Origin of the sequence: Paracidovorax wautersii, assembly GCF_900113035.1 — a bacterium.
GTDB lineage: Bacteria > Pseudomonadota > Gammaproteobacteria > Burkholderiales > Burkholderiaceae_C > Paracidovorax > Paracidovorax wautersii.
Genome location: NZ_FONX01000011.1, coordinates 1 through 56,168, shown reverse-complemented (window position 1 = coordinate 56,168; position 56,168 = coordinate 1). Strand labels below are relative to the sequence as shown.

The 56,168-nt window shown below is 62.5% G+C and carries 57 protein-coding genes and 3 tRNA genes (1 of these 60 running past the window's edge); 23 read left to right on the top strand and 37 right to left on the bottom strand.

The window, feature by feature from the left end:
* From BM070_RS15800 to BM070_RS15755, 10 genes are all read left to right on the top strand, one after another.
* On the top strand, positions 1-113 hold the 3' end of the coding sequence (locus BM070_RS15800; RefSeq protein WP_017515583.1) for a TIGR03752 family integrating conjugative element protein. The gene continues 1,318 nt to the left of window position 1, outside the view; the window shows 113 of its 1,431 coding nt (coding positions 1,319-1,431); the start codon falls outside the window, past its left edge; it ends in the stop codon at positions 111-113.
* The gene (locus tag BM070_RS15795) at positions 94-534 is read left to right on the top strand and encodes a TIGR03751 family conjugal transfer lipoprotein (protein ID WP_023103901.1); all 441 of its coding nucleotides are present in this window, start codon (positions 94-96) and stop codon (positions 532-534) included. The genes BM070_RS15800 and BM070_RS15795 overlap by 20 nt, the downstream gene beginning before the upstream one ends.
* Positions 534-3,401, top strand: coding sequence for a conjugative transfer ATPase (locus BM070_RS15790; protein ID WP_023103900.1), 2,868 nt, complete (start codon positions 534-536; stop codon positions 3,399-3,401). The genes BM070_RS15795 and BM070_RS15790 overlap by 1 nt, the downstream gene beginning before the upstream one ends.
* Positions 3,402-3,414: 13 nt before the next feature.
* A complete protein-coding gene (locus BM070_RS15785; RefSeq protein WP_028690954.1) occupies positions 3,415-4,179 on the top strand; it encodes a DsbA family protein in 765 nt (254 codons plus the stop codon).
* Positions 4,180-4,357: 178 nt separating this feature from the next.
* Entirely contained in the window at positions 4,358-4,852 is a 495-nt protein-coding gene (gene radC / locus BM070_RS15780; RefSeq protein WP_023103898.1) for a RadC family protein, read from the top strand.
* A gap of 161 nt (positions 4,853-5,013) precedes the next feature.
* Positions 5,014-5,460, top strand: coding sequence for a TIGR03757 family integrating conjugative element protein (locus tag BM070_RS15775; RefSeq protein WP_017514119.1), 447 nt, complete (start codon positions 5,014-5,016; stop codon positions 5,458-5,460).
* Complete coding sequence (locus BM070_RS15770) at positions 5,457-6,404, top strand: TIGR03756 family integrating conjugative element protein (protein ID WP_023103897.1); 948 nt, start codon at positions 5,457-5,459, stop codon at positions 6,402-6,404. The genes BM070_RS15775 and BM070_RS15770 overlap by 4 nt, the downstream gene beginning before the upstream one ends.
* A gap of 9 nt (positions 6,405-6,413) precedes the next feature.
* On the top strand, positions 6,414-7,808 hold the full coding sequence (locus BM070_RS15765; protein ID WP_023103896.1) for an integrating conjugative element protein: 1,395 nt from the start codon (positions 6,414-6,416) through the stop codon (positions 7,806-7,808).
* Positions 7,805-8,161, top strand: a complete 357-nt coding sequence (locus BM070_RS15760; protein WP_017516006.1) for a hypothetical protein — start codon at positions 7,805-7,807, stop codon at positions 8,159-8,161. The genes BM070_RS15765 and BM070_RS15760 overlap by 4 nt, the downstream gene beginning before the upstream one ends.
* A gap of 15 nt (positions 8,162-8,176) precedes the next feature.
* Entirely contained in the window at positions 8,177-9,697 is a 1,521-nt protein-coding gene (locus tag BM070_RS15755; RefSeq protein WP_028698647.1) for a conjugal transfer protein TraG N-terminal domain-containing protein, read from the top strand.
* Between the two features lie 11 nt (positions 9,698-9,708).
* Here the strand turns inward: BM070_RS15755 and BM070_RS15750 are convergent, their stop codons facing one another.
* From BM070_RS15750 to BM070_RS15740, 3 genes are all read right to left on the bottom strand, one after another.
* The gene (locus BM070_RS15750; protein WP_028690953.1) at positions 9,709-10,074 is read right to left on the bottom strand and encodes a DUF3742 family protein; all 366 of its coding nucleotides are present in this window, start codon (positions 10,072-10,074) and stop codon (positions 9,709-9,711) included.
* Between the two features lie 84 nt (positions 10,075-10,158).
* Positions 10,159-10,791 carry an RES family NAD+ phosphorylase gene (locus BM070_RS15745; protein WP_028690952.1) on the bottom strand — a complete coding sequence of 211 codons (633 nt, stop codon included), beginning with the start codon at positions 10,789-10,791 and terminating at the stop codon, positions 10,159-10,161.
* A gap of 12 nt (positions 10,792-10,803) precedes the next feature.
* Positions 10,804-11,430, bottom strand: coding sequence for a hypothetical protein (locus tag BM070_RS15740; RefSeq protein ID WP_023657212.1), 627 nt, complete (start codon positions 11,428-11,430; stop codon positions 10,804-10,806).
* A gap of 319 nt (positions 11,431-11,749) precedes the next feature.
* Here BM070_RS15740 and mobH point away from each other — a divergent pair, with 319 nt between their 5' ends.
* Positions 11,750-13,594 (top strand): MobH family relaxase, encoded by a 1,845-nt coding sequence (mobH, locus tag BM070_RS15730; protein WP_028690951.1) that lies wholly within the window; start codon positions 11,750-11,752, stop codon positions 13,592-13,594.
* Positions 13,595-13,674: 80 nt separating this feature from the next.
* Here mobH and BM070_RS15725 read toward each other — a convergent pair whose 3' ends face one another.
* From BM070_RS15725 to BM070_RS15670, 12 genes are all read right to left on the bottom strand, one after another.
* The gene (locus BM070_RS15725) at positions 13,675-16,326 is read right to left on the bottom strand and encodes an excinuclease ABC subunit UvrA (protein ID WP_028690950.1); all 2,652 of its coding nucleotides are present in this window, start codon (positions 16,324-16,326) and stop codon (positions 13,675-13,677) included.
* 25 nt (positions 16,327-16,351) lie between these two features.
* Positions 16,352-18,217, bottom strand: a complete 1,866-nt coding sequence (gene nhaA / locus BM070_RS15720; RefSeq protein WP_028690949.1) for a Na+/H+ antiporter NhaA — start codon at positions 18,215-18,217, stop codon at positions 16,352-16,354.
* Positions 18,218-18,277: 60 nt separating this feature from the next.
* Positions 18,278-19,591, bottom strand: a complete 1,314-nt coding sequence (locus tag BM070_RS15715) for a replication-associated recombination protein A (protein WP_028690948.1) — start codon at positions 19,589-19,591, stop codon at positions 18,278-18,280.
* A gap of 51 nt (positions 19,592-19,642) precedes the next feature.
* A complete protein-coding gene (locus BM070_RS15710) occupies positions 19,643-20,950 on the bottom strand; it encodes an NAD(P)/FAD-dependent oxidoreductase (protein ID WP_028690947.1) in 1,308 nt (435 codons plus the stop codon).
* A gap of 18 nt (positions 20,951-20,968) precedes the next feature.
* Positions 20,969-21,799 (bottom strand): S-formylglutathione hydrolase, encoded by an 831-nt coding sequence (fghA, locus tag BM070_RS15705; protein ID WP_023464790.1) that lies wholly within the window; start codon positions 21,797-21,799, stop codon positions 20,969-20,971.
* A 58-nt stretch (positions 21,800-21,857) separates the two neighbouring features.
* On the bottom strand, positions 21,858-23,192 hold the full coding sequence (locus tag BM070_RS15700) for a DUF3422 family protein (RefSeq protein ID WP_023464791.1): 1,335 nt from the start codon (positions 23,190-23,192) through the stop codon (positions 21,858-21,860).
* Between the two features lie 182 nt (positions 23,193-23,374).
* Positions 23,375-23,773 carry a VOC family protein gene (locus tag BM070_RS15695; RefSeq protein WP_023103885.1) on the bottom strand — a complete coding sequence of 133 codons (399 nt, stop codon included), beginning with the start codon at positions 23,771-23,773 and terminating at the stop codon, positions 23,375-23,377.
* Positions 23,774-23,816: 43 nt separating this feature from the next.
* Entirely contained in the window at positions 23,817-24,926 is a 1,110-nt protein-coding gene (locus BM070_RS15690; protein WP_011871467.1) for an S-(hydroxymethyl)glutathione dehydrogenase/class III alcohol dehydrogenase, read from the bottom strand.
* A 59-nt stretch (positions 24,927-24,985) separates the two neighbouring features.
* Positions 24,986-25,261, bottom strand: a complete 276-nt coding sequence (frmR, locus tag BM070_RS15685) for a formaldehyde-responsive transcriptional repressor FrmR (protein WP_007182548.1) — start codon at positions 25,259-25,261, stop codon at positions 24,986-24,988.
* A 282-nt stretch (positions 25,262-25,543) separates the two neighbouring features.
* Complete coding sequence (locus BM070_RS15680) at positions 25,544-26,434, bottom strand: carbon-nitrogen hydrolase family protein (RefSeq protein ID WP_028690945.1); 891 nt, start codon at positions 26,432-26,434, stop codon at positions 25,544-25,546.
* Positions 26,431-27,039 (bottom strand): GNAT family N-acetyltransferase, encoded by a 609-nt coding sequence (locus tag BM070_RS15675; RefSeq protein WP_028690944.1) that lies wholly within the window; start codon positions 27,037-27,039, stop codon positions 26,431-26,433. The genes BM070_RS15680 and BM070_RS15675 overlap by 4 nt, the downstream gene beginning before the upstream one ends.
* A 1-nt stretch (position 27,040) precedes the next feature.
* Positions 27,041-27,448, bottom strand: a complete 408-nt coding sequence (locus BM070_RS15670) for a ketosteroid isomerase-related protein (RefSeq protein WP_023103882.1) — start codon at positions 27,446-27,448, stop codon at positions 27,041-27,043.
* A 154-nt stretch (positions 27,449-27,602) separates the two neighbouring features.
* On the opposite strand from BM070_RS15670, the gene BM070_RS15665 reads away from it, so the two are divergent.
* Positions 27,603-28,508, top strand: coding sequence for a LysR family transcriptional regulator (locus tag BM070_RS15665; RefSeq protein WP_023103881.1), 906 nt, complete (start codon positions 27,603-27,605; stop codon positions 28,506-28,508).
* Between the two features lie 150 nt (positions 28,509-28,658).
* Here BM070_RS15665 and uvrB read toward each other — a convergent pair whose 3' ends face one another.
* The 3 genes from uvrB to BM070_RS15645 all read right to left on the bottom strand — a co-directional run bounded on the left by uvrB (position 28,659) and on the right by BM070_RS15645 (position 32,675).
* On the bottom strand, positions 28,659-30,635 hold the full coding sequence (gene uvrB / locus BM070_RS15660) for an excinuclease ABC subunit UvrB (protein ID WP_028690943.1): 1,977 nt from the start codon (positions 30,633-30,635) through the stop codon (positions 28,659-28,661).
* Positions 30,636-31,010: 375 nt separating this feature from the next.
* The gene (locus BM070_RS15650) at positions 31,011-31,442 is read right to left on the bottom strand and encodes a DUF488 domain-containing protein (RefSeq protein WP_023835768.1); all 432 of its coding nucleotides are present in this window, start codon (positions 31,440-31,442) and stop codon (positions 31,011-31,013) included.
* A 252-nt stretch (positions 31,443-31,694) separates the two neighbouring features.
* On the bottom strand, positions 31,695-32,675 hold the full coding sequence (locus tag BM070_RS15645; RefSeq protein WP_024086516.1) for an IS5-like element ISPa26 family transposase: 981 nt from the start codon (positions 32,673-32,675) through the stop codon (positions 31,695-31,697).
* A gap of 448 nt (positions 32,676-33,123) precedes the next feature.
* Here BM070_RS15645 and BM070_RS15640 point away from each other — a divergent pair, with 448 nt between their 5' ends.
* From BM070_RS15640 to BM070_RS15630, 4 genes are all read left to right on the top strand, one after another.
* Positions 33,124-34,065, top strand: a complete 942-nt coding sequence (locus BM070_RS15640) for a LysR family transcriptional regulator (RefSeq protein WP_028698648.1) — start codon at positions 33,124-33,126, stop codon at positions 34,063-34,065.
* Positions 34,066-34,531: 466 nt separating this feature from the next.
* Positions 34,532-35,746, top strand: a complete 1,215-nt coding sequence (locus tag BM070_RS15635) for a glutathione-independent formaldehyde dehydrogenase (RefSeq protein ID WP_023093406.1) — start codon at positions 34,532-34,534, stop codon at positions 35,744-35,746.
* Positions 35,747-35,789: 43 nt separating this feature from the next.
* Positions 35,790-36,005 carry a hypothetical protein gene (locus BM070_RS24830; RefSeq protein WP_023464794.1) on the top strand — a complete coding sequence of 72 codons (216 nt, stop codon included), beginning with the start codon at positions 35,790-35,792 and terminating at the stop codon, positions 36,003-36,005.
* Between the two features lie 225 nt (positions 36,006-36,230).
* Positions 36,231-37,121 (top strand): LysR family transcriptional regulator, encoded by an 891-nt coding sequence (locus tag BM070_RS15630; RefSeq protein ID WP_023103878.1) that lies wholly within the window; start codon positions 36,231-36,233, stop codon positions 37,119-37,121.
* A 22-nt stretch (positions 37,122-37,143) separates the two neighbouring features.
* Here BM070_RS15630 and BM070_RS15625 read toward each other — a convergent pair whose 3' ends face one another.
* The gene (locus tag BM070_RS15625; protein ID WP_009459591.1) at positions 37,144-37,437 is read right to left on the bottom strand and encodes a helix-turn-helix domain-containing protein; all 294 of its coding nucleotides are present in this window, start codon (positions 37,435-37,437) and stop codon (positions 37,144-37,146) included.
* Between the two features lie 119 nt (positions 37,438-37,556).
* On the opposite strand from BM070_RS15625, the gene BM070_RS15620 reads away from it, so the two are divergent.
* Complete coding sequence (locus BM070_RS15620; protein ID WP_023106332.1) at positions 37,557-38,210, top strand: substrate-binding domain-containing protein; 654 nt, start codon at positions 37,557-37,559, stop codon at positions 38,208-38,210.
* 118 nt (positions 38,211-38,328) lie between these two features.
* Positions 38,329-39,297: a Dyp-type peroxidase gene (locus tag BM070_RS15615; protein ID WP_020924940.1), complete on the top strand. Its 969-nt coding sequence runs from the start codon at positions 38,329-38,331 to the stop codon at positions 39,295-39,297.
* Between the two features lie 37 nt (positions 39,298-39,334).
* Here the strand turns inward: BM070_RS15615 and BM070_RS15610 are convergent, their stop codons facing one another.
* The 8 genes from BM070_RS15610 to tig form a co-directional block, all read right to left on the bottom strand.
* Entirely contained in the window at positions 39,335-41,278 is a 1,944-nt protein-coding gene (locus BM070_RS15610) for a tyrosine-type recombinase/integrase (RefSeq protein WP_023103875.1), read from the bottom strand.
* Between the two features lie 226 nt (positions 41,279-41,504).
* Positions 41,505-41,580, bottom strand: a tRNA-Gly gene (locus tag BM070_RS15605).
* Positions 41,581-41,694: 114 nt separating this feature from the next.
* A tRNA-Cys gene (locus tag BM070_RS15600) sits at positions 41,695-41,768 on the bottom strand.
* 53 nt (positions 41,769-41,821) lie between these two features.
* Positions 41,822-41,897: transfer RNA gene (locus BM070_RS15595), tRNA-Gly, on the bottom strand.
* Between the two features lie 96 nt (positions 41,898-41,993).
* A complete protein-coding gene (gene lon, locus BM070_RS15590; RefSeq protein WP_092940347.1) occupies positions 41,994-44,429 on the bottom strand; it encodes an endopeptidase La in 2,436 nt (811 codons plus the stop codon).
* A 135-nt stretch (positions 44,430-44,564) separates the two neighbouring features.
* Positions 44,565-45,830 (bottom strand): ATP-dependent Clp protease ATP-binding subunit ClpX, encoded by a 1,266-nt coding sequence (clpX, locus tag BM070_RS15585; protein ID WP_092940346.1) that lies wholly within the window; start codon positions 45,828-45,830, stop codon positions 44,565-44,567.
* Positions 45,831-45,931: 101 nt separating this feature from the next.
* Positions 45,932-46,540, bottom strand: a complete 609-nt coding sequence (clpP, locus tag BM070_RS15580) for an ATP-dependent Clp endopeptidase proteolytic subunit ClpP (RefSeq protein WP_092940345.1) — start codon at positions 46,538-46,540, stop codon at positions 45,932-45,934.
* Between the two features lie 132 nt (positions 46,541-46,672).
* Entirely contained in the window at positions 46,673-47,986 is a 1,314-nt protein-coding gene (gene tig / locus BM070_RS15575; protein ID WP_092940344.1) for a trigger factor, read from the bottom strand.
* Positions 47,987-48,343: 357 nt separating this feature from the next.
* Between tig and BM070_RS15570 the strand changes: the two genes are divergently transcribed.
* The 4 genes from BM070_RS15570 to BM070_RS15555 all read left to right on the top strand — a co-directional run bounded on the left by BM070_RS15570 (position 48,344) and on the right by BM070_RS15555 (position 49,728).
* Positions 48,344-48,526, top strand: coding sequence for a type II toxin-antitoxin system HicA family toxin (locus BM070_RS15570; RefSeq protein ID WP_353615607.1), 183 nt, complete (start codon positions 48,344-48,346; stop codon positions 48,524-48,526).
* Between the two features lie 70 nt (positions 48,527-48,596).
* Entirely contained in the window at positions 48,597-49,034 is a 438-nt protein-coding gene (locus tag BM070_RS15565) for a type II toxin-antitoxin system HicB family antitoxin (RefSeq protein WP_092940405.1), read from the top strand.
* 228 nt (positions 49,035-49,262) lie between these two features.
* Positions 49,263-49,481, top strand: coding sequence for a hypothetical protein (locus tag BM070_RS15560; RefSeq protein WP_139222859.1), 219 nt, complete (start codon positions 49,263-49,265; stop codon positions 49,479-49,481).
* Positions 49,462-49,728, top strand: a complete 267-nt coding sequence (locus BM070_RS15555) for a hypothetical protein (protein WP_139222858.1) — start codon at positions 49,462-49,464, stop codon at positions 49,726-49,728. The genes BM070_RS15560 and BM070_RS15555 overlap by 20 nt, the downstream gene beginning before the upstream one ends.
* A gap of 176 nt (positions 49,729-49,904) precedes the next feature.
* Here BM070_RS15555 and BM070_RS24825 read toward each other — a convergent pair whose 3' ends face one another.
* A complete protein-coding gene (locus BM070_RS24825; RefSeq protein ID WP_175518522.1) occupies positions 49,905-50,045 on the bottom strand; it encodes a hypothetical protein in 141 nt (46 codons plus the stop codon).
* A 119-nt stretch (positions 50,046-50,164) separates the two neighbouring features.
* Entirely contained in the window at positions 50,165-50,458 is a 294-nt protein-coding gene (locus BM070_RS24320; protein ID WP_139222857.1) for a hypothetical protein, read from the bottom strand.
* A gap of 134 nt (positions 50,459-50,592) precedes the next feature.
* Between BM070_RS24320 and BM070_RS24315 the strand changes: the two genes are divergently transcribed.
* Positions 50,593-50,835 (top strand): hypothetical protein, encoded by a 243-nt coding sequence (locus BM070_RS24315; protein WP_139222856.1) that lies wholly within the window; start codon positions 50,593-50,595, stop codon positions 50,833-50,835.
* 1 nt (position 50,836) lies between these two features.
* Here the strand turns inward: BM070_RS24315 and BM070_RS24820 are convergent, their stop codons facing one another.
* The 8 genes from BM070_RS24820 to BM070_RS15515 all read right to left on the bottom strand — a co-directional run.
* On the bottom strand, positions 50,837-51,010 hold the full coding sequence (locus BM070_RS24820; protein WP_175518521.1) for a hypothetical protein: 174 nt from the start codon (positions 51,008-51,010) through the stop codon (positions 50,837-50,839).
* Positions 50,988-51,542 carry a hypothetical protein gene (locus tag BM070_RS15545; RefSeq protein WP_092940340.1) on the bottom strand — a complete coding sequence of 185 codons (555 nt, stop codon included), beginning with the start codon at positions 51,540-51,542 and terminating at the stop codon, positions 50,988-50,990. Before BM070_RS15545 ends, BM070_RS24820 begins: the two co-directional genes overlap by 23 nt.
* Complete coding sequence (locus BM070_RS15540) at positions 51,539-52,030, bottom strand: glycoside hydrolase family 24 protein (RefSeq protein ID WP_092940339.1); 492 nt, start codon at positions 52,028-52,030, stop codon at positions 51,539-51,541. The genes BM070_RS15545 and BM070_RS15540 overlap by 4 nt, the downstream gene beginning before the upstream one ends.
* Positions 52,027-52,512, bottom strand: a complete 486-nt coding sequence (locus BM070_RS15535; protein WP_139222855.1) for a hypothetical protein — start codon at positions 52,510-52,512, stop codon at positions 52,027-52,029. Before BM070_RS15535 ends, BM070_RS15540 begins: the two co-directional genes overlap by 4 nt.
* Positions 52,496-52,948 (bottom strand): hypothetical protein, encoded by a 453-nt coding sequence (locus tag BM070_RS15530; protein ID WP_092940337.1) that lies wholly within the window; start codon positions 52,946-52,948, stop codon positions 52,496-52,498. The genes BM070_RS15535 and BM070_RS15530 overlap by 17 nt, the downstream gene beginning before the upstream one ends.
* Positions 52,935-54,698, bottom strand: a complete 1,764-nt coding sequence (locus tag BM070_RS15525; protein ID WP_092940336.1) for a tail fiber domain-containing protein — start codon at positions 54,696-54,698, stop codon at positions 52,935-52,937. Before BM070_RS15525 ends, BM070_RS15530 begins: the two co-directional genes overlap by 14 nt.
* The gene (locus BM070_RS15520; protein ID WP_092940335.1) at positions 54,695-54,991 is read right to left on the bottom strand and encodes a hypothetical protein; all 297 of its coding nucleotides are present in this window, start codon (positions 54,989-54,991) and stop codon (positions 54,695-54,697) included. The genes BM070_RS15525 and BM070_RS15520 overlap by 4 nt, the downstream gene beginning before the upstream one ends.
* 31 nt (positions 54,992-55,022) lie before the next feature.
* On the bottom strand, positions 55,023-56,168 hold a 1,146-nt coding region (locus BM070_RS15515), incomplete at its 5' end, for a phage tail tip fiber protein (RefSeq protein ID WP_139222854.1).

Here is a 56,168-nt window from a genome sequence, read left to right as displayed (position 1 = left end):
CCGGCGCGAAGGTCGCCGTCCACCTCGAAAAGCCGCTCGCCATCGACTTCGATCCCGAAGGCCGCAAGGTCGATCACCGCGCAGGAGAAAGCCATGCTCTCGAACTTGAATAAGGCCCTGGCGCTGGCCCTCGCCGTCGCGGTGCTCGGCGGCTGTGCCACCAGCAAGGAAAAGCTGCTCCCCCACGGCGACAGCACGATGATGGACATCTGGCAGCAGAACGCCGGTGACGGGGGTGGTGGCGCCGGCCAGGTGGCGCGCAGGCAATTGCTCGATGCACGCCAGAGCCTGCGCCGGACGCTGACCGAGGCCGACGTGGAGGCCGCGCCCACCGAGCAGATGCGCTACACGCGCACGGCGCGCAACGAGGTCTATCGCCAGTTCCACCGCCTGCCGAACCCCGATCTTGTCATGTATGTGTACCCGCACCTGGCGGGCACCGATCCCGTGCCGGTTCCGGGCTACACGACGGTCTTTCCCCTGTACCAGCGTGTGCAGTACGCCATGCCGGGCGAGCGCGTGGAGGACTACTGATGCGCTGGAAACTCCCCTGGCCGAAGCTGGCTGCATCCGATGGTGGCAATGACGAGCAGCCGGACGGCTGGCAGCGCCACGTCGAGGCGTTGCGCCAGGCCGGCATTGCCGAACCCGGAGCGACGGTCCAGGGCCGCAGGCCGGCGACCGTGGCGGACGAGCAGGCGATGTACGACGTTGCGCAGTCATTCGCGGAGCTGCTGCCGTGGGTGGAGTTCCTGCCGCCGTCGAAGTCCATGCTGCTGGAGGACGGGCAATCGGTCGCGGCCTTCTACGAACTGGTCCCGCTAGGCACCGAAGGTCGGGAACCGGGCTGGCTCGCTCATGCCCGCGATGCGCTCGAAAACGCGCTCCAGGACTCGTTCGATGAGCTGGATGAGAACCCGTGGGTGCTCCAGCTCTATGCACAGGACGAGCCCAGCTTCGACCAGTACATGCAGACGCTACGCGACTACGTGCAGCCGCGCGCCCGCAGCACGGCCTTCACCGAGTTCTACCTCCGCTTCTTTGGCCACCACCTGCGCGCGGTGGCCAAGCCCGGCGGACTGTTCGAGGATACGGTGGTCACGCGGTTGCGCTGGCGCGGCCAGACGCGGCGCGTGCGCATGGTGGTCTATCGCCGGGCCGCCGGGCAGGCGAACCGCCGCGGCCAGACACCCGAGCAAATGCTGAACATCGTCTGCGATCGCCTCTGCGGCGGCTTGGCGAACGCCGGCATCCAGGCCCGGCGCATGGTCGCGGCCGATGTTCACGACTGGCTGCTGCGTTGGTTCAACCCACGCCCCACGATGCTCGGGCCCGGCGCTGAGGAGCGAGAGCGCTTCTATGCGCTGGCCCGCTATCCCGACGAGGTGGAGGAAGGTGAGATTGAGCTGGCGAGTGGTCGGGACTTCAGTCAACGGCTGTTCTTCGGTCAGCCTCGCTCCGATGCCGAGCACGGCACCTGGTACTTTGACGGTATGCCGCATCGCGTACTGGTCACCGACCGGCTACGCATGCCGCCCGGTACGGGGCACCTGACCGGCGAAACCCGCAAGGGGGACGCTATCAACACGCTTTTCGATCAGATGCCCGAAGACACCACGATGTGTCTGACCATGGTGGCGACGCCCCAGGACATCCTCGAATCGCACCTGAATCACCTGGCGAAGAAGGCTGTCGGCGAAACACTGGCATCGGAACAAACGCTCAAGGATGTGCAGGAGGCACGCTCGCTCATCGGCAGCGCGCACAAGCTCTACCGCGGCACGCTGGCCTTCTATCTGCGCGGACGCGATGAAGCCGAACTTGACAGGCGCGGTCTGGACCTCGCCAACGTGATGCTCAACGCGGGGTTGCAGCCTGTGCGCGAGGACGATGAAGTCGCGCCGCTCAACAGCTACCTGCGCTGGCTACCGTGCTGCTACAACCCTGCGCAAGATCGACGGAACTGGTTCACCCAACTGATGTTCGCCCAGCATGTGGCGAATCTCTCGCCGGCGTGGGGTCGCAGCCAGGGTACGGGTCATCCGGGCAACACGTTCTTCAACCGCGGCGGCGGGCCGATCACGTTTGATCCACTGAACCGCTTGGACAGGCAGATGAACGCCCATCTGTTCCTGTTCGGCCCCACCGGCTCGGGCAAGAGCGCAACGCTCAACAACCTCTTGAACCAGGTCACGGCCATCTACCGGCCGCGGCTGTTCATCGTGGAAGCCGGCAACAGCTTTGGCTTGTTCAGCGACTTCGCAAAGCGCCTGGGTCTGACCGTGAACCGGGTCAAGCTGGCTCCTGGCTCGGGCATCAGCCTGGCGCCGTTCGCCGACGCTCGCCGGCTGATCGAAACGCCCAGCAACGTGCAGACGCTTGATGCCGATGCACTGGATGAAGAATTGCCAGCCGATTCCTCGGTCATGGAGGAGGACGAGCAGCGCGACGTGCTGGGTGAACTGGAGATCACGGCACGGCTGATGATCACAGGCGGCGAGGACAAGGAAGAAGCCCGGATGACGCGGGCCGATCGCTCGCTGATCCGCCAGTGCATCCTCGATGCCGCCGAGCACTGCGTGGCCGAGAAACGCACGGTGCTCACGCGCGACGTGCGCAACGCGCTGCGCACGCGCGGCCAGGACCCGACGCTGCCCGAGATGCGGCGCGTGCGGCTGCTGGAGATGGCGGACGCGATGGACATGTTCTGCCAAGGCACGGACGGCGAGATGTTCGATCGCGATGGCACGCCGTGGCCCGAGGCCGACATCACGCTGGTGGATCTCGCGACCTATGCCCGGGAGGGCTACAACGCGCAGCTCTCCATCGCCTACATCAGCCTGATCAGCACGGTGAACAACATCGCCGAGCGCGACCAGTACCTGGGCCGTCCGATCATCAATGTGACCGACGAAGGCCACATCATCACGAAGAACCCGCTGCTTGCGCCCTACGTTGTAAAAATTACAAAAATGTGGCGCAAGCTAGGGGCCTGGTTCTGGCTGGCTACACAAAATATCGACGATCTGCCGCGTGCCGCGGAGCCCATGCTCAACATGATTGAGTGGTGGATCTGCCTGTCGATGCCGCCCGATGAGGTCGAGAAGATTGCACGCTTCCGCGAACTCTCGCCCGCGCAGAAAGCGCTGATGCTCTCGGCGCGCAAAGAAGCGGGCAAGTTCACCGAGGGCGTCATCCTTTCCAAGAGCATGGAAGTGCTGTTCCGCGCCGTGCCGCCCAGCCTGTACTTGGCGTTGGCGCAGACCGAACCCGAAGAGAAGGCCGAGCGCTACCAGCTCATGCAGCACTACGGCTGCACCGAACTGGAAGCGGCCTTCAAGGTGGCCGAGAAGATCGACCAGGCGCGCGGCATCGAGTCGCCGGCCTTGGAACTGTCGTAAGACGGAGAACGCCATGGAACAGAAACGTCCTTCCATTCCGATGCAGGTCCAGGCGTTCCGCCGCCGCAACGGGCGGCCCCGCTGGCCCTGGGCATTGGCTGCTGTGCTGGTCGCGCTGCTGCTGATCTGGCTTGTGTCAAGGTCGCCCGGCGAATCCCCGCCGCAGCCGCCCACGCCGGTCAGCATGGCACCGGTGGCCGGGCCGCCCTGGCTAATGGGCAACCCCAAAGGCCGTTTCACGCTGACGCTCTATGCCGACCTGGAGTGCCCGTTCTGCCGGGAGTATTTCCCGCAGCTCAAGCGGTGGATCGGCAACAACACCGACGTGGCGCTGCAATGGCACCACCAGCCGCTGGCCGAGCACGAGCCGGCCGCGTCAGCCGAGGCACGCCTAGTGGAATGCGCTGCCGAAGCAGGTGGGCATGTCGCGTTCTGGCAGGCGATCGAATGGGTCTATGCCCACACGCGCAGCGGCGGCCAGGGCTTGCCCGATGGCTTGCGGTACCCCGAATCGACGCCAGCCAGCGAGCAGTGCATGGCAAGCGAAAGGCCCAGTGCGGCTATCCGCGCCCAGGCTGCGGAAGCCACCAAGAGCGGCGTAACCGCCACGCCGTCGCTGCGCCTGCTCGATCGCCAAACGGGCCAGGCCATCCTGCTGCAGGGGCCGATCGAGGGCGATGCCTTGCTGTCAGCCATGGACATGCTGGCGGCTGAGGGTCCGACCAGCACACCCACATCCGAAATGCCTGCCGACGTCGTCGGCGACATGCCCAGGTAGCCCCGGTCTTCAAGGCTACGGCGCAGTCCTCTGCGCTGACCGCGACTCGTTCGCCTTGCATCCTGGCCGCGAACGGTCACCGCAATCGCGGTGATGGATGCATCTTTTCATTCTCATCCCCAGGAGGGCTTGCCCTCGGGGGCGCGCGCCCTCCGATCTCACCGTCTGGAGGTTCGCCATGTCTTTCGCCATCAATGACTCCTGTGTGGAGTCGCTTTCCGCCGTAGCTGCCCAGCACGAAGACTGGATCATCCAGCAGGCCATCGTGCTGCTGGAAAAACGGATCTTCAAAGCTGGACCATGCCTCAGCCAGCCGGCCGCCGTGCGGGACTATCTGCGCGTGAAACTGGTCGCTGAACCCAACGAGATATTCGCCGCTGTGTTCCTGGATAGCATGCACCAGGTGCTGGCCTACGAGCCATTGTTCAGGGGCACGATCAACTCGACTTCTGTTTATCCACGTGTCGTCGTACAGCGTGTGCTGGAGTTGAACGCCGCCGCGGTGATCTTCGCGCACCAGCACCCCTCGGGCATCTCCGAGCCGTCGAGCGCGGATCGTGTGCTGACCCAGCAACTGCAGGCCGCGCTGGCGCTCATCGATGTACGGGTACTGGATCACATCATCGTAGGCCAAGGTTCCCCGTTCTCCTTTGCGGAGTCAGGCCTGCTGTAACGGTCGCATTGCTTCATTGATCCTCGCGGAGGCTTCGGCCTCCGTTTTTTTATGGCCCGGGACAAGCAGGTATGCGGGCAGCCCGCGATGCGCATTGTTTGTTGGGGTGGCATCGGGTTCGCGTTTGACTATGGCCCTGATCAACTTTCGGGGCACGCGACATGCCGGCATCCTTTTCCACGTTCGCGTCGGGCTGGCGAACCCTTGGTCTCGTCGTGGCGCTGCCGGCGTCCCTGGCCGTGTTCAGCCCCGTCACCTTCGCAGCCGACGTACTGGTCGTCACCGACAGCCACCACCCGGTCAAGACCATGGGCGGCGAGCGGCTGATCGAGCTGGACGAAGCCCGCCGGATTGAAGCGGAGCTTTCTGCGGAACTGCCCGCCGCCCCCGAACAGGCGGCGGCCACCGTCAAGCGTCGGCTGAACCAAGGCGGCGCCGACCTACAGCGCCGCATCGCTTCCGCATACCAGGGCGTCACCGACGCATGGAGCCTGGGCATCACCAGCATCCCGGCTGTCGTGGTGGATCAGCGCTACGTGGTCTATGGCGAGCCGGATGTGGCCCGCGCTGTCGCGCGCATCGAGCAGCGTCGGAGGACCCAGCCATGACGAGGCCATTCGACCTTATGCGCCGCATGCGGGCTGGCGTGGCTTCCTTGCTGCTGCTCAGCGCCACGGGTAGCTACGCCTTGAACACCACCGCCATCGTTGCCTCGGTGGCCTCGCCCGATTGCTTGGAGTACCGGGTGGTGGGTATCTGCTACTGGCTCTACTGCACCTGGGGAGGCTGCACGGTGCGCACCTCTGTCAAGGTGCGCCACTACATCCCCGATGCGGTCGTCTCCAGCTACAGCAACACGGGCGAGAACCCGTGGGTCGAAGTCCGGGCGATGAGTACGGCCAACCCGTCCGCCCAAGCGGGCGGCGATGGAACGACGAACGAGGATCACGAAAACAATCTCGCGAAATTCAAGAACGCCGACGTGATCGGCCATCCCGGCGTCGAGGTGTTCAACCAGTTTGTTTCGTCCTCGGGCTACTTCTGCGAGGGCGCGGGAACGGCATTCATGCCGTATCTGCTCAGCACCTTGGACACGCTTGCCTGGCGCTACAACGTGCCCGAGATGGCCTACCCGGAGGCATTGATTCCCGGCATGCGCGAGGTCGGCGCACGCACCACGATGAACCTTTGGGGCAACGTGTATCCCCGCGGCGGCTTCCTGCACCAGACCGACGACCACAAATCGGGAGCCGTGGTGGCCCAGCGTGCGGGCGATGTCGTCACGCGCCGCGGGCAGTTGCACGTGTACCAGCCGCTGCTTGCCAATGCCCGCGATGGCTACTGGCCCGCCAGCGCGCTGATGGAGGGTGATGCCTCGACTGGCAAGTGGCAGGAACTCACGCCCGTCCTGTCCTCGTCCTGCACGGTTTTCCCACGCACCGGCTTCCTGACTCAGGCCCAGCAAGGCGACTACGCCTGGGCGCTGTGGCGGCCGTATGCCTGCTGCGAACGCCGTGGACAGGTGTTCCTTGGCAGCGTTGATTTCCTTTGAGGTGCCGCGATGAAGCGTTCCGACTCTATGCAGTTCTCCCCACCGGCTCGTGGCAAGAGGATCTGTTTGGCGCTTACCGGCGCGTTGGTTCTGGCAAGCGGCGTGGCCTGGGGCCAACTGGGCTACCAGACCAGCGGCAACGTCATCGGCGATGACGTCATGTACTCCATCGGCGGCGGCAGCGCCGTTTCGATGGGCCGCGCAGCCGGCATGCGCTCGCTCGGCGTGGGTGTCGGCTGGAACAGCAATCTGATCTGCGGCGACATGAGCATCCAGACCACGTTGAAGAATCAACTCAACGGTGTCACCAATGGCTTTCAGCAGATCATGTCCTCGGTGATCCAGAGTGCTACGAGTGCTGTGGCGTCCCTGCCGGCGTTGATCATCCAGCGTGCAGATCCAGGCCTCTACAACCTGCTCACCAACGGCGTTCTGCAAGCGCGGCTGGATTTCGACCGCTCGAAGCTGACGTGCCGCGCCATGGCCGAAAAGATGGCCGAAACGGCTGGCGGCCAACTCGGCTGGAGCCAGATGGCAGAGGGGTTGGCGCTGCGTGACGCTGTTTCGAGCACGGATGCCGTCTCGGCCATCGAGCAGGCCGAGACGCGCCGTGGCAACGATGGCGTGCCCTGGGTCGGGGGAAGCAATGCCGGCGGCTCCGGTCAGCCCGCGATCAAGGTGGTCGGTGACGTCACCCGCGCGGGCTACAACCTGGTCAATGGCCGCGGGGTGACCGACACGTCGGCAATCGCTCCGGCCAGTTGCACGAGCCTGTCGTGCCAAACCTGGACCACGCCGCAGGCGGCCATCGAGTGGGCAACACGGGTGCTCGGCGAGAAGGAGCAGCGCACCTGCGACGCCTGCACCAAGACGGAGACGGTGCCCGGCGTCGGGCTGACGCCCCTGATCCAGGAGGAGTACGACGCCAAGCTGCAGGCGCTCCAGGACCTGGTCTCCAAGGCGAAGAACACGACGCCCGAAAACCTGCGGGAGGCCGGCAGCGCGTCGCTGCCCATCACGCGCGGCGTGGTCGAGGCACTGCGCGACGAACCGGACCAGCACCTGCTGTCGCAGCGCCTGGCGTCCGAGGTTGCGCTGGCGTCGGTGCTGGAGAAGGCGCTACTGCTGCAACGCACGCTGCTGACCGGCAAGAAGGAGCCCAACGTGGCGGCCAACCAGCTCGCCGTGGAGGCGGTGAACCACGAGAGCGACACGCTCGATCGCGAGATTCGCAACCTCAAGACCGAGCTGGAGCTGCGCCGGGAGCTGGCGAACAACTCGCCCATGGCGATCATCCAGCGCCACGGCACGCGCGCGGCGGGCTCGCGTGGCATCTACGAAGGCGATCCGGTGCCTGACCGCCTCGATCAGTTGCAGAAGGGCAATCCGGGAGGCCGGCCATGAGCCTGATGCGTGCGGCCTGGCTGCGCCCGCGCTGGCTGTTCAACCGGCGCGCAGCGAAGGCGCTGCTGTGGACGATGGTACTCGCGGCCGTCGCCGTGGGTGCCAACATCGTTGGCATCTACCTCGTCGGAAGTGTCGCGGGCTGGGAGCGTTGGCTGGCGGCAGCAGCGGGCTACTTCCTGGTCTGGCGGCTGTGCCTGTATGGCGCGACGGCCTACGGCTGGGTCTGGATGCGTCGCCGGCTGCTTGCGCGTGAGGACGACGCGCAAGCGCGGCGCCGCCTGGTACGCAGCGAGATCGCCGGCGTCGTTGCCATCGTGGCGCTTGAAGCCAGCCTGTTGATGCAGGGCTGAGGGGAGGTCCGAGCCATGACGCTTTTCACAACCGACTACCTGGAGTACTACCTGACCTTGGTGTCCTGGATCGTCAACAACGGCATCTGGGCGGTACTGGTATCCAGCGGGGTATTCGCACTGCCCTTCGTGGCGATCATCGTGCAGGAATGGCTTAAGGCCCGTGCGGAAGGTGCCGACGAAGGCAACAAGGGCGTGCTCTCGGCCGCACGCATCGAGAACCGGGTGTTCGTCGCCATCGTGGTGGTGATGTTCGCCGGCATCCCCTTCATCGACGTGGACCTCAACACAATTCAGTACGACAGCTCGCGCTCGGCCCAGTGCCAGGTCAACGTGCCGCAGCCCACGGATACCGGCTGGTCCCAGTCCTTCAGCACCATCAACAACCAGAGTGCCAAGGTGCCGGTCTGGTGGGCCTTCATGCACGCGCTCTCGCGCGCCGTCACCAGCGCCTCGGTGGCGGCAATCCCGTGCGGGACAGACCTGCGACAGATGCGCATGGAGATCGACGCTACCCGCATCAATGACCCGGTTCTGGCTCAGGAAGTGGCCGATTTCACACACGACTGCTACGGACCTGCACGCGCTAAATTGTTCATGGCGCGGCCGGAGCTGGACGACGCTCAAATGAACGACGTGACCTGGATCGGTTCGAGGTTTTTCACGGATACCGGCGGCTACTACGACAGCTACCGTTCCAGCACGGCGCGCGAGTCATGGCCCTATGACGACACCCGCGACGCAGGGCTTGCGCAGGTGGCCAGTGGCGGCGGCTACCCGACCTGCAGGCAGTGGTGGGCCGATGGCAGCAACGGCCTGCGGGCACGGCTGCTGGGCCAGGTGGACCCCAGCCTGTTGAATCGCTTGGCGGGCTGGGCCGGGTTCCTGAGCCGTACCGAGGTGGACGATTCGGTGGTCCGTACCATCGCGTCACCGCGACAGCAGAAGCTCAACCAGGGTTCGGTCTATACCGACTACGGCGGCCAGATCGACAAGACCCTGCCGAACATCGTGACGCGGGCCACGGGGGATGTAGGAATGGCGGTCGGGGCACTTGCCGCATTTCCCGCCATGGACGTGGTGCGCCAGGCGCTGCCCATGGTGCTTGCCTTGCTCAAGATGGCACTGGTCATCTGCATCCCGCTCGTACTGGTCGTCGGAACCTATGACCTGAAGACGGTCGTCACCGTCAGCGTCGTGCAATTCGCGCTGTTCTTCACCGATTTCTGGTTCCAACTCGCACGCTGGATCGACAGCACCATCCTCGATGCGCTCTATGGGTGGGGCTTCGGCTGGAACCGGCCACACACTAACTTCGATCCGCTGGTGGGGTTGAACAATGCCTTTGGCGACCTGCTCCTGATGTTCGTCATGGGCACGATGTTCCTGGTCTTGCCGGGCTTTTGGCTTGCGAGCCTTACCTGGGTTGGGATTCGGGCCGGGCACGTCATCCAGGGGCTTTCAGATGGCAGCAAGAGCGCCGGCCAAGCAGGCGGTAAGGGCGCTGGGGCCCTTACCGGAGGTAAGCTGAAGTAGCGCGGTGCCGATCAGTCGTCGGTGTACAACTCGTGCGACGTATCGTTGTACAGATTGGGATCGTAGCCGGGTGTCTTGCGCAGTTCGGTGAGGTCGGTGAACGGCCACTCGTCTTCTTCCGATGTATTGGCAGCCGCCGCCCATCCCGCCACCACGACTCCCAGCAACACGAGTGCGAACCAGAAGGCGGCGTAGAGCAGCGCGCCCAGCACAGCCAGCTTGACCACCCACAGCAGCACTGTGGCACCAACCGAAGGCACCCCTTTGGCCACCAACCAATTCGATACCCGCCGTTCGCCACGCGCATAGACGCGCCATCCGCGGCCAAAGGTACGGCCGAGGCGTTCTGCGGTACTGGTGCGGGTCGTCGTGTTCATGGTCGTCTCCTGCTACTGAGGAATGCCTATTCCTGTTTGCTCCACTTCATTCCGTTTCGGGCTTCAATGTGTTTTCTTGCTGCTTCAGGACGCTTCGTCATCCGGTTCCACCGGGCCGGGGTCGGGCTCCACGCCGATGCGGTAGGTGGCAACGAAACGCGGCCAGTCCACATGGTCAACCAGGTCGATGTCCTCGACAACGCTGACCTTCGTTCCCGCACGCTCGAACAGGGCGATGCTCGCGGCGGGATAGTTGTTGCGCGACGGATAGAGCACCCCGTCGAACAGCGGCTGGCCGTCGTCGCCGACCATCGCATGCACCTGAGCGGACACCTGCTGCGTGTGCGTGTAGTCGCGGCTCGCCAACTGCTCCAGATTCAGGCCGAAGTAGCCCGCCATGACGCCCGGCGCCGTGAGGTCGGCCAGGAGCACGTCGTCCAGCACGCCCACGGCGCGGACCATCCGGGCGTGGACCTCCTTCAGGGCGATGGAGCGCTTCGTGTCTTCAAGCCACTGGTGCTTGTGAAACACCGACTCCATCAGCGCCGTGGGCAGGTCGCGCCCCAGGTAGAGCACGCCGTAGGCCCCCGCCGGGTCATCGTAGCGATTCGTGCTGCTGCGACCATAGTACAGCGGGCTGCCCCGATAGACGACGCGGCTCACATGCTGGAGCAGTTCACCGGCATCGATCAGGAACGAAGGCAGCTCGTGGCTCATGGCGATCTCGCTTCAATGCACCTGGACGCCCAGCACGTTGAACACGGCCTCGGCCACGTCATCGATCGTGCCATGCGTCACCGCATCCACCGGCGAGCGCCCACCCAAGCCTTCGAGCGGTTCGGACAGTGCGCGGTAGATCGTCCAGTGATCGATACCCTCGACCTCCTGAAGCACGGTTTGGGTCAACTGCTGTTTCACCGGGTCGAGCTGCCAGTCGGGCAGCTTCTGACCGCGCGGCCCCACGTTCAGCGCCAGCAGCCGACGCGCGAGGATGTCCTTGTAGATCTGCTGGCGCGACTTGTCCGCCAGCTTGGCGAACTCCGCGGGCGGCAGGTTGTGCGGCTGGTTGAAGGTTTCCAGCAGCACGGCGCGGCCTCGCTGGACGTCGGTTTCATTCGGTGCCCAGCGCGTGTCGGCGCGCAGCGCGGCCGCCTTGCGTGCAAGGGCCTGCCCAACGGTCTCCCCCTCCAAGTTGGCGGGCAGTGTCACCGCTTCCACACGCTCGTGGACGAACGCCTGCAACTCGGCCGCGAAAGCCGTGGCATCCCGGATTTCGACGGTATCCGCGAAGCGGCGTACATCTTCCACCGTGACGCGCGGCAGACGGTCGGCAATGAATTCAATGGCAGTGGGCATGGTCATCTCCCGAGTAGGTTTGGGACAGGATTCACTCTAGTCGCCTTTGTCGCGTCTGTCAACTTAGTCGCCTGAGTGAGAACAACCTACCTGGCGGAAGCAGCGTTCCCACAGCATAGGCAGAGGCCAGCGCCGGGTCGCCGTCCAATGCATTCGAGCGGGTTCCACATTGACGCTGGAGCCGCAACCCAGGCCTCGCTATACCGAAACGGTTAAAGGCCAAAGGGCCGAAATGGCAAGGGAATGGGGTGCAAGGGGAAAGGCCCTACCTCGAAAAGGCCAAAAGGCCTCCCGGTCGGCCCGTCATCAGGACACCCACATGCTTTCCCTGTTCCAGCGAAAACGGCCCCCGGTCGCTGCCGCACCGACGCCACCACCCGTCACCGCCCTCCCGAAAGGGCTGCTGCGTCCTGAGTCGGCCGCATCGCTGCTGGCCACCCCACGCCGGCAGAAGCTGCTGGAGCACATCTGGCAGCGTACCTCGCTCTCGCGTAGGCAATTCGCCACCCTGTATCGCACGCCCCTGGAACGCTATGCCGAACTGGTCCAGGCCTTCCCGGCCTCCGAGGCGCATCACCATGCCTACCCGGGCGGCATGCTCGACCACGGCCTGGAGATCGTCGCCTACAGCCTGAAACTGCGGCAGTCCCATCTGCTGCCCATCGGTGCCAGTCCCGAAGACCAGGCGGCCCAGTCCGAAGCCTGGACCGCCGCCGTTGCCTATGCTGCGCTGCTCCACGATATTGGCAAGATCGCCGTCGATCTACACGTCGAACTGGCCGACGGCAGTACTTGGCATCCGTGGCATGGCCCGCTGCACCAGGCGTACCGATTTCGCTACCGTGACGACCGCGAATACCGCCTGCACAGCGCCGCAACAGGCTTGCTCTATCGCCAACTGCTCGACCGCCACGTCCTGGACTGGCTCAGCGACTATCCGGCTCTCTGGGCACCGCTGCTCTATGTGCTGGCCGGTCAGTACGAACATGCCGGTGTACTGGGGGAACTCGTCGTGCAAGCAGACCGGGCGTCGGTGGCCCAGGAGCTGGGCGGCGATCCGGCGCGCGCCATGGCCGCGCCCAAGCACGCACTGCAACGCAAGCTGCTGGACGGGTTGCGCTACCTGCTCAAGGAACAGTTGAAGCTGAACCAGCCGGAAGCCTCCGATGGCTGGCTCACCGAGGATGGTTTGTGGCTGGTGAGCAAGACGGTTTCGGACAAACTGCGCGCACACCTCCTGTCACAGGGGATCGATGGCATTCCTGCGAACAACACCGCCGTGTTCAATGTGCTGCAGGACCACGGCATGCTGCAGCCCACACCGGACGGCAAGGCGGTCTGGCGCGCGACCGTGACCAGCACGACCGGCTGGTCCCATTCGTTCACCCTGTTGCGTCTCGCTCCCGCGCTGATCTGGGAGTCTGGCGAGCGACCAGCACCTTTCGCGGGCACGGTAGAGATCGACGCGACGCCCGCGGAAAACGACGCCAGCATGTCGGCTCCCGCGCCTACCGTCTCGGTGAACCCAGCGCAGGGAGGTCAAGAGCCTCCGATTTGGGAGGGCGACAGCACCACCATCGTTTCACCGCCCGCAGCCCAGCCCGTGCCCGACGTCATGGAGGATTTGCTCGCGATGGTGGGCTTGGGTGAGTCGGCCGGCGTTGGCCAGGATGCCGAGGAGTTCCTCCACACCCCCGCGCCAGCAACAGCCGCGACGTCCATTCCATCGCCTGCACCTGCACCCGCGCCTACGCCTGGGTCATCGGCAACGAAGCCATCCGGGGAACAGTTCATGGTTTGGCTGAAGCAGGGAATCGCCTCACGACGGCTCATCATCAACGACGCGAAGGCACTCGTGCATACGGTGAATGACACGGCCTACCTGGTCAGCCCGGGTGTGTTCCAACGCTATGCGCAGGAGCATCCCGAAGTGGCCGCACTCGCCAAGCAGGAGAGTCAACAGGATTGGCAGTGGGTGCAGAAGCGCTTCGAGAAGCTGCAGCTACATCGAAAGCAGCCCAATGGCCTGAACATTTGGACCTGTGAAGTCACGGGCCCGAGGAAGTCCCGCCGACTGCATGGCTACCTCCTCGAAGATGGGTCCTTGGCACTCGCCGAAATACCGCCCAACAATCCCTATCTTGCTCTGACTCAGGAAGGATGACGCGATTCGGGCATTGATCGCCACCGTCGTGTGGCGACGATCAATGCCCCGCGAAAACTGGCAACATTTGGCGAACTGAGCTACTCGGCCCGCGCCAACTCCTGTGCAAGGAACGGAGCGGTTCTGCTGCCAGACGTTCGGGCCACCTGCTGAGGGGAGCCCGCCACCACGATGCTGCCGCCGGCAGCGCCTGCACCAGGCCCCACGTCGATCACCCAATCGGCCTGGGCCACCGCGCGCATATCGTGTTCGATCATCACTACGGTATTGCCGGCATCGACCAGGCGCTGCAACTGCACCAGCAGCCGGTCGGCGTCCGACGCATGCAGCCCGGTAGTCGGCTCGTCGAGCACGTACAGGCTTCGGCCGCGCTGGCTGCGCTGAAGCTCGGTCGCCAGCTTGATACGCTGCGCCTCGCCACCGGAAAGCTCGGTGGCCGGTTGCCCCAGGCGCAGGTAGCCCAGTCCGATATCGCGCAGCAGTTGCAGTGGCCTTGCCACAGCGTCTTCACCCGCGAAGAATTCGCTGGCTTCGTCCACGGTCATCTGCAGCACCTCGGCGATGTTGCGCCCGTTCCATTGCACCTTCAGCGTGGCCTCGTTGTAGCGTGCGCCATGGCACGTCGGGCACGGCGCGTACACGCTGGGCATGAACAGCAGTTCCACGCTGACGAAGCCCTCGCCCTCGCAGGTCTCGCAGCGCCCCTTGGCGACGTTGAACGAGAACCGTCCGGCATCGTAGCGGCGGCGTCGCGCATCGGGCGTGGCAGCGAACAGCTTGCGCACATGGTCGAACAGGCCCGTGTAGGTGGCTAGGTTCGACCGCGGCGTGCGCCCGATCGGTTTCTGGTCCACCTGCACCAGACGCTGTACGGCGTCCACGTCGCCCGCCAGATGGCCGCCGGTCGCTTCGATCACTGCCGGCCCTTCGCTGGTGGCGCTTTCGGCTACATCGTCTTCCGGCTCGTGGCCCAGGTGCAGCAGCACCAGCTCCGGCAGGGCCTGCGCGACGAGGCTGGACTTGCCCGAGCCGGAGATGCCGGTGACGGCCGTCAGCACGCCCAGCGGAATGCGTGCGTCCACGCCATGCAGGTTGTGGCGGTGGACGCCCTGCAGCTCCAGCCAGCCGATCGCTTCGCGTGCCCGGCTCCCCGGCGCGGGGATCTCGTCGAACAGGTAACGGGCGGTGCGCGATTCGGCAATCTTGCGCAGGCCATCCGGCTCGCCACTGTAGAGCACGCGGCCGCCACGCTCCCCGGCATCCGGCCCGACATCCACTAGCCATTGCGCGCGGCGCATCAGTTCCAGGTCGTGCTCCACCACGAACACCGAGTTGCCTGCGTCGCGCAGCCGATCGAGTGCGTCGTACAGGGCCTGGCTGTCGGAGGGGTGCAGCCCCGCCGAGGGCTCGTCGAGCACGTACACGACGCCGAACAGCAGGGAACTCAATTGCGTAGCCAGCCGCAGGCGTTGCAACTCGCCAGCCGAAAGCGTCGGCGTGGCCCGGTCCAGCGTCAGGTAGCCCAAGCCCAGCCCGCGCAGTTGGCGCAGGCGTGCCATCACGCCACCGGCCAGGCGCTGCGCGGCGAGGCGCTTTTCTTCCGACAGCGCGGAGGTGCGGCGCACGTCGGGCGATACCGCGTGTACGGCACGACCGGAGGCCGCGCGTTGGGCACGGTCGCGCCGGGTCGCTTCCTTGTCCGTAGCCGCCCCCGCTGCATGGGCGCGGAAATCACCCTGGGCAATGGGTTCGAGCAAGGCCGCCAACTGGTCCAGCGGCATCTGCATGAACGCGCCGATGTCCACGCCGGCGAAGGTGACCGACAACGCCTCGGGCTTGAGCCGCTTGCCGTGGCAGGTGGGGCACGGCTTGCCCTCCATGAACCGGGACACGCGCTTTCTCATCAGCGCGCTCTGGGTGTTGGCAAAGGTGTGCAGCACATACCGGCGAGCACCGGTGAAGGTGCCCATGTAGCTCGGCTCCATCTTGCGCTTGAGCGCGGCGCGGGTCTCGGCGGGCGTGAAGCCGGCGTACACCGGCACCGTCGGTGTTTCCTCGGTGAACAGAATCCAGTCGCGATCCTTCTTCGGCAGGTCCTTCCACGGTCGGTCAACGTCGTAGCCCATGCTGACCAGGATGTCGCGCAGGTTCTGGCCTTGCCAGGCGGGGGGCCAGGAGGCGATCGCCCGCTCGCGGATGCTCAGGGAGGGATCGGGCACCATGATGGCCTCGGTCACCTCGTACACATGGCCCAGGCCGTGGCAGGTCGGGCACGCTCCCTGCGGCGTGTTGGGCGAAAAATCCTCGGCGTACAGCATCGGCTGGTTGGCTGGGTAGGCGCCGGCGCGCGAATACATCATCCGCACCAGGCTGGACAGGGTGGTCACACTGCCCACGGAGGAACGCGCGTTGCTGGAGCCACGCTGCTGCTGCAGCGCCACCGCCGGCGGGAGGCCGTCGATCGCATCGACGTCGGGCACGCCGGCCTGGTCGATCAATCGCCGCGCATAGGGGGCCACCGACTCGAAGTAACGTCGCTGAGCCTCGGCATAGATGGTGCCGAAGGCCAGCGAGGACTTCCCGGAGCCGGAGACTCCCGAGAACACCACGAGCGCGTTACGCGGGATGGAAACGTCCACCTCTTTGAGGTTGTTCTCGCGCGCCCCGCGCACCTGCACGAGGCCGCTGGCCGCAGCGGTACAAGAGGATTCACCGAAAGAATTGTTTGGCATGTTCTTATCCTGTAGTTCGTCCCGCTCAGGACGGGACTTCCTGAGTTCGTGGGCCGCGGCGACTGGCTTCGAGCGCCGCGGTGACAGTGCGGGCGTCGTAGCTGCCGCGCAGACGACGACCCTCGACGAAGAACGTCGGCGTGGCGTGCGCACCGCTGGCGACCGCACTGGCGAGGTCGCGCTCGACACGCTCGATCACCGCGGTGCTGTCGAGATCCGCGATGAACCGTTCGACGTCGAGCCCAAGCTCGGCGGCGTAGCCGATCAGATGCTCGCGCTCCAGCGCATGCTGACGGGTGAACACGAAGTCCAGCCACGGCCAGAACATCCCCTGGTTCGCCGCTGCCTCGGACGCCCGCGCGGCGATCGGCCCGTGCGGGTGGTGCGGCAGATGGCGCACCACATACCGCAGGTCGTCCCCGAAGTGGGCACGCAGATCGTCCCAAGAACCGGTCGCGTGCGCACAGTACGCGCACTCGAAGTCCACGTACTCGACGAGTGTGAGCTGGGCGTCCTCCGGCCCGCGGATGTGATCGATCTCCGGATCGACCGGTGGCTCAAGCACCATCGGCAGGTCAGCGGTCTTCTCACCCCACCGCTTGGCGGCGACCTTGAAGATCAGCCACCCGAGCAACGTGGCGAACACCATCGACACGAGCACGCCGACCGTCGCCTGGCGGCCCAGGTCGGAGGTCGTGCCGAACGCGAGCCCGATGATCAGCAGCGACACGGTGAAGCCGATCCCGGACAGTGCCGCACCACCGAACACGCTCCCCACCCCGACGCCCTCGGGCAGCCGGCCCAGGCCGAGACGGACGGCGACGAGCGTGATGAGCCCGATGCCCACGAGCTTGCCGAGCACGAGCCCTGCGATGACGCCCCACGTGACTGGCGAGCCGAAGGCCTCGGCGAGCAGCCCGCCACGCACGTCCACTCCGGCGTTCGCCAAGGCGAACACCGGCACGATCAGCAGCGCCGTCGGCAGCCGCAGGAACTCGTGCAATCGCTCGTTCACCGAGATACCCCGGGACAGCCCGCAGTCCACCGCGCGGGCCGATGCGGCACTCGGAGACTGCCAGAAGTCGCGGAACAGTTGTTTTGCCGCGACGACCTTGTGACGTTGCGTCGCGTAGGCGGGGATCAGCAGCCCCGCGGCCATCCCGGCGAGAGAGGCATGGATGCCGGAGTACACGGTTGCGAGCCACAGCACGATCACGATCAGCACATACGGCATTGCCCGCCACTGGCGGGTGCGCCCTAGCCACCACAACGCAACGAGACTGGCGAGGGCGATCAACAACGGGACGATCCGAATCTCCTCGCTATAGACGATGCCGATGATGGACACGGCGAGGAAGTCATCGACCACGGTCAGGGTGAGCAGGAACACGCGCAACTGACCGGATAGCCGCGGGCCGACGATCGCCAGGGTGCCCAGCATGAATGCCGTATCGGTGCCGACCACCGCCCCCCACCCGTGCAGGCCTTCACTTCCGGCCAGCCCCACGATCAGGACATACACCAGCGCGGGAAGCACGACACCTGCGACACCCGCGATCAGAGCGAGACGGGCACGGCTGCGGTCCCTGAGCGATCCGTGGGCGAACTCCTGACGCACCTCCAGGCCGATCAGGAAGAAGAAGACCACCATCAGGCCGTCGTTGACCCAGTGATGCAGATCCATGTGCATGCCCAGCGGCCCGAAGTCAAACCCGACGTCCAGGTGCCACAACGCGAAATAGGCATCGGATAGCGGCGAGTTCGCCCACGCCAGCGCCACGACCGTGACGATCACCAGCAGCACCGCAGCACCAGACTCCGTGCGCAGATAGCGGGCAACGCGTCCCCGGCTGATATTCGCCGAGGATGCACCGAAAGAAGTGGCTGACATGTTCTTATCCTGTTCCTGTAGTTCGTGAAGTCGCGATGAGCCGGTTTCGGAGGCGACCGGTCAGGCGTCCGCCTCTGGCAGCGTCCCATCATCCAGCGAGCGCAGCCAAGTAAGCCTTTCTCCCAGCCTGCGCTCAACACCTCTGTCCGTTGGCTGATACCAGCCCGGCCGCGCCACGCCCTCGGGAAAGTAGCTTTGCCCAGCGGCATAGCCGTTGGGCTCGTCATGGGCATAGCGGTAGCCTTCGTGATACCCCATCTGCTGCATCAGCTTCGTCGGCGCATTGCGAAGATGGAGAGGCACAGGCAGGGAGCCGCTGTTCTTGACGAAGGCCTTCGCCTTGTTCCAGGCGGCATAGGCAGCGTTCGACTTGGGGGCGGCAGCAAGGTAGGTCGCCGCGTGGGCAATCGGTATTTCGCCTTCGGGGGAACCCAGCCTCTCATAAGCCAGCGCGGCATTGAGCGCCAGTTGCAGCGCCTGCGGGTCGGCATTGCCGATGTCTTCGCTGGCCACCACGATCATGCGGCGCGTCACCTGGCTGACGTCGCCGCTGCCGTCGAGGATGCGGGCCAGCCAGTACAGGGCCGCGTCGGGGTCGGAGCCCCGCAGCGACTTGTGGAAGGCGGAGAGCTGCCAGTAGAACTCGTCGCCGCCCTTGTCGAACCTGCGCAGTGATGGGCTGGTGGACAGTTTGGCAAACTCGCCATCGACCACGGCCTTGCCCGCGCCCGACGCAGCATTCGTCACCTGCTCAAGCAGATTGAGGAAGCGCCTGCCATCGCCATCGGCAAAGCCCTTGAGCAGATCCAGCGCGTCCGCGTCCAACGTGACGCCCTGGAGATGCGGCAGTGCGCGTTCGTAGAGCTGGTTCAGTTCGTCGCCGGACAGCGGTTCGAGGGTATAGACCTGCGCGCGTGAGAGCAGAGCGGAATTGACCGCCAGCCCCGGATGCTCGGTCGTTCCCCCCACCAGGGTCAGGAGCCCCGACTCGACATGGGGCAGTAGGGCATCCTGCTGCGCCTTGTTGAAGCGATGGATCTCATCGACGAAAAGCACCGTCGATCGACCATGGTTGCCCAGTTCTGCCTGGGCCTCGTCGATGGCTTGCCGGATGTCCTTCACCCCGGCAAGCACGGCCGAGATGGCGATGAATCGGCTGTCGGTCGCACTGGCGGCCAGGCGCCCCAGGGTGGTCTTGCCCACGCCTGGCGGCCCCCAGAGGATGAACGAGTGCAACTTGCCCGCCTCGAACGCGAGACGAAGCGGCTTGCCGGGGCCGAGCAAGTGCCGTTGCCCGACGAATTCATCCAGCGTCTTGGGCCGCAGGAGTTCGGCCAAGGGAGGCTTGGGCTTTGTCGTGAATAGATCGGTCAAGTTCCTCTCCCTGGTATTTCTGATAGTTGACGTTCCGATAAGGTGTGCACCTCAATCCAGAGAGCCGGATTTATCCAACGCCGTGGGCTCTTTGTCGCTAATCGCATGCATGATGATGCGAGAGCCGCGGTAGCCGATGCTATGGTTCCATACCCAGCTCAACGCGACGCTGAGACGATTTCGCGTACCGATCAGAAAGTAGATATGCGCGAGCTTCCAGATCCACCACGCAAAGGCTCCACGCAGCTTAACCCGCCCCATGTCAATTACGGCCAGGCTGCGGCCGATGGTGGCCAGGTTCCCCTGATGCCGGTATTTGAAAGGCCCGTCAGCGGGCTTGCCTTTCAAACGCCGTCCAATGAGGTTGGCGACGTACTTGCCTTGCTGTTTGGCGGCGGGGGCGATGCCCGGTACGGGCTTCCCATCAGCCATGGTGCACGAGGCGGTATCGCCGATGGCGAAGACCTCCGGGCGACCGGCCACCGTCAGGTCGGGACCAACGACCACTCGACCCGCACGATCAGACGCAGCACCCAACCAGCGAGCCGCGGGAGACGCCTGGACGCCGGCGGCCCAAACGATGGTCTTGGCCGAAAGAGGCTTGCCGCCATACACCACGCCGTCGGCCGAGCATTCGGTGACCGGCGTACCCAGCACGACCTCGACCCCGAGCTTTTCGAGTGCCTGGCGCGTATAGGCCGAAAGATCCTCTGGAAAGACGGACAACAGACGCGGGCCCGCCTCGATCAGTACAACCCGGGACGTGCTCGGGTCGATCGAGCGGAAGTCACGCGCCAGCGTGTCTCGTGCAAGCTCGGCGATGGTCCCGGCCAATTCAACCCCGGTGGGACCACCACCGATGATGACGAACGTCTGCAGCGCGGCACGCTGCTGAGGATCGCTCGTGCGCTCGGCCTCCTCGAAAGCCGCGAGGATTCGGCCTCGAATGGTCGTGGCATCTTCCAGCGTCTTCAACCCCGGCGCGAAAGCCCCCCATTCGTCGTGTCCGAAATAGGCATGGGTAGCACCTGTCGCGAGTACGAGCGTGTCGTAGGTTTGGCGCGAGCCATTGTTGAGAATGACCTGACGCGCGTCCTGGTCGATACCTTCCACTTCCGCCATCAAGGTGTTCACTTCCGGGCGATTTCGGAATAGATAGCGAATAGGCCAGGCGATCTCGGATGTCGAGAGAGATGCCCCTGCGACCTGGTAAAGCAGCGGCTGGAACAGGTGATGATTGCGCCGGTCGATGATCGTCACATCGACCTCGGCACCAGCAAGCTGGTTGGCAACCTCGATCCCGCCGAAGCCCGCTCCGATAATGACGACGTGATGTCGGTTTTTGGAGGTCTTTGTCATGACCTGATCTCCTCTCTCTCAGCGTTTCAGCGCCGATGCGTGGTGTGCCATATGCTCGCCAATGAAACTGGCAATGAAGTAGTAGCTGTGGTCGTAGCCTGGGCGCAGATTCAACGTGAGCGGGTGCCCCGTCTCGTCGCAGGCCTTGCGCAGCAGATCGGGCTGAAGCTGACTCTCCAGGAACTCGTCGCCCAAACCCTGATCCACCAGCAGCGGCAGACGCTCCTGCACGGTGCGAATCAGCTCCACGGTGTCGTACTGCTTCCACGCCTCCCGGTCGCTGCCCAGGTACGCCTCGAAGGCCTTGTGTCCCCAGGGAACCTGGGTGGGCGCGACGATGGGCGAGAAGGCCGAGACGCTTCGATAACGGCCCGGGTTGCGCAGGGCGATGACCAGAGCACCGTGTCCCCCCATGGAATGGCCGCTGATGCTCCGCTCCGCTGTCACGGGAAAGTGGGCCTCGATCAGCGCCGGTAGTTCCTGCACCACGTAGTCATACATCCGATGATTCGCAGCCCAGGGTTCCTGCGTGGCGTTGACGTAGAAACCTGCCCCCTGTCCGAGGTCATAGGCGGGATCGTCGGCAACGCCTTCGCCGCGAGCGCTGCTATCGGGCGCGACGACGGCAATGCCATGTTCGGCTGCGTAGCGCTGGACGGCGGACTTGGTGATGAAGTTCTGCTCGGTGCAGGTGAGGCCTGAAAGCCAGTACAGCACCGGCACCTTGCCGTGCTGTGCCTGCGGAGGCAGATAGACGCCGACTTTCATCGTGCAACCGAGCGTCGTGGATTCATGCTGATAAACGTCCTGCCAACCATCAAAGCTGGCGTGATGTTCGATGCGTTCCATGGTGTTCTCCTATGTTCAAAGGAACGGCGCAGCTCTCGCGCGCCAGGACGGCAGCTCGTCAGGAAGATTTCTCTTCCGCTGCCGTGTCGCCGTGGGCGTGTCTGATCCTGCGCACGATCCACCAGATCGTCAGCATCACCGCAGGCACCAGAACCGCCATCACCGGCGCCACGCTGTCGTGAACCATCGGAATGCCCTTGAGCAAATAGCCGAGAAGACTCACGACGTAATAAGAAATTGCCGCGACCGACAGGCCTTCGACGGTTTGCTGAAGGCGCAATTGCATCTTGGCCCGGTTGTTCATCGACGCAAGCAGATCGCGGTTCTGGCGTTCAAGCTCGACGTCGATCCAGGAACGCAGCAACGCGATGGCCCGGGTCAGCTTGTCGGAGAGCTTGGTCTGGCGCTCCTTTACGGATTGGCATGTCCGCATGGCGGGAGCGATGCGACGCTGCAGGAAATCCGCCCAGGTGCAGTACCCGGATACGGCCTCTTCCGAAAGCGCTGCCAGCCTTTCCTCGACGATCTCGTAGTAGGCACGGCTGGCGCCGAAGCGATAGAGATTCGCCGCAACGCCAGCTTCCAGCTCGGCAGCCAGGCCGGTCAATTCGGACAGCAGCACGTCGCTGTCGCGCCGTTCCACCAAGCTCGTACACATCTCGTCGGTGATCGCCGCAAGGCGCGACTCCATGCGTCGCAGTTCCGACGTCATCGATCGTGTCAACGGCAGGGACAGCAACGCCAAGGTGCGGTAAGTCTCGATCTCCAGCAGACGTTGAGCCAGCGCACCCGCCCGCGCCGGGGTCAAATCGCGGGCCAGGACGAGGATCTGCGTCAGGCCATCCTCATCCTGTCGAAAGTCGGTCAGGATGGCGGCAGAGCCGTTCTCCACCAGCGAGTAGCACAGGCTGGCAGGATCGAAGCGATCGACCTCCTTCTCCGTTTCCGGCGTCCACGGAAGAAGTCTCAAACGGATGCCGGATACGACCGGGCCGGGAGGAACAAATCCATGCTTGAACGGATTTTCGCCGCACGGCTCTCCCGTCTCGGAATCCAGCGAAGCGCACCAGAGATACGTCGAGAACTCGGTGTGCTTTTCGCAGTGCAGGTCTCCTTCATCCCATGTCACGCCGTGGAGCGGCGTAGTATGGTCGGGTTCGGCAACGCCGAAGCGATGAGACAACTCGCTCATCGCCATCTGATCCCTGGCCTGGTCGCCTTCGGTCATGAAAGCGAGCTGCAATATGCCGCGGGGGGCCTGAATCAAGAGATGCGGGCGCGCGTGCACTTCACCCACGGCGGCAGCACGATCGGTATAGGCCGGCATGCCGTACACGGTGGCGGTCGGGGTGGGTTGTACGGTCGTCGTATTGATGTTGGCCGGCTCTTTCATAACGACCTCATTTCTTCTTGGTTGAAAAACACGCTTCAAAGCAAATGCCCGCAGCCATGCGTTTCGCACATGGCTGCGGGCCGATCTTCATGAGCGGGCACCGCTCTACACGGTCCGTCTAATAGGCTCGCCGTGTAGAGGCTTGTGCTGGCCCTTTCAGAACGCCCTCAGCTTCCTAGCTTTCAGACGAAGGTGTACGAGCAAACCTTGTTGCCCGCCGGATCACGCAGGTAGGCCGCATAGGCACCCGGCAGGTGGCCACGCGGGCCAGGCTGGCCCTCGTCGGTGCCGCCTGCGGCAAGGCCGGCGGCGTGGAAGGCATCCACTTCGGCGGGAGTGGCGGCCGCAAAGCCGACCGTCACGCCGTTGCTGGAAGGCGCTTCACCATTGCCCGGACGGGCGATGATGAAAGCCGGCTTTTCGCGACCGAAAAGCACCCATCCGTTGCCGAAAGGACCGAGGTTCTTGATGCCGAGAGCACCCAGAGCGGCGTCATAGAACGCGGCCGACTTCTGGACGTCGGCGGCGCCGATGAAGACGTGCGAGAAGATGCCGTCGCCGGAAATGACAGGATTGGACATGGTTAATTTCCTTGGTGGTTGGTGTTGAATGGATAGTGAGTGATCAGTAGTGGATCACCGTGCGAATCGACTTGCCTTCATGCATCAGGTCGAAGGCGTGGTTGATCTCGTCGAGACCCATGGTGTGAGTGACGAACGGGGCGAGATCGATCTCGCCTTTCATTGCGTCTTCCACCATGCCCGGGAGTTGGGTGCGCCCCTTGACCCCGCCGAAAGCCGACCCCTTCCAGGTCCGGCCGGTGACCAACTGGAACGGACGGGTCGAGATTTCCTTGCCGGCCCCGGCGACGCCGATGACGATCGACTGGCCCCAGCCGCGGTGGGCAGCTTCCAGAGCCGAACGCATCACGTTGACGTTGCCGATGCACTCGAAGGTGTGATCGACACCCCAGCCAGTCATCTCGATCAGAACCTCGTGAATCGGCTTGTCGAAGTCCTTCGGGTTGAGACATTCGGTCGCGCCGAAGGTACGAGCCAGTTCGAACTTCGCCGGATTGGTATCGATGGCGATGATGCGGCCCGCTTTGGCCTGGCGTGCACCTTGAATCGCAGCGAGACCGATGCCGCCGAGGCCGAAGATGGCCACCGAGTCGCCGGGCTGTACCTTGGCCGTGTTGTGCACGGCGCCGATGCCGGTGGTCACGCCGCAGCCCAGCAGGCAGACGTGCTCGGGGTTGGCGTCCGGGTTGATCTTGGCCAGCGAGACTTCGGCGACGACCGTGTATTCGCTGAAGGTCGAGCAGCCCATGTAGTGGTAAAGCGGCTGACCGTTGTACGAGAAGCGAGTCGTACCATCGGGCATCAGCCCCTTGCCCTGGGTTGCGCGAACCGCGACACACAGGTTGGTCTTGCCGGACTTGCAGAACAGGCACTCGCCGCATTCGGCGGTGTAGAGCGGAATGACGTGATCGCCAGGCTTCACGCTGGTCACACCTTCACCCACCTCCACGACGATACCCGCACCTTCATGACCCAGCACGACCGGGAAGAGACCTTCGGGGTCGTCGCCCGACAGGGTGAAGGCGTCGGTATGGCAAACGCCGGTATTCGTGATCTTGATGAGCACCTCGCCCTTGCGCGGCGGCTCGACGTCGATCTCGACGATTTCCAGCGGCTTTCCTGGCCCGAAGGCAACTGCTGCACGTGATTTCATGATGTCGCTTCCTTTACTAGCTAACTAAATTTGCCCTCACCGAGGGCACCCTGGTGCCTCTATCGCAGATAGGAGCGGACGATAGAGATGGTCTCGTCAATGGACTTGTTCTGCGAATCGCTCCTGATTTCGCTACTGGGAAATTCTTCCCGCAGATAGCTCTCCAGAACGGTTGCCATCAATCCGTTGACTGCCCCACGAACGGCCGCAAGCTGCTGAAGAATTGCAGGGCATTCCGCACCTGCATCAAGCGCTTGCTCAAGAGTCGCTACCTGACCTTTGATGCGCCGGATGCGCGTCAGTGCTTGCTTCTTTTCTTCCGGACTGTGTGGCATCGAACACCTCTCTACTTGGGTACACCGCCGCATTATACAATACTCCCCCATAGTATATGCGGCCGAACTTTGCCACAAATTCTGTGCTCTTCGAGCACTCTTACAGGCTAGTACAGGTTTGTTCCCAAGAAGCGCAAAACATTCAAATCAATGAATATTTCTTGCATGTATCGACAGCATCGGGGCAAGTTCAAAACTGGTCAAACTGGAAAAATCTATGCGCAGATAGATATGACCTATCTAAGCCGACTCATCGAGTTGAAGCTATCAAGATGAGACCGGCTAGGCGACCTGATGACCCGAGTGTCGAGCTTTCCGCAGTGCAGGCAACATCTGTCCGTCCCAGTCACGATCGACCGCAACCTGGGCCTGTTCTTGGTTTCGTTCGAGTGCTTCAACGTCAAGATCACCGATCGCCCATGTCTGCGTGCCGCAAGTAGTCGCGAGAATGCCATCCTCGGGGAATCCACGATCCATGGGTGCATAGATCGTGGCCTCGCCAGTGTTCGTGTCCAGCGCCGGACTCCAGTCAGCAGCTCCGGTCGTCACGGCCTGTGCGACGAACATCCGGTTCTCCAGTGCCCGCGCCATGCAGCCCACACGAACCCGGGTTGCACCTGCCCTCGTGTCCGTACAGCTCGGGACCAACAGCAGGCGTGCACCCGCCTCTCGCTGGGCTCGCACGGGCAATGGAAACTCACTGTCGTAGCAGACAGCGATGCCGGCACGCACGCCATTCAGGTCGAACACTTTGAGTTCGTCGCCCCCCTCGATGACGCCAGTGTCTTTCTCGAACCCCGTCAACTGCAATTTGTCCTGGTAGTCACGCGTGCCGTCCGGCGCAAACCACCACGCCCGGTTGCGATAGCGATCCGGTCCAACCCGGGTCAAGAACGTACCGGCCTGAATGGTCATGCGCAGCTCGCGCGCCAGGTCGGTGTACAGGGCCAGCCACGCAGGCTGCAAGGCCTGCAGCGCGGCCAGCGAGGCGTTGAAATCCTGGCGGATGCCAGGCTCGAACATCGCAGCCAGTTCGAGGGACAGATATTCTGGCAACACGGCCAGTTCCGCTCCGGCACGGCTCGCCTCCTCCAGAACCCGCCGCTGCCGCGCTGCGAATGCCTCGAAGCCCGTGGGCTGACCCACTGCGTATTTCGCAACTGCTACTTTCATTTCGCGTTCTCCAGGGAGCGCAGCCACATCGTGAGCGTCTGCTCGGTTTCGCTCGGCTCACCCACCTGTTTCCAGGGCAGCGTAACCTTCATGTCCGACTGCCGCACGTAGCCACGACGGATCCAGAAGGGATCATTACTGCGGTAGTTGGAAGGACGCCGGGGATCGTCGTCTGCTCGATCCACCGACGCGAACGATGTCCACTGCATGCCGCCCAACGAACGGGCATGCGCTTCGCGTTCGTCAAAGAAGCGATGGCCCAGGCCAAGGCCCCGGAAGGCCGGGAGCAGGACTGATTCGCCGCAGTAAAACACTGCCTCCATCGGGATTCCTCGATCGGCGAACGGCACCTGGAAGGCCGGCTCCGCATCGCCGAGCGGCAATCCCGTGGACGCACCCACGACCACGTCATCAGCGAGCGCGAGTACCAGCAGGCTGTCTGCCGAACGGGCGTACATAGCGAGGTAGTGCTTCTCGTATTCGGTGTCGCCCTCGTACAGGTAAGGAAAGCTGCGGAAGACGCTCGCCCGCAGGCCTGCCACGGCATCGAACCATTCGGCAATGTCCGGACCACGATGAACCAGCACCTGCACGTCGCTGGTCATTTCAGGCGTCCCCTCCAACCTGTGCGATCCAGTCGCCGAGGTTGTAGTAGTTGGTGACACGAGCGATCTTGCCATCGCGGATCTCGAAGAACGCGCCGCCCGGCAGCACGTAGCGCTGGCCCTGGGCTTCCGGCAGCCCGTCGTCCGTGACCTTGTATTCGCCATGCACCACGTACTCCGCGCCTGCACACAGGCCGTCGGCGCTGACCATCACCACGATCCCGCGCAGTTGCTCGCCATAGCAGCGGTCCATGCGCTGCAGGAAGGCGCGGAAGGCTTCGCGACCGACCTCACGAGCGCCCTGGTTCAAGTCGTGCGCGACGTCATCGGTCAACATTGACAGCATGGCCTCGCGGTCACCGCGGTTGAAGGCGTCGTAGTAGGCAGTGATGAGAGTCGCAGCGTTCATTCGCGTTCCTTATTGGGTTGTTCGGAGCGGAGCATTCCGGGGTGTTGTCAGTCTGGGCAACCGCGCCTCCCTTGTATATGGAATTGTTGCGATTTTATAATTCCACAATCTGGAACAATCAACGAGCAGCGAAATCGGCCATAAGGCGTGCGTCATGAACAAGGAAATGGAACTACTGCGCATCTTTCGGGTGGCGGCCGAAAGCAGCAGTTTTCGCGATGCGGCCGTCCGGCTGGGGACTTCTCCGCAAGGTGTAACCCGTGCCATCCAGCAACTGGAGCAACACTACGGCGAGGTGTTGTTTCATCGAAGCACGCGCCAGGTGCGCATCACCGCCTTCGGCGAAGGGCTGCTAGACCAAGTGCGCCCCGCATTGGAGCGGTTCGAGGATCTGTGGCGAACGCCTGGCTCCGACCAGCAGGCCTCTCTGTCCGGTACGGTTCGCATCACCGCACCGCACAGCTTGGGCACCAGAGCGGTGCTACCGGCACTGGAGCGCGTGGCCGCGCGCCATCCCGGCATCACGCTGGATGTGCGCCTGTCCGATCGCATCAGCAATACGGTTGACGAAGGGATTGACGTCGGGATCAGGGTCGGATTCATGCGCGATAGCCGCTTCGTCGCACGCAAGGCCGCCGACATGAGACTCCCCATCGTTGCCGCTCCGCGCCTGATCAAGAAAGTGGGCGTACCTGCAAACATCGATGCGCTAAGCAGCCTGCCAGTTACCGTGGCCTTGGATATCAATACCGGCCGTCCCTGGCCTTGGCACTTCAAGGCGGGACGCCAGTGGACACCTACCGCACCCACTCTCGTCGCAGACAATGCCGACATGGAAATGGGAGCGGCGCTGGCCGGGATCGCGTTCGCGCAACTGGCGGACTACATGGCCGCCCCCTACATTGCCAGCGGGAAGCTCGTGCGAGTGCTGGAGAACGAAGAACCTCCGGCATGGGGGTTGTACGTCTATCGGCCTCAGCGTGGCCCCATTCCGGGAAGGGTTCGAGCGGTATTTGATGAAATGCTGGTCGCCGTTGGATCGTTGCCAGCTTTGCGCTGACACGTCGCAAGACGCTGTAGGGCACACACCTTGGAAAGCGGGGCACTGAGCCTCGGCGGCTCACCCCTCCGGTTGAATGATGAGCCGACCGTCTGCCCGCTTGCCCCAGGTGCAGATCGGTCGGCCATGCAACTCAATGCCGGCGAACGATTAGATGTAAATGAATTGCCGGTACAACCCATCCAACTGATGACGAATGTCTTCGACGCGCTGCTCGTCACCGGTATCGGTAAATTCGAGTAGCTGCTGTTCCTTGGCAGTGATCTGATCGCAAAGGTCGGACAAGTTCTCGCAGAAAGCCTCGGAATGAACGGTGGGCTCCTCCGTATTCGTCTCTTCCCCTGCTAGTTTTCGCACAGACGAGGCTGGAGAAATCCCATTTTCCTCGTTAAAGGCAATTTGAAGCTGCCTGCGCCTATTGGTCTCATCGATCGCCTGCTTCATCGCCGGCGTCACCGCGTCGGCGTACAAGATCGCCTTGCCGTTTTCATTCCGAGCGACTCGACCGATCATCTGAATGAGCGCATGGGCCGAACGCAAGAACCCTGCACGGTCTGCATCGAGAATGGCAACCAATGATGCCTCTGGAATATCCAGCCCTTCGCGCAAAAGACTAATCCCAATCAAAACATCGAACTCTCCTGCGCGCAGGCCATTGATGATCTCAACACGATCCTCCGCTTTTATGTCCGAATGCATGTAGCGCGCTCGAATCCCGTTGTCCGTCAAGAAATCCGTTAGCTCTTCTGCACTGACCTTCGTCAGCGTAGTCACAAGCACTCGATTCTTTCTCTTCACGCACTTCGATATTTCGGCAAGCAGGTCATCTATGTATCCATCCGCTTTCCGCACTTCAACCTTGGGGTCAAGCAGTCCCGTTGGCCTGATAACCTGTTCGACAACCCTGCCTTTCGACACCCTCAGCTCGTAGTCGCCCGGAGTAGCGGAAACAAAGATGGTCTGAGGCTTGACCTTCTCGAACTCGTCAAAGTTCAATGGCCGGTTGTTCTTCGATGAAGGCAAACGGAACCCGTAATCGATCAGCGTGTCCTTGCGCGCCTGATCCCCCCGGTACATTGCGGATATCTGTGGCACCATGACATGAGATTCATCGACGAACAGCAGCCCGTCTTTCGGCAAATAATCCAGCAACGTGATCGGAGGAGAAGCTGCGTCTCGGTCGCTGAAGTAGCAGGAATAATTCTCCATCCCCGAGCAATAGCCGACCTCGCGCATCATTTCCACGTCATGCGTGATCCGCTCGTACAGTCTGTTTGCCTCGACCAAGCGATTATTCCTGTTCAGCTCGGCAACCCGCTCTTCCATATCAGCGAGTATCTTTTTGGATGCAGAATCTATTTTGTTCGTGGGCGGTGCGAAAAGCGTTTTTGGCGAAACCAAATAATGGTCTATCTCTCCCAACGTCTTGCCAGTAACAGGGTCCATCCATTGGACAGACGCAACAGTGTCATCCAACAGTTCCACCCGAACCGCCCTGTACTCGGAATCAGCGGGGAAAATGTCAATCACATCACCTTGGACGCGGAACGTTGCACGCTTGAGCGTACGCTCCGTGCGATCATATTGCAGCAAAGCCAAGCGACGAATTAGCTCTCTCTGGTTTAGTTTGACCCCAGGGGACAGAGCGATCTGTAGCGCTCGATATGCATCTGGATCACCCAGGCCGTAGATTGAAGACACCGAAGCGACGACGATCACGTCACGACGCTCAATCAAGGATTTGGTCGTGGACAGGCGCAGGCGCTCAAGGTGGTCATTGATGGCCGAGTCCTTCGGTATGAAACGATCGGTGCCCGGCATATAGATCTCGGGCTGAAAATAGTCGTAATACGAAACGAAGTACTCGACCGCATTCTCAGGAAAGAAGTGCTTCATTTCACTATAGAGCTGCGCGGTCAACGTCTTGTTGGGAGCCAAGATCAACGTGGGCCGCTTCAGACGATGAATCACATTGGCCATGGTGAAGGTCTTACCTGAGCCGGTGATACCTTTCAGCGTCTGGTGCGTCGCACCTTCTTCTATGTCCGACAGCAGCCGCGCGATCGCCTCTGGCTGGTCCCCCGCCGGCGTATAGTTGGAGTGCAGAATAAACATACCGGTTGACATTAGATATCTCCTAATTGAGCTACTTCAATTTGTCCTGATGTATCGGCTATTCCAGAAGACCTATAGCAGTACCAAACTGGGGTGTAAATGACGGCGATCCTGCCGCGCCCCACCTGGGCGTAGGCGTCGCCAACATGATAGCCCAACACATGGGCGGGCTTCCCAGTGCATATCCGCCGATCGCCACGACGTCAGCCAGCGGCCCGTCTGCCAATGCACCTGGAGCCACTCGCCTCGTTGAGCGCTGACATCGAGCCGTGGCGGGCGAGGTTGCTCTGTACGCCCAATGTGTGGCGCCGGCTCCCGCCGATACGCGCCTTTGTCTCTCTCAGCCCTCCAGACGAGGCGTTGGAAACGTGGAGCTACGTCGCCCCTCTAAAGATGCACGATCTCAACATTCGGCCATTTGCCTGCAAGGTACTCGGCCACTAGCCTCCGATGGCAGTGATGGGGCTTGTCTTCGCTGCAAAGCAGGCAACTGTTATCAATCTTTTCTTTATCGATTGACTCAATCTTTCGGGACGACATTAAATCCAGAAATTTACTGGCGTAGATATCCCAATCTCCCCCTTTTATTTTATATTCCTCGAACATGTCTTTGGTTGGAGCAAGTGCTGGTAGATGTTCATATTCCATCCCACACAACGCCTCGGAAAAATATCGAAGATCCTCGCGTTTAGCGAACCCGGCCAATTGCGAAACATTATTCAGGCGAACATCGACAAGGCGCTTGGCACCAGAAGCACTTAACTTGGTGAAGAAGGACCGCGCGGAGGTCTTAGTGAATCCAATCGTGAATATCTTCATCTGCCTTATTCCCCTCGTTCCTTCATCCATAAATGGCTGTTATTGAGCTACCGCCAGGCATGCCCGTCAATCGCAGCTAAGGAAACGCTGGGGGCATGGTGTACTAGGGATGGTCTGAAGTAGCCCCTGTTTTCCGGCTACTTCGCCATCGACACTTTCAAAAAACGGTAGCCGCTCAAATCCCGGTCAAACCTGCCGTCTATTTCAGCCTTTTTTGCCGCTGCAAGCACCTCGCAGCAGTCACTTCACTCTTCACGGACGCACCTCTCCTGCATTGGAGAGCAAATGTCGACGCGCCATCCAAATGTTCGACAGGGCGAACAGCGTCACCATCTGAGCAGTGTTTTTCACCAAGCCTCGGAAGCGCACTTTCGTATAACCAAACTGGCGCTTGATCACCCGAAATGGATGCTCAACCTTGGAGCGAACCTGGGCCTTGGCTCTTTCGATCTTACGTATCGCTTTGTATAACGCGCTGCGGTTACCGTGCTTTTTGTAAGTGCTGCGCCGGGCTGCAATCTGCCAGATGACTTGGCGCCCCTCATGCTCTTCACGCTTCTCTACACCGGTATAGCCCGCATCAGCGCAGACCACGTTCTCACCACCGTGCAGCAGTTTGTCGACTTGGGTTACGTCCGCGACGTTGGCCGCAGTGACCACCACGCTGTGCACAAGCCCGGACTCATCGTCGACACCAATGTGAGCTTTGGCACCGAAGTAATACTGGTTGCCCTTCTTGGTCTGATGCATTTCCGGGTCGCGTTTGCCGTCCTTGTTCTTGGTCGAACTGGGCGCATGAATCAGAGTGGCATCGACGATGGTGCCTTGTCGCAGTGACAAGCCACGGTCGCCCAAATAGCCATTGATCACGCCGAGAATACCGGTGGCCAACTCATGCTTTTCCAGCAGGCGACGGAAGTTGAGGATGGTGGTTTCATCCGGGATTCGCTCCAGGCTCAGACCGGAAAACTGGCGCAGGATCGTCGTCTCGTACAGCGCCTCTTCCATCGCCGGATCGCTGTAACCGAACCAGTTCTGCATTAGATGAATCCGCAGCATCGCCATCAGCGGATAGGCTGGACGGCCCCCTTCGCCCTTTGGGTAATGAGGTTTGATCAGAGCAATCAAACCCTCCCAGGGTACGACCCGATCCATCTCTATCAGGAACAGCTCCTTGCGGGTCTGCTTGCGCTTACCGGCGTACTCGGCATCGGCGAAGGTCATTTGTTTCATCATCGAAAAGCTCGGCGATTGGTGTCCGGGGATTTTGCCAAATCAGGAAGTCTTTTTCAGGATTTCCCCAGCTGCGCCACAACGGCCATGGCAGGCTCCATTCTCTCCCCGCTTCAACGGCCACGACCCGAACAGCTCAAGAGCTTAGCACCGCCTTTTGCGGTTGCGTGCCTCACCACTCACGCTTACTCCCTTCCAGAACGCGCCAACTGCTAAGCTACATGAGGACGACTCGCCCACAGCGCAAAGCACCTGTGTTCGCGCTATTGGCTGTCCCGTGCGTTGTGGTGCTGACCGTCGATGACGAGTCGAACCTACTGTATGGGCACTGCGCGCGGCAGCCTTTCATGCGTGCCAGCTACGTGCCCAAGGTTGGACGCGGATCGACGCGTGCGCAGGGTTTTTCGTGAAAGTATAAAATCTAATCAACTTTATCAGAAGAAAATATATGATCGTAAGAAACTTTGAATACTTGCTTGCTTTGCACCGTGAAGGCCATTTTGGCAACGCGGCCAAAAGCTGCAATGTTTCTCAGCCGACACTCTCCGCGGGCATTAAGCAATTGGAGGAAGACATGGGTGTCGAGATCGTGCGTCATGGCCGACGCTATGACGGCCTCACTTCTGAAGGGATGCGCGTACTGTCTTGGGCTCAGCAGATGTATGACGACTGCAAAGGGCTGGAGCGAGAACTCTCCGCACTACGGCGAGGTATAGAGGGGCAATTCCGGCTAGGGATACTCCCAGGAACTGCCGGTGTAGCGCCCACATTAAGCATCGCCCTTGCTGAAAAAACACCCTTACTTCAACAATCAGTTCTGGTTTCCGGCGCTTCTTCCCTGCTACAGGCGATTCGAGAAAACAATTTGGATATCGCACTCATGCATTTGGAGGATATCCCAGGGGAAGACTTCGATACTCACCTTCTGTACCGTGAACGCATTTTCCTTTTTCACGCCGCGAGAACACAGCAACCCCGAAGCACAACGTGGGACCATGTTCTCAATAGACAACTCTGCGTGCTGAACTCGGCAGTACCTGAACCCATTCAAGATAGGCTGATGCAATGTACCGCGCAGACTATTCGCACTGATTCAATTGACGTGCTATCGGCACACGTGGCGACAGGAAAATATTCGGCAGTTCTTCCGCAATCTCTCGCCGGCCAACTCGCGCACATTCCAAATCTCCACGCAATCGCAATCAATGGACCAATGTCGCACTCAAATGTCGGATTCGTTGCTGGGAAAAATGCGTTCGAGGCACCGTCATCGCGTGCATTGCTCGAAATGGTGCACACCCCCGAACTCGCCGCCACTCTTCAATCCGTTATATCGATCCATCGTCGGTTCCAGCCCAAAGCAGACTCATCTCAAAGCCCCCTGAAATAGCGAGTCTTGAAGAGCAACTCTGTATTGCTTCAACCAGGCGAAGATTGCAGGCATGCCGTGTGCGCCGCTAACAGGCGCCACGTGCTGAGCAACCCATCGAAGGCCACTAGGTCCAGGGGCAACTCGGGGGACAGGAGTACCTGCTGCATGCGGCCTCCTCATGTCTCGCTGGGTCGAGCTGACTGTTCCTAGATCAAGCTAGGAGGCGCGATGTAGCGATGATCGTTGCCCTCTCCCGGCTAGGAGACGAGCACGGCTCGACGATCCCGCGTAGATAGATCGTGCCTATCTGTACATAGATTATTCCAGTTTGACCACTTCTGAGCTTGATCCGATGCTGTCAAGACCGCAGAAGGAGACGCGGCCAACGGCTAGGCAGTACCACGATCGTTCTTCTTGACAGCGGTAAATTTCGTTTCCCACTTCGATTTAGAAGATGGAAACATTAACGCACAGAGGTGACGAAATGACTCCGACCGGTAACCGAATCGTGACTTTCGAGAAGCCCTTGGAAATGAAGGTCAACACCTTCAAATTTCCAGAGCTGATAACCCCTCAAGGGAAAAGCGCACCCCATGGCGCTATCCTCAAAATAGTTACCACAAATATCTGTGGCAGCGACCTTCACATTTATCGCGGTTCGTTTGCTGTTCCCAAGGGAATGACCATGGGCCATGAAATGACCGGCGAAGTGATCGAAGTGGGATCAGACGTCGAAGTCGTGAAGAAGGGCGACATCGTTTCCGTTCCCTTCAATGTGGGGTGTGGGCGTTGCTACAACTGCAAGCATATGCGCTCCGATGTATGCGAGAACACCAACCCCGAAATCGACTGCGGAGCCTACGGGTTCAACCTCGGTGGCTGGACGGGGGGGCAAGGTGATTATCTCTTCGTACCGTATGCGGATTTCAATCTCCTTCGCTTCCCTGACAAGGATGCCGCCATGGAAAAAATCCGCGACCTGACCCTTCTCTCTGACGTATTACCCACAGCTTTCCATGGGTTCGCTGGCCCAGACTGGCCAGCCGCGCCGGCCTACGTCGTCGGCGAAAACATCCTGATCTTCGGTGCCGGGCCGGTCGGCAGAGCGGGTGCCGCCTGCGCCAGACTTCTGGGTGCAGGCGCCATCATCGTTGCCGATTACATTCAAGAGCGGCTGGACCTTCTCAAGCCACACGGCGTGGAAACCATCAACCTTTCCGACGGCGTGCCGATCGAGGAGCATCTCGAACGCATTACCGGGCACAGGGAGGTGGATCGCGTCATCGACTATGTTGGTGTGGACTGCCGCGGGTTTGGCGCGGAGGCTGACAAGATCGTGGAGAGCGCTGTTACCAACGCAATGCTCAAATATGTCCGCTTCGGCGGAATGACCAGTACGGTCGGTGTGTACTGCGCAAACCCGATCTCGAAAGACCCGAAAGCCAAGAAAGGCCATATGGATCTGGAATGGTCCAACGCCTGGATCAAGTCGCCGCGAATGTCGGCTGGTCAATCTCCGACGGCCAACTACAACCACGCGTTAATGCGGGCGATACTGAACGATCGCATGCCTTACCTTTCGCCGATGATGAACACTAAGTTCATCAAGCTCGAAGACGCGCCCGCCGCGTACAAAGAGTTCGACGCGGGTTCTGCATACAAGTACGTCATCGACCCGCATGGTTCAGTGCGGCATTAAGCATCCGGCGCGGGCTAAGCATCAGGATGTCTCACACTTTCTGGTGAGAGGCATTCTGGTCCCGCCAGTCTCCGGGCAGCAACTGGAGCCGGCGAATATTTTCGCCGGCATTTGCCGTCTGCCCCAGGGTACTTGCCTTGGCTCGGACCAGGAGCAGAGCCTCAGCAATCCGCAGGTGATGATCAACCGCAAGCGTGTTCAAGCGCTTGGTTCGCAATCGGCCAAGGGTCAGACGGGGACGATGCACGGCATCCATTGACGTGCGTGGCTGGAGATAGCCTTCGTCTGATCCTTATCACCCCACGGACTTGATCAGGCTCGCCTAGTGTTGTGCCTGCCTCGGGCCATCGCACGGTCAACCCAGCCCTGGCTCATTCAGCCAGAAGTTTCCAATGATGTGGCCGAACTCGCCGCCGCCAGAATGGCAGTCACTTCTATAGGGAGATAGCACAGTGTTGGATAAGTCGGAACGGGAGGGTGGCCTATGGAGCTGCGCCATCTTCGCTGCTTCGTAGTTCTTGCTGAGGAGCTACATTTCACGCGGGCGGCTGAGCGCCTGCATATCGAACAACCACCGCTATCACGAGCCATCAAGGAACTTGAGGACGAGTTGGGCGTAGTGCTCTTCGACCGAAACCGACGAGGAACAGTTCTAACGGCGGCGGGCGCGGTCTTCTTGCAAGATGTTCGCCGTCTATTCACAGTGCTGGAACAGGCTCGTGAAAATGCCAAGGCTGTGGCATCGGGCTTGCGCGGTAGCCTGCGCATCGCTGTATCAGATGGGGCTATCGATCCACGGCTGTCGGCATTTCTGGCTCGTTGCCGCGCCGAGGAGCCGGAGATCGAAATACGCTTGTCAGAAGTGCCTCTGGCAGAGCAAGTGCGTGGCTTGCGTTCGGGCGACTTCATGATCGGGTTCGCGCACACGGGCGATGTCGGCGACGGTATCGCTGCCGAACCAATCTGGCACGACCCGCTGGTGATTGCGGTGCCAGCTCGTCACTCATTGCTCACCTACAAGGAGGTGCCACTTCAAGAACTTCAAGGCCATCCACTTGTCCTGTGCGACCCGCAGGTATGCGAGGGCTATTGCCGCGAACTCAAGCGGCTGCTCAACACGTTGGAGCACAAGCTGAATGTTGTCGAGGAAGTGTCCTCGCTGGACATGATGCTCACGTTGGTCGGCGCCGGCTACGGCATCGGCTTCATGACGGCGACCAAGATTCCCATCTCCCAACGGCCGGATGTGGTGATCCGCCCCTTGGCGATGGATTCTGCCGTGATCACCACCTACCTGCTTCGGCCGGACGGCGGCAATTTATCGGCTTCGGTGGAGCGATTTATCGTTCGCCTTCGCGACTCTTCGGACGGTTGACGGAGCCTGGCAGGCTAGACACTCAGGGATCAGTGTCGGCACGCAGATTGCGTTCGGTCGCCGTCATCAGGTCAGCCGCGCTTATTCCAAGTGCCGTAGAAATTTTCAGTATGAGCGGAAGCGTGGGCACGTGCTCACCACGCTCGATCTTACCCATGTGAGAACGCGAAATGCTTGCCCGAGATGCGAACTCGTCTTGCGCGACTCCTTGAGCGACGCGCGCAGCGCGCACGGCCTGTCCGAAGGCTAACGCCGACTCGGATTCATACGTCGATGTGCCAGAAGGACGGCCTGGCTGAATTGTTGATTTCTGCATTAGCAGAAGCGTCAAACAATCTGCCACAATTAACCACGTTAAAGATAACGACGTTAAACTTCACTCTTTCCTGAAACGCTGGTTTGCCTTTCTGGACAGATCGCTTATTGGGGGCCCTCATGCATGACGCCACCAGCCAGTTTTCCCATTTCAGGCTTGCTATCGCGCCCGGAGTGCCATCCTCTTGCCTCACAACGCTTCTTGCCCTACAGCGCGCGGAGGAACCAGAAGTCACCATCACGTTCTTTGAGACCTCAGCCGATGATCTGTTGACGGGCCTTGAGGAAGGCCGCTACGACGCTGGAATGACGCTTCGGAACGCTGGTGCTCCGGCTGTGAAAAGCCAACCGCTCTGGGTGGAGAACGTGGCTGTTGCAGTGCCGCTGGGGTCCCCCTTAGTTGCCCAGGCGAAGATCACGCTTGCCGAGCTTCTGGACTATCCGGTGTTTCGCTGGCCGGCGGAGGCTTGCCTACTGCTGGATCAGCGACTGTCCTTTCTTCCGTTGAGCCAGCAGAGCATTCAGCACGTGACTTCGTTCGAGATGATGGCGCTTTGGGTGACCGCTGGCTACGGAGTGGGGCTCTCCGCGCAATCGCGCATTGAGCGTGCCCATGCGTGGGGGATCACTATGCGACCGCTTTCAGACGGCCCCTACGAGATCGTGACATACCTGCAGCGACCCCACGGACGAGCCAATGTTGTTTCTGAGCGGTTCGAGCACAGGGCAATGCTGGTTGCCAGGGACAGGGCGGCTTGCTCGAATACCCCATAGCCCGCTCTCGCCGAGGCTGCGTGCGGGTAATTGCAGCGGCACGCGCCTGTTAGCGCGCCAGTGATAGCGCTTCCATCTCTGGCAATATGATGAATTAACATGGTCTTTGGAGGCACGAATGGTTGGAAGTGGTTGGGATCGAGTACCAATTGACTCGCAAAGCATCGATGCGCCGCTGTCGCGCGCGGCGGTGTTTCTCACGTTGACGGTCGCCGAGGGCCACGAGGCCCTTCAGGCGGTCGCCGGCGTCTTGGACGGGCTGGACGACCTGATCAAAACGGTGGGCTTCCGCGATCTCAACGGCCGGCTGTCGTGCATCACTGCACTGGGATCGGCGCTATGGGACCGTTTCCAGACCGGGAAGCGCCCGAAGGAACTACGGCCCTTCGTGCCCATCGAGGGTGCCAAGCACACCGCGCCTGCCACGCCCGGCGACCTGTTCTTTCACATCCGTGCCGAACGCGAGGACCTCTGTTTTGAATTCGAGCGCCTGCTGCTGGACCAACTGGGCAGCAGCGTGACGGTGGCCGACGAGGTGGTCGGTTTTCGCTACTTCGACTCCCGCGACCTGCTTGGCTTTGTCGATGGCACGGCCAACCCGACCGGGCACGACATCGGCGCCTCGACGCTGGTCGGCAGTGAAGATCAGGCGTTCGCCGGCGGCAGCTACTTGGTGGTGCAGAAGTATCTGCACCAAATGCAGCCGTGGGCTCGGCTCGCCAAGGACGAGCAAGAGCGGATCATCGGCCGGGAGATCGTCAGCAATGTCGAATTGCCCGACGCGACGAGCGGCCAGAAATCGCACAAGACCCTCGCCACGATCGTGGACGACGACGGCACCGAGCACGACATCCTGCGCGACAACATGCCCTTCGGCCGCCCCGGCCAGGGCGAATATGGCACCTACTTCATCGGCTACTCCAGGCATCTGTGGGTGACGCAGAAGATGCTGGAGCGCATGTTCCTCGGCGATCCGCCAGGCATGCACGACCGCCTGCTCGATTTCTCGACGGCGCACACCGGCGCCGTGTTCTTCGCTCCCGCACCGCGCACGCTGAGCGAACTCGTGGAGGCGGTGCAAGCGTAATGCAGGGGCCGCAAGGCCCCTGCAAGGTTTGAGAGCCCTATGCTCCGTCTAGAACTACTGCGCTATCCACCAGCCGACGAACGCTTTGCCGCACATCCTCGGGGATGGGGTACGGGGCAATGGCCTCGGGCATATCCGCATAGTGCTGGTAGTCGCCCATGATGACCTGGATGATCGCCGGTACGTTGGTCGGCGTGACCGCATCAATGGCCGCGCGGTCCCCCAGGTCAGGGTGCGGCTGGGTCAGCATGCGGTACAGATCCCACGAATCCGCGTGCGGGCACTGGTTCATGAGCACCTGGGCCAGCTTGTGCTTGAGCGGCACCAGTTGCCAATCGGGAACACGCTGCCCCCGATTGCCCAAACTGATGGACAGCAACTTGCCCGCTTTCAGTTCGCGGTTGATCTGGTCCTTGGACTTTCCGGCCAGCTTGCCGAACAGCGGGACCGGCAAGCTGCTTGGAGACTCGTAGATGGTCAGCATTTCCTCGCGCTCGCGCTGGATCGCGGACACTTCCGGCTCTGGGGCATGCGTCGGAGGCGGCGGTACCTGAGACAGCCGCTGGAACGTGATGCCGCCGCTGCTCGGGGTTACGACAATAGGCGTGGCCACGACGGGCGGGACGCCGGGAGGAGTGGGCTCGGCCATCGCGAGGGTCGCATCCACCGCTTCCTCCACTTCTGCCATCGCCGGCGCCCCGTCGATACGGATGGTCAGATGCGCGCTCGCGGCTTCCACTTCGCCCTGTTCGAGCAGGTCGAGCCGATCGGCCCAGTCCTGCATCATCCGACGGCGCGGCTCAACGTACTTGGCGTGGTTGTAGGACGAACTCACCTTGTTGGGGTCGGAATGGGAAAGCTGCGCGTCCACCCAAATCTTCGGGTAGCCAATCTCGTTGAGCGCCGTCGAGATAGTGCCGCGGATGCCGTGGCCGGTCAGGCGCCCCTCATAGCCCATGAGCTGCACGGCCTTGTTGAGGGTGTTCTCGCTGATGCGCTTCTTGAGTTCGCTGCGGTGTGACAGCAAGTACTTCTGCGCCGGCCGCATCACCCCCAGGAGATAGCGCACGATCTCGATGGCCTGCAGGGATAGCGGCACGATATAGGGGGGCACATCCTGCGGCCGCTTCCCTGCCTTGCGCATTTCATCCTGGAGCTGCTTGACGATCTGCGGTGGGATGATCCACAAGCCCCTGTCGAGGTCGAACTGTTCGGGTTCGGCCAATCGCAGTTCGCCGGTGCGCACCCCGGTCAGGAACAGCAGCCGGACGCCAAGCTGGGTCTGCCAGCCACGGGGGTTGTAGAGCCGGAGCTTCTGGAGGAACTCGGGCATCTCGGGCAGGTGCAGGTAGGGATTGTGGGCTACGGGGGGCTTGGGCTCTGCCACCACGTCCAGGTCGGCGGCCGGGTTGACTTCCAACCCCTCGGCAATGACCAGGGCATAGCGGAACAACTGGTTGAACCAGGTGCGGACCTTCTCGGCGGTGGTGAACGCCTTGCGTTTCTCGATCGCCGCCAAGACGCCCAGGAGTTGGGGGCGGCGAATGTCGTAGATCGACATTCTTCCCAGGGTGGGCAACACGTCCTTGTTGAAGATGCGCAGGATCTGCGACAGCGTGCTTTGACGGCCTTCCTTGAGTTCCTTGCGGCGATGCTCGACCCAGGCATCGAAGACGGTCTTGAAGGTGTATTCGCCCGCCAGCTTGGCCGCGTGCCGTTTCTGGTCGCGCTCGACCTGAGGATCGATCCCCCTGGCGAGCAGGGCCTGGGCCTTGTCTCGCTCGATCCGGGCCTCGCGCAGGCTGAGAGCAGGATAGCCGCCCAGGCACAGGCGCTTTTGCTTGCCCAGCCAGTAGTAGCGGAATTGCCATGACTTGCCGCCTGCGGCTGAGACCATCAGGCCCAGGCAGTCGTTGTCGGAGAGGGTGTAGCGTTTTCCGGTGGTCTTCGCCTGCCGGACGGTCAGATCAGAGAGCGCCATTTCGAGACTCCTAAGTAATGACTTAGGCCCTATGCTCGTCATGGTCCCCGCTCAGCCCCAGCAACTATCCGGTAGCCGACCCACCCGTATTCTTGTGCCTTATTTGGTCACTCAAAAACGGTAGCTGTGGGTGGATTTCCGTGGCACTCGCTGGAATGAAAAAAGGAGCCGAAGCTCCTTTTTTCAATGACCTACAGACCCCAGTAGAAGTCTGTGGATCAAAATTTGGAGCGGGAAAAGAGTCTCGAACTCTCGACCTCAACCTTGGCAAGGTTGCGCTCTACCAACTGAGCTATTCCCGCATTTCTCGCTTCAGTGAATTAGCACCACTGCAGCAAGACTGTAATCATAACACCTTTTCCAAGCTCCTGACACTCAAGATCAAAAATCTTTTGCTGCCATGCACTCGAAGGTGGTGGAGGCGCGGTCCGGAGTCGAACCGGACTAACCGGATTTGCAATCCGGGGCATAACCGCTTTGCTACCGCGCCAAACCGTCTTCTTTGGCAAAAAGGGGAAGCAGAAGCTTCCCCTTTTTGGAAATTGGAGCGGGAAAAGAGTCTCGAACTCTCGACCTCAACCTTGGCAAGGTTGCGCTCTACCAACTGAGCTATTCCCGCATTTACCGAAGCCTCACATTGTACAACGTTTGCATCGATGGGATGAATTGTAGCGCAATTTTTGGCTCGCTCAACAAATTTTCGAACAGATGAAGATCAGTGCTTCACGGAGTCCGGAGCGCCCGCCTGCGGCTTGTCCACGGCTGCCGTCGCCACGGCGGCCGCAGCGGCCACCTCTTCGTCGGTCAGCGCGATGGGCTTGCGCTCGAGCGCCACTTCCAGCACCTTGTCGATCCAGCGCACCGGAACGATGTTCAGCCCCTGCTTCACGTTGTCGGGAATCTCCTGGAGATCCTTCACGTTCTCTTCGGGGATCAGCACCGTCTTGATGCCGCCGCGCAGAGCAGCCAGCAGCTTTTCCTTGAGGCCACCGATCGCCGTCACCTCGCCGCGCAAGGTGATCTCGCCGGTCATGGCCACGTCGCCGCGCACCGGAATGCCGGTCAGCGCCGACACGAAGGCCGTCGCCATCGCGGCGCCGGCGCTCGGGCCGTCCTTGGGCGTGGCGCCGTCCGGCACGTGGATGTGGACGTCGCGCTTTTCGAAGGCTTCGTCGCGGATGCCCAGTTGGCGTGCGCGGCTGCGGACCACGGTGCGCGCGGCCTCCACCGATTCCTTCATCACGTCGCCCAGCGATCCGGTGCGGGTGATCACGCCCTTGCCGGGCATGGTCGCCGCCTCGATGGTCAGCAGATCGCCGCCCACTTCGGTCCAGGCGAGGCCGACCACCTGGCCGACCTGGTTCTGCTCCTCGGCGCGGCCATAGGTGTACTTGCGCACGCCCAGGTAGTCGGGCAGGTTGTCGGCCGTGACCACGACCTGCGGCTCCAGCTTCTTGAGCTGCAGGCCCTTGACCACCTTGCGGCAGATCTTGGAGAGCTCGCGCTCCAGCGAACGCACGCCGGCTTCGCGGGTGTAGTAGCGCACCACGTCGCGCACGGCCTCTTCGGTCACGCGCAGCTCTTCGTCCTTGACGCCGTTGTTGGTCAGCTGCTTGGGCAGCAGGTAGCGCATGGCGATGTTGGTCTTCTCGTCCTCGGTGTAGCCCGAGAGGCGGATGACTTCCATGCGGTCCAGCAGCGCCGGCGGAATGTTCATCGAGTTCGACGTGGCGACGAACATCACGTCCGACAGGTCGAAGTCCACCTCGACGTAGTGATCGCCGAACTTGTGGTTCTGCTCCGGGTCCAGCACTTCCAGCAGCGCGCTGGAGGGGTCTCCGCGGAAGTCCGTGCCCAGCTTGTCGATCTCGTCGAGCAGGAAGAGCGGATTGCGCGTGCCGACCTTGTTCAGGCTCTGCAACACCTTGCCCGGCATGGCGCCGATGTAGGTGCGGCGGTGGCCGCGGATCTCGGCCTCGTCACGCATGCCGCCCAGCGCCATGCGGACGTACTTGCGCCCCGTGGCCTTGGCGATCGACTGGCCGAGCGAGGTCTTGCCCACGCCCGGTGGGCCGACCAGGCACAGGATGGGCGCCTTGACCTTGTCCACGCGCTGCTGCACCGCGAGGTATTCGAGGATGCGGTCCTTGACCTTGTCGAGGCCGTAGTGGTCTTCGTTGAGCACTTCCTCGGCATTGGGCAGGTCGTGCTTGATCTTGGTCTTCTTGCTCCAGGGCAGGCCCGTGAGCACGTCGATGTAGTTGCGCACCACGGTGGCCTCGGCCGACATGGGCGACATCAGCTTGAGCTTCTTGAGCTCGCCTTCGGCCTTCTTGCGCGCCTCGGCCGGCATCTTGGCGGCCTTGATCTTCTTCTCGACCTCTTCGATGTCGGCGCCCTCTTCGCCTTCGCCGAGTTCCTTCTGGATGGCCTTGACCTGCTCGTTCAGGTAGAAGTCGCGCTGGTTCTTCTCCATCTGCCGCTTCACGCGGCCGCGGATCTTCTTGTCCACGTTGAGGATGTCCACCTCGCGGTCGAGCTGCTCGAAGAGGTTTTCCAGGCGCAGCTTGACGTCGGCCAGATCGAGCACGGCCTGCTTGTTCTCGAGCTTGAGCGGCAGGTGGGCGGCGATGGTGTCGGCCAGGCGGCCCGGGTCGTCGATGCTGGAGATGGAGGTCAGGATTTCCGGCGGGATCTTCTTGTTCAGCTTGACGTACTGGTCGAACTGCTGCATCACGGCGCGGCGCAGCGCCTCGATCTCGCTGGGCTTGTGGCCGTCGTCATTCGCCTCGACCGGGCTGACGGTGGCGTTGAAATGGGTCTCGGCGTCCTCGATGGACTTCACCACGGCGCGCTGCTGGCCTTCCACGAGCACCTTCACGGTGCCGTCGGGCAGCTTCAGCATCTGCAGGATGGTGGAGACGCAGCCCACGTCGAACATGTCCGACACCAGGGGCTCGTCCTTGGCGGCGGCCTTCTGCGCCACCAGCATGATGCGGCGGTCGCCGTCCATGGCCAGCTCCAGCGCCTTGATGCTCTTGGCACGCCCGACGAAGAGCGGGATCACCATGTGGGGAAAGACCACCACGTCGCGCAGGGGCAGCAGCGGCAGATCGAGGGGGGATGAAGGCAGGGGGGTGTGTCCGGACATGGAAATCCTCATGAAGCTCTGTGGAAGGTGGTCCGCAGACGTAAATTTTCAACCCTCGGCATGACGGCGATCTCCACCGCCGCCGCCGAAGGCTCGTGCTGGAGGCACACCCGGGGGCCCCGCAGCACGATGGTGTCAGGCCTTCTTGGCCGCCTCGCGATAGACCAGCAGCGGCGGCTTGTTCTCGTCGATGGTCGATTCGTCCACCACGACCTTCTCTACGTTCGTGGCGTTGGGCAGGTCGAACATGGTGCCGATCAGCGACTGCTCCAGGATGGAACGCAGGCCGCGGGCGCCCGTCTTGCGTGCCAGCGCCTTGCGGGCGATGGCCTTGAGCGCGGCGGGGCGGATCTCCAGATCCACGCCTTCCATCGACAGCAGGCGGCTGTACTGCTTGACCAGCGCGTTCTTGGGCTCGGTCAGGATTTCGACCAGCGCGTCCTCGCTGAGCTCGGCCAGGGCCGTGACCACCGGCATGCGGCCGACCAGTTCGGGAATCAGGCCGAACTTGATCAGGTCTTCCGGTTCGATCTCGGTGAAGACTTCGGTCAGCGAACGCTGCTTCTTGCTCTTGACCGTTGCGCCGAAGCCGATGCCGGAGGCTTCGGTACGGTTCTCGATCACCTTTTCGAGGCCCGCGAACGCGCCGCCGCAGATGAACAGGATGTTGGTCGTGTCGATCTGCAGGAAGTCCTGGTTCGGGTGCTTGCGCCCGCCCTGGGGCGGCACGCTGGCCATGGTGCCTTCGATCAGCTTGAGCAGGGCCTGCTGCACGCCTTCGCCCGACACGTCGCGCGTGATGCTGGGGTTGTCGGACTTGCGCGAGATCTTGTCGATTTCGTCGATATAGACGATGCCGCGCTGGGCACGCTCGACCTCGTAGTTGCAGCTCTGCAGCAGCTTCTGGACGATGTTCTCGACGTCTTCGCCCACGTAGCCGGCCTCGGTCAGCGTCGTGGCGTCGGCCATGACGAAGGGCACGTCCAGCATGCGCGCCAGGGTCTGGGCCAGCAGCGTCTTGCCGGAGCCGGTCGGACCGATCAGCAGGATGTTGCTCTTGGACAGCTCGACGTCGTCCTTGCCGGCCTTGTCCTTGTGGCGCAAGCGCTTGTAGTGGTTGTAGACCGCCACGGCCAGCGTGCGCTTGGCGACATCCTGGCCGATGACGTAGTTGTCCAGGTTGGCCTTGATCTCTGCGGGCGTGGGCAGATCGCCGCGCGTGTCGCGCACGCCGTCGCCTGCGGGCAGCTCATCGCGGATGATCTCGTTGCACAGGTCAATGCACTCGTCGCAGATAAAGACAGACGGACCGGCGATCAGCTTCTTCACTTCATGCTGGCTTTTGCCGCAGAAAGAGCAGTAGAGGGTTTTTTCGCTGGAGGAGCCTTTTTTCTCGGCCATGGGGGCAGTGCCTTATGACAGGGGAAGTGTCAAGATGATAACGAAATAAAAAGCGGCGCCTCCCCTCGTGGGGAAACGCCGCTCTCGACGGTGAGGGGCGATCAGGGACGCTTGGCGATCACCTGGTCCACCAGCCCGTAATCCTTGGCTTCGTCGGCGGTCAGGAAGTAATCGCGCTCGGTGTCAGCCTTGACCTTCTCGAGCGGCTGGCCGGTACGTTCGGCCAGGATGCGGTTCATCTGGTCCTTCGTACGCAGGATGTCCCGTGCGTGGATCTCGATGTCCGTGGCCTGGCCGCGTGCGCCGCCCAGCACCTGGTGGATCATGATCTTGGAGTTGGGCAGCGAGAAGCGCTTGCCCTTGGCGCCGGCCGCCAGCAGGAAGGCGCCCATGCTGGCCGCGAAGCCCACGCACATGGTGGACACGTCGGGCTTGATGAACTGCATGGTGTCGTAGATCGCCATGCCGGCCGTCACGCTGCCGCCGGGGGAGTTGATGTAGAAGGAGATGTCCTTGTCGGGGTTCTCGCTCTCCAGGAACAGCAGCTGCGCCACCACCAGGTTGGCGGTCTGGTCATTGACCTCGCCCACCAGGAAGATGATCCGCTCCTTGAGCAGGCGCGAGTAGATGTCGTAGGACCGCTCGCCGCGGCCCGACTGCTCGATGACCATGGGCACCATGCCCAGAGCCTGTGTTTCCAGTGCGCTCATGTTTACTCAACCCTTGTTTGTGCGGTCGGACAATACTGTATCCAGAAATGATTTGGGGCTTGCGCCGCAAAGCACAAGCCCCTTCCAAGCGGCGTCAGCCCGGAGCAGAACCCTGGGCGATGCGCCGGTTCATCAGCCCTGCTGGCCCATCAGCTCGTCGAACGAGACGGCCTTCTCGGACACCTTGGCCTTGCTCAGCACGAAGTCGGTCACGTTGTTCTCGACCACGACGGCTTCCACTTCGGCCAGACGCTGGCGGTCGCCGAAGTACCAGCGCACCACGTCTTCGGGCTTCTCGTAGCTGGCGGCCAGCTCATCGACGTGGGCCTTCAGTTGCTCGGGCTTGGCATGCAGGTCGTTGGCACGGACCAGTTCGGCCACCACCAGGCCCAGGCGCACGCGGCGCTCGGCTTGCGGGCGGAACACGTCGTCCGGGATCTCGGCCTTGTCGGCGTCCTTGATGCCGCGCTGCTTCAGGTCGGCACGGGCGCCTTCCAGCAGGCGGGCGATTTCGGCCTGCACGCTGGCGTTGGGCAGGTCCAGTTCGGACTTGGACACCAGGGCGTCCATCACGGCTTGCTTGTTGCGGGCCAGGATGCGGAACTTGACTTCGCGCTCCAGGTTCTTCTTGATGTCGGCGCGCAGGCCGTCCACGGTGCCGTCGGCGATGCCGAGCGACTTGGCCAGCTGTTCGTTGACTTCGGGCAGGTGGGCGGCTTCGATGTTCTTCAGCGTGACCAGGAAGTCAGCCGTCTTGCCGGCCACGTCCTTGCCGTGGTAGTCAGCGGGGAAGGCCAGCGGGAAGGTCTTGCTTTCGCCGGTCTTCATGCCGCGCACGGCGTCTTCGAATTCCTTGAGCATCTGGCCTTCGCCGACCAGGAACTGGAAGTCTTCGGCCTTGCCGCCCTGGAAGACTTCACCGTCGATCTTGCCTTCGAAGTCCACGGTCACGCGGTCGCCGTCTTCGGCGGCCGAACCCATGGCGCGCTGGGCGAAGGTGCGGCGCTGCTTGCGCAGGATGTCCACGGTCTTGTCGATGGCGCTGTCGGTCACTTCGGCCGTGAGCTTCTCGACTTCGGCTTCGGACAGGTCGCCGATCTTGACGTCGGGGAACACTTCGAAGATGGCGTCGAAGGTCACCTGGCCTTCGGGAGCGCCTTCCTTCTCGGTGATGCGGGGCTGGCCGGCCACGCGCAGGTTGGCTTCGTTGGCAGCCTGGGCGAAGGCTTCGCCGACCTTGTCGTTCAGCACTTCGTACTGCACCGAGTAGCCATAGCGCTGGGCGACCACGTTCATCGGCACCTTGCCGGGACGGAAGCCGTCCATCTTGACGGTGCGGGCCAGGCGCTTGAGGCGCGCGTCCACTTCGGACTGGATGCTGGTGACGGGCAGGCTCAGCGTGATCTTGCGCTCGAGCTTCTCAAGGGTTTCAACAGTAACTGCCATGGCTCTTCCTAGATTTGAATGGATGAACGCGTGCGGCCGCCTCGTTGCGGCGGCCGCTTGCGTGGTGCGCGGGGGGCGGCTCGGCCACCCAACAAAATCAACAACTTATGCAGTGTGCGCGGGATTGGCGCGGGATGAGCACGCGGCTCGCAAACAGCAAAGCCCACAATTATAAGCAGCGCCCCGATGGACACCCTCAGCGCCCAACAGGCCACGCCCGGCCGCAGCACATCAGCAGCACAGCTACAGCGCGGGCCACATGATGACAGGTCATCCTGGTTCGCCCGAAAACAAACAAAAATGCCTGCATAGATAAGCATTAATGTTTATACTTCATTCCATCGCAACAACAGGAAGGTGGAAGTGAAGCAAAGCGAATTCAGACGGTATCTGAAGTCTCTGGGAGCCACGTTCAAGCAAGGCACACGACACGAGAAGGTCTATCTGAACGGCAAACGCTCGATGCTAGGCAGACACCCTAACGAAGAGCTGAAAGAGGGAACCAGACACAAGATCCTCAAGGACTTAGGACTCAAATAAGGAGGCAGGCCCGAAAGGGCCTAGCCTGAATTCCTGAGCTTCGCACCACCGGAAAGCACTATCCATGCATATGCACAAGTACCCCGCCCACTTCGATCCCGCCCCCGAAGGGGGCTACACCGTCACGTTCCGCGACATCCCCGAAGCCGTCACCCAGGGCGACACCATGGAGGAGGCGCGGGACCGCGCGCGTGACGCGCTGGTCACGGCGATGGATTTCTATTTCGAGGATGGTCAGGCGGTGCCCAAGCCCAGCGCGCCGCAAGAGGGCGAGCAGCTGGTCACCCTGCCCCCTTCGGTAGCCGCCAAGGTCGCGCTACTCAATGCCCGGCTGGAGACTGGCGCAAAGCCCGCCGATGTGGCCAGGACGATGGGAGTCAAGCCGCAGGAGATGACGCGGATTTTCGACCTGCAGCATGCCACCAAGATCGACACCGTGGCCGCCGCACTGGCGGCTATGGGGTATGAGCTGCGGGTGGAGGTGACAAAGGCCGCCCCCCATCGCTGATACGGCCTTCGCGCGCAGCAGTTCCCTTGCCCTCGATGTCCGACAAGTTCGGTGGAGTATCACGGTTGCACATGGGCACTCCTGTTTTCCGAGCAGCCAGCGTAGAGCCGGCGCGGTCAGAGATTGCGCAAGAAGGCAAATGCGTCACGTCGGTCGGCTGCACCTCTTGCATGGCCCGCAATACTGTACGAACATACAGTAAAAGAGCCGCACCACCGAAAGCACACCATGAACCCATCCGAACATCCAGCAGCAGACGCTTGGCTGATGTATCCGACCTGGCTTGGCTACTCCGAGACGTTGCCACTGGAGCGGCCTGCCGACGCCTACGTCATCGAAGAGATCGCGGCCAGTGGTCGCTGGATCTGCCGCGCGAAAGACAACGGCAGCGTGGCATATGAGGGTGCAGGCCCGATCAGGATCATCGATGAGCCCATCCCTTTCTGAACCCACGAACGGCGTGCTGGCCCAGGTCTGCGGCGACGAGATAAGCGAAGCCATGGCTACCCTGCCCTCCATCCATAGCTGCACCTTCGAGCAGATGACGGCAGATATCCAGGGACGCATCTCGGGCTGGGTGCGCATCACGTTCAAACGCGCGAGCTTGCGCCACGGCAAGACCACCCGGGCGTTCTGGCAGGCAATCCACGCAGAACCTATTTGGGACCCGGATGATCCCCGCAATGTGTGGTGAGCAAGACATGGCTGCAGGCGAGCGCGACTTGCGCGCCCTCGCCTGCCAAGCGCAGCTTCTGCAGCCCGACGAGCCGATGCCCGAAGGCCTGCTAGAGTTTGCGCTACTGATCGTGCATGCGTGTGCACAGATCGGGGACGGCTACTGGCGTGACGATGCCAGCGCGGGGCAGCATATCAGGGCCGTTTATTACCCTTAGACGCCGCCTCTGTAGCAGCATGGCCGGCCAGTTCACGAAGACGCGGCGCCAGACCGTCCAGCACGGCCGCGCGCTCAAGGGTGAGGCGCAGCAGGTCCACGTAAAGGCCTGAGGGCATGTCGGTGGCACCGGCTACCCACCGGCGCACCGTACGATCCGACACGCCCAGGTCACGCGCAAGTGCTGACTGCCACTGAGGCCCGTACATGGCCTCACCCGCCTCGATGAGCAATCGACTCACGCGGCCAACTCGGGATTAGGTACGGCGTTGAAGCGCTGCAGCAGATCCAAGGCGGTCACGTTATCCGGATTGTCATCCTTGATGTAGCCAGCAATCGCCCGAGCAGTGACCTGATTACGGTAGCGCTCCCCACCGGACATGCGGGCATCTTTGTTGTCGATCACGTTATCCCATGGTGCAAACGTGCGTCCATCAGGATGCACCAACACAGGCACCCCGCCACTACTTGCTGGATGCTCGTCGCTTAGCACATAGTCGATCCCCGCCACATTCACAGAAACTGTCGTCATCTTTGGCCTCCTCGCCAATTTGCGCGGGCCTGATTGCCCTGTGCATGTCCTAATATTAGGACAATTTTTACCGCGATGCAAGTTCTCACGCAGTCGTGATGAAACACTAAGAGACCACAACCAGGAAGCCAACGATGGGATACAAGACGACCTACAAGGGCATCGAAATCGAAATCACCACCTACCCCCATCCCGACATGCCGGGATACTGGTTTCCACATGCGCAGATGCGTAACCCTCGAACCGGAATCGAAGAGCCTGTCGCACTGCGCCCCCAGCGGGGCAGCAAACAAGAAGCCGATGCATTAGTCCTCGAAGAAGCGGCTGAACGCATTCGATTCGGGAACAACGGCCTCGGTCTCTTGCCCGGCGAGTAAATCAGTCGATGCGCGGCAGCGGCTCCGCGTCGTTGACCGGCACCGCCCGCCGCGCCAAGCGCTGGCGCAAGGCCTCGGCCTGCAGGCGCTCTGCACGCGCCAGGCGCTGCTGCACCTGGCGCGCCTGGCGGCGCTGCCCGGGGCGGCTGGCGCTACCGGCTGGCGCGCTGCGCATCACGCTGCTCCTCGGCGTCCAGGATCTGGTTGACCTGGCTGGCCACCTCCGCGTACTGCGCCCTGCAGGCCGCTATCTGCGCGGCCGTGGCGCGCTCGCTGGCGTAGCCGGCGGGGGCGGCGTCAGCTCCAGATCCGGCAGCGGCCGGGGCCGGACCCGCAGGGTCGCCGGCAGCGGCTCGCAGGCCCAGCCCGCCGGCGGGCTTGCCGATGTTGTTGAGCAGGCCGACAGTGCGGCCGTCGAGACAAGCACGGCCATCAGAAAGCAAAGCGATTTGCGCATTTGCGGCTCCCAGTTGAGTGTTGACGTGTGCAAGCGCGGCGGCATGCAGGCCGGCCGCCTTGTCGTTCATTTCGCGCGCCTGGCGGACGTCCGCCTGGCGCAGCTCATCGGCCTCGCGCTCGCGCTGCAGGCGCTGGGCCTCTTTGGCGCCGTAGCGCCATTCCTGCGCCTGCCAGGCGCCGGCGCTGGCCAGCGCGGCGGCAACCAGGGCCACGGCCGCATAGGGCGTCAGGCTGGGCAGCGGCGTCATGCGACCACCCCGCCGGCCCGCTGGTACGCGGCGATGAGGTTGGGCAGCTTGTGCTCGTTCTGCCCGTAGCCGGCGCCAGGCAGGCTCGCCCAGATGTTGCGGATGCGGCTGACCGCATCCACGATGCGCCCGGCCTGGATCAGCTCCAGCGCGCGGCGCTCCCGGATCTGCTGGATGGCCACCAGATCCTGCGACAGGGGCCCGAAGTCCGGCAGGCCCAGCTGGCGGCGGTAGGCATCCCAGTACCGCGACAGCAGTTGGTAGCGGCCTGCGGCCGTGGACTTGATGCCCAGCCGGGGCAGATCGACCAGGCGCCGCGGGTGGTCCGCGTAGCCGGTGAACAGGCCGCCGCCCACCACCACGTCATACCCCCGGTCGTTGGTGGCCTGGCGGCCGTTGTCGGTGCCCTCGCTCCACGCCAACATGTCCAGCACGGCGCACACGTTCAGGCCACCCGCCTGCTGGGGCGAGATCTCGCATCGCTTCATGGTTGACCTCCCGCCGGCGGCGCCGGCACGTCGTTGGAACCCTGGCGCAGCTTGCTGCGCGCCGTATCGATCACCTCGGAGGCCAAGCGGTCCACCACGCCCAGCCAACGGCCGCGCGAGTAGCCAGCGGCCAGGATGACCAGCACACGCAGGTCGCGGGTGATGTGGGGCAGCGACATCATCGTGATGCCGCCGGCGAACGAGTTGTAGCCCTGGATGCACAGGTACGCCACCCCGCCCCCGATCAGCGCCACCACCAGGTCCTTGAGCAGCAGCACGCGCGTGTTGCCCACCACCGTGGTCTGCGACACCAGCGTGATGACCGTGCGCCCCGCCCCGCCCAGCAGCCCAGCCGCCAGCGCGAACACCAGCGAGAGCCAGTCGTAGGTCGCCACATCCTCGGCAAACGTCGTGCTGGCCCACACCAGGCTGTGAAAGCTAGCGATCCATACCAGGACCATGCGGCTATAGATGGGTCGCATCGGCGGTCTCCCTGATCTGTTGCGCGTTGAGCGAAATGCCGTAGGTGAGACCCATCACCAGCGAGCCGATGGCGCGCATGCCGTAGGCCCACTCAACGCCGCCCAGGTCGAGCGGCAGCGAGAGGTTGGCCAGATAGATCCACGTGGCTGCTGCACCCAGCGCGCCGCCGGCGGCCCAGGCACGGGGCCATCGGTCGCCCAGCCGCGCCGGGCGCAGCACCAGCCACACCAAGTGCGGCAGCGTGGCGAGCAGGCACAGGCCGAACGCCGCGATCACGCACCAGACCGATGGCGCGACGCCGGCCACCTCGGCGATGACGCTCTGCGGCACGGCGAGCAGGTAGAACACCGGCTCGGCCAGCGAGATCACGAAGGCCAGGGTGAGCAGCGCGGCGAGCATGCGCACCTCGATGCGGTCTTGTTCATGCTGCTGCATCTCGCCCCCCCTCCAGCGCCTTGATGCGCGCATGCAAGGCCTGCACGGACGCGATGAGCGCCGGGATGAATTGCTCGTATCGAAGTCCCCAGGTGTCGCTCGCTTCGTCGCGGATCAGGCCAGCGAAGTCCGCGCCAGTGAGGCCCATCGACTCCAGCGCCGCCAACACTTGCTGCGCAAACAGCCCTTCGTGGCGGCGCACACCCTCGCTGACCTTGCGCTCCTGACGAGTCTTCGGCCGGCGCACGATGTGCATGCGCGGCACCGGGTGCATGACGGGGTCACCATGCGCGTCGAGCAGCGGTGCGCCGGCTTCGTTGGTGACGGGCAGCAGATCGACCACTGGCACCCGCTCTTCGCGCTCGATGGCTTTCTGCACCGGGCGGCCGTCCACGATCACGATTTCCACGCCGGCTACCTTGCGCGTCTCGTAGAGCGGCTCTTGCACCTCGTCGTAGCCGTCATCCACCGTTTCTACCGACACCTTCGCGTCGGCGATCCGATACGACACCGGCTGCAGCGCAAGCACGAAGTCCAAGCCCAGAGATGGCTTCGGGTCGAGCTTTGCCCGGGCGTCCGACGTCACGACAGGGTTGGTCGCCAGATAAGCTGTGAGCCAGCGGAAATTCGAGTTGCCCAGCGCAGTAGTGTTGTCGGTAGCTGGACGGACAACACCAGCATCTGGCGCCAAGCAAAGATTCTGGGTGGACCGGACCACAAAGGTCGATCCGTCACCGCCGCCGATGGCTCCACCGCCATCCGATCCTATGTAGCCCAAAGGCGCGTCAGTCCCGCCCCGGTAGAAAGCTCCATAAGTCGATGCGGCAGCGCCAGATTTGAAGCCGAACCACTGCCCCGGACCACTGCTCACGGAGATCGAAGACTGAGAAAAAATACCGCCGGGGAAGGTTCCTGCACCGGAATTATCAAAAACGATCGGGGCGGCATTCCCAAGATACAGCCGGGCTTTAATCAGCCCGCTGGTGCTGCCCTCTTCGCTGACCGTGAGCGCTGCGAGGTAGCGCACGCCCTGATGAATGGCGACAAAAAGCGAATACTCCAGAGCCTCGTTATTTGCGTCGAGACTAAGCAGGGAAGGACGGGCGCCCCAATGCAGCGAGCTGGGCGCACCGATGTCACCTTTCTGCGCGATCGATGTGGAGTCCCCATCGAATGTGATAGATCCTGCGAGATGCCCCCCGATCAGCGGCAACTTGCCATCCAGCGCCGTTTGCTGCGAGTCGCTGATCGGGGCCTTTTTCCACGTTGTACCGCTGGGCGTGCCATCGGGCGCAACGCTGGCTGTCTTGACCCCGCCCTGCCATTGCTCGATCACGTTGTCGCCTGGCAGGTTGACGCCCGTGTCGTCATCGATGAGCCCGCGCAGCGACGGCCGCAGCACGTTATCGACCAGCGCGCCGGCGGCGAACCTGCCCACGCCCGCGCGCTGCGCCACATCGGCGAACGTCTGCAGCAGCTGCCCCGCCTGGCTGGATAGCTCGATGAGGCGCGCGGCCGTGGCGATGGGTTTGATCTGATAGGCAGCGCCCACCACGGAAGCGCCCAGATAGGCGCTGGTGAGCGTGATGGACGTGTCGCTGCCCACGGCCTGGATCTCGTAGTCGCGGCCGTCCTGCAGCGTGATCGCGTCGCCAGCCTCCGCCTTGGCGGCGAGCCACGCGGTGCCGGCGCCGACCACGTTGGGCGTGCCGTTGGTGAGGGTCACCGTGCCCGTGCGATACCAGCTCATGCCGAGGCCTCCGGTGCGTAGATGGGGGTGGCGCCGCTCAGCAGCTGGCCGGGCTGGGCCAGCAGCGCGCGGTAGATGTCCTGCTCGCCCTGGGGCAGCAGCTGCAGCTGCACGTTGATGGAATCCACGGGCTGCTTTGCCGCCGCCGACATGAAGCAGCCCAGGGTCGCCACGGTGGACTTGTTGGGCACGTCCACGCCGTAGCGCAGCAGGACGTGGCGGGTCGGCTCGGTGCCGGTGGCCTCGCTCTGGATGGTTTTTTCGAGGGCGATGATGTGGGTTTCTTGGGTCATGGTTGGTTGCTTTCTTTCAGTCAAAAATCGATCAGCGGCGGAAGGCCTTGAGCGAAAAAACGGCGCGCATGATGTAGGCGCCCCGCACGAAGAGCGTGTATGTCTTGGCTCCGCTGTCGGCAGGCAGAACGACTTCGGTGAAGCCGATGTCAGGCCCCCCGGCCGCCAGCAGCGCGCCGTCGCGCCAGATCTCCCAGTTGAAAAACTCCGGCCGCAGCGAGTTGGAGCTATCACCACCCTGATCGGGTGTACGCACGGAACACGTGATGCCCGCCAGCACCCACGCGCCGCCGGGGTCGTAGCCGCCAATATCGATCTGCTCCTGACTGGACTGCTGGCGGTACGGCGCGGCCTGCGCACGGATGCGCGTGATCTCTTCGCCGCGGATCTGCAGCGCGCCGATCACGTTGACCTGGTTGATCTCCATGCCGTTGTTGTCGAGGCGGCCCCACGGGCCTTCCAGGCGCATGTACCCGCCGTCACGGTGCATCGACAGCCGCATGGCGCCGGCCTGGATCTCTGCGATGACATCGCCCCAGTCGCTGCGCGCGAAGATGAAGCCGGAGCCCCCATCGCCCAGCCACTTGTTGGCGCTGCGCACGTAGCCCCAGCCGCCGGCACCGTCGGATGCGATGTCCATGCGGCCGGCGTTGACGTAGCCCAGCCGCGCCGTGAACGCCGACAGCTCTTGCACCAAGATGTGCCGGGCCCGCATGGCGCCATCAAGGACTACATCACCACCGATCCCCACGGTGTCCACGCCGTTGACCTGGCCGCCCGTGAGCAGGTAGCGCGGCTCGTCGTTGACCCGGCGCGCGAAGGCAAAGCGGTCGGCCAAAAACACCATCTCGACCGACTGGCCGTTGTTGTTGATGGCCATGCCGCCCACGTATTTGCCCGCGATCACCGACAGGCCCCACGTGGCCGAAAAACGCCCGTCCAGCCCCGCAAGGGCCTGGCCGTACTGACTGATGCTGGCCGAGTGCCCGCCCACCGTGGCCGACAGGCCCGAGAGCTGCGAGGCCTGGGCGGATTGCTCCGACGCCAGGGCCTGCAGCGATGTGGTTGCGCTGGCCTTGTTGTCCCCCACGGTGGCCGTGAGCGATTGCAGCTGCTGGGTGAGCGCATCGTCCTTCGAGGCCCGCGCCGATGCCTCGCTCGCCAGCGCGGCCGAGGT

Coding starts and splice junctions, on each gene's coding strand:
- BM070_RS15795 (WP_023103901.1), top strand. CDS start 94: ATGCTCTCGAACTTGAATAAGGCCCTGGCGCTGGCCCTCGCCGTCGCG.
- BM070_RS15790 (WP_023103900.1), top strand. CDS start 534: ATGCGCTGGAAACTCCCCTGGCCGAAGCTGGCTGCATCCGATGGTGGC.
- BM070_RS15785 (WP_028690954.1), top strand. CDS start 3,415: ATGGAACAGAAACGTCCTTCCATTCCGATGCAGGTCCAGGCGTTCCGC.
- radC (WP_023103898.1), top strand. CDS start 4,358: ATGTCTTTCGCCATCAATGACTCCTGTGTGGAGTCGCTTTCCGCCGTA.
- BM070_RS15775 (WP_017514119.1), top strand. CDS start 5,014: ATGCCGGCATCCTTTTCCACGTTCGCGTCGGGCTGGCGAACCCTTGGT.
- BM070_RS15770 (WP_023103897.1), top strand. CDS start 5,457: ATGACGAGGCCATTCGACCTTATGCGCCGCATGCGGGCTGGCGTGGCT.
- BM070_RS15765 (WP_023103896.1), top strand. CDS start 6,414: ATGAAGCGTTCCGACTCTATGCAGTTCTCCCCACCGGCTCGTGGCAAG.
- BM070_RS15760 (WP_017516006.1), top strand. CDS start 7,805: ATGAGCCTGATGCGTGCGGCCTGGCTGCGCCCGCGCTGGCTGTTCAAC.
- BM070_RS15755 (WP_028698647.1), top strand. CDS start 8,177: ATGACGCTTTTCACAACCGACTACCTGGAGTACTACCTGACCTTGGTG.
- BM070_RS15750 (WP_028690953.1), bottom strand. CDS start 10,074: ATGAACACGACGACCCGCACCAGTACCGCAGAACGCCTCGGCCGTACC.
- BM070_RS15745 (WP_028690952.1), bottom strand. CDS start 10,791: ATGAGCCACGAGCTGCCTTCGTTCCTGATCGATGCCGGTGAACTGCTC.
- BM070_RS15740 (WP_023657212.1), bottom strand. CDS start 11,430: ATGCCCACTGCCATTGAATTCATTGCCGACCGTCTGCCGCGCGTCACG.
- mobH (WP_028690951.1), top strand. CDS start 11,750: ATGCTTTCCCTGTTCCAGCGAAAACGGCCCCCGGTCGCTGCCGCACCG.
- BM070_RS15725 (WP_028690950.1), bottom strand. CDS start 16,326: ATGCCAAACAATTCTTTCGGTGAATCCTCTTGTACCGCTGCGGCCAGC.
- nhaA (WP_028690949.1), bottom strand. CDS start 18,217: ATGTCAGCCACTTCTTTCGGTGCATCCTCGGCGAATATCAGCCGGGGA.
- BM070_RS15710 (WP_028690947.1), bottom strand. CDS start 20,950: ATGACAAAGACCTCCAAAAACCGACATCACGTCGTCATTATCGGAGCG.
- fghA (WP_023464790.1), bottom strand. CDS start 21,799: ATGGAACGCATCGAACATCACGCCAGCTTTGATGGTTGGCAGGACGTT.
- BM070_RS15700 (WP_023464791.1), bottom strand. CDS start 23,192: ATGAAAGAGCCGGCCAACATCAATACGACGACCGTACAACCCACCCCG.
- BM070_RS15695 (WP_023103885.1), bottom strand. CDS start 23,773: ATGTCCAATCCTGTCATTTCCGGCGACGGCATCTTCTCGCACGTCTTC.
- BM070_RS15690 (WP_011871467.1), bottom strand. CDS start 24,926: ATGAAATCACGTGCAGCAGTTGCCTTCGGGCCAGGAAAGCCGCTGGAA.
- frmR (WP_007182548.1), bottom strand. CDS start 25,261: ATGCCACACAGTCCGGAAGAAAAGAAGCAAGCACTGACGCGCATCCGG.
- BM070_RS15680 (WP_028690945.1), bottom strand. CDS start 26,434: ATGAAAGTAGCAGTTGCGAAATACGCAGTGGGTCAGCCCACGGGCTTC.
- BM070_RS15675 (WP_028690944.1), bottom strand. CDS start 27,039: ATGACCAGCGACGTGCAGGTGCTGGTTCATCGTGGTCCGGACATTGCC.
- BM070_RS15670 (WP_023103882.1), bottom strand. CDS start 27,448: ATGAACGCTGCGACTCTCATCACTGCCTACTACGACGCCTTCAACCGC.
- BM070_RS15665 (WP_023103881.1), top strand. CDS start 27,603: ATGAACAAGGAAATGGAACTACTGCGCATCTTTCGGGTGGCGGCCGAA.
- uvrB (WP_028690943.1), bottom strand. CDS start 30,635: ATGTCAACCGGTATGTTTATTCTGCACTCCAACTATACGCCGGCGGGG.
- BM070_RS15650 (WP_023835768.1), bottom strand. CDS start 31,442: ATGAAGATATTCACGATTGGATTCACTAAGACCTCCGCGCGGTCCTTC.
- BM070_RS15645 (WP_024086516.1), bottom strand. CDS start 32,675: ATGAAACAAATGACCTTCGCCGATGCCGAGTACGCCGGTAAGCGCAAG.
- BM070_RS15640 (WP_028698648.1), top strand. CDS start 33,124: ATGATCGTAAGAAACTTTGAATACTTGCTTGCTTTGCACCGTGAAGGC.
- BM070_RS15635 (WP_023093406.1), top strand. CDS start 34,532: ATGACTCCGACCGGTAACCGAATCGTGACTTTCGAGAAGCCCTTGGAA.
- BM070_RS15630 (WP_023103878.1), top strand. CDS start 36,231: ATGGAGCTGCGCCATCTTCGCTGCTTCGTAGTTCTTGCTGAGGAGCTA.
- BM070_RS15625 (WP_009459591.1), bottom strand. CDS start 37,437: ATGCAGAAATCAACAATTCAGCCAGGCCGTCCTTCTGGCACATCGACG.
- BM070_RS15620 (WP_023106332.1), top strand. CDS start 37,557: ATGCATGACGCCACCAGCCAGTTTTCCCATTTCAGGCTTGCTATCGCG.
- BM070_RS15615 (WP_020924940.1), top strand. CDS start 38,329: ATGGTTGGAAGTGGTTGGGATCGAGTACCAATTGACTCGCAAAGCATC.
- BM070_RS15610 (WP_023103875.1), bottom strand. CDS start 41,278: ATGGCGCTCTCTGATCTGACCGTCCGGCAGGCGAAGACCACCGGAAAA.
- lon (WP_092940347.1), bottom strand. CDS start 44,429: ATGTCCGGACACACCCCCCTGCCTTCATCCCCCCTCGATCTGCCGCTG.
- clpX (WP_092940346.1), bottom strand. CDS start 45,830: ATGGCCGAGAAAAAAGGCTCCTCCAGCGAAAAAACCCTCTACTGCTCT.
- clpP (WP_092940345.1), bottom strand. CDS start 46,540: ATGAGCGCACTGGAAACACAGGCTCTGGGCATGGTGCCCATGGTCATC.
- tig (WP_092940344.1), bottom strand. CDS start 47,986: ATGGCAGTTACTGTTGAAACCCTTGAGAAGCTCGAGCGCAAGATCACG.
- BM070_RS15565 (WP_092940405.1), top strand. CDS start 48,597: ATGCACAAGTACCCCGCCCACTTCGATCCCGCCCCCGAAGGGGGCTAC.
- BM070_RS15560 (WP_139222859.1), top strand. CDS start 49,263: ATGAACCCATCCGAACATCCAGCAGCAGACGCTTGGCTGATGTATCCG.
- BM070_RS15555 (WP_139222858.1), top strand. CDS start 49,462: ATGAGCCCATCCCTTTCTGAACCCACGAACGGCGTGCTGGCCCAGGTC.
- BM070_RS24825 (WP_175518522.1), bottom strand. CDS start 50,045: ATGCCCTCAGGCCTTTACGTGGACCTGCTGCGCCTCACCCTTGAGCGC.
- BM070_RS24320 (WP_139222857.1), bottom strand. CDS start 50,458: ATGACGACAGTTTCTGTGAATGTGGCGGGGATCGACTATGTGCTAAGC.
- BM070_RS24315 (WP_139222856.1), top strand. CDS start 50,593: ATGGGATACAAGACGACCTACAAGGGCATCGAAATCGAAATCACCACC.
- BM070_RS24820 (WP_175518521.1), bottom strand. CDS start 51,010: ATGCGCAGCGCGCCAGCCGGTAGCGCCAGCCGCCCCGGGCAGCGCCGC.
- BM070_RS15545 (WP_092940340.1), bottom strand. CDS start 51,542: ATGACGCCGCTGCCCAGCCTGACGCCCTATGCGGCCGTGGCCCTGGTT.
- BM070_RS15540 (WP_092940339.1), bottom strand. CDS start 52,030: ATGAAGCGATGCGAGATCTCGCCCCAGCAGGCGGGTGGCCTGAACGTG.
- BM070_RS15535 (WP_139222855.1), bottom strand. CDS start 52,512: ATGCGACCCATCTATAGCCGCATGGTCCTGGTATGGATCGCTAGCTTT.
- BM070_RS15530 (WP_092940337.1), bottom strand. CDS start 52,948: ATGCAGCAGCATGAACAAGACCGCATCGAGGTGCGCATGCTCGCCGCG.
- BM070_RS15525 (WP_092940336.1), bottom strand. CDS start 54,698: ATGAGCTGGTATCGCACGGGCACGGTGACCCTCACCAACGGCACGCCC.
- BM070_RS15520 (WP_092940335.1), bottom strand. CDS start 54,991: ATGACCCAAGAAACCCACATCATCGCCCTCGAAAAAACCATCCAGAGC.